A 57671-nucleotide genomic window follows, 5' to 3' on the forward strand; every position below is an offset into this window, starting at 1 on the left:
AATGGCGAGAAAATCTTCCCGCACCCGCAAGCTCGGCAGCCCGAGCACCGCGCTGATGACGAAGGTCAGGACAATCGCGAGCGCGATGGCCAACCACGGGTTCAAGCCCGCTTTTACCGATAAAATCCCCGAGGCGTAAGCCCCGATGCCGAAAAACGCCCCATGTCCCAGCGACACTTGGCCCGCGTATCCGGTAATGAGGTTCAAGCCGAGGCCGAGCAAAATATAGATGATCAGAAAGACGACGATATCGACGTAGTAAGGGTTAAACAGCGCATCCATACGATCACCTACACTTTATCGACGTTCTTCCCGAACAGCCCGGAAGGCTTGAAGAGAAGAATGACGATCAGAATGATAAACGCGATGGCGTCCTTGTCGATGACCATGCCGGTCATGAACCCGTCGCTCAGCGATTCGACGACGCCGAGAATCAGGCCGCCGACAATCGTGCCGGGAATCGAGCCGAGGCCGCCGAGCACCACGACGCAGAACGCCTTAAGACCCGGAATCGCGCCCATCGCCGGAAACAGCGAGTTAAAGTTCCATGCGACGAGCACGCCCGCAGCGGCTGCCAGCGCCGATCCGATGACGAACGTGACCGAGATGACGCGGTTTACGTTGACGCCCATCAGCGATGCGGCCCGCGTGTCCTGTGCCGTCGCCTGAATGGCTAGGCCCATCTTCGTAAACTTCAGGAAGGCGTACAGCAAGCCGAGTCCGACGATGCCGGCCGCGATGATGTACAGCTTCGTATTCGTGAGTGAAATCGATTCGGTGAGGTTTACGACCGATACTTCGATGCCGGTCTCGGGAAACGCCTGCGTATCCGACGTGAAGACGATTTGAAACAGGTTTTCGAGAAAAATGCCGACCCCGATCCCGCTGATCAGCGTGGTGATGGGGTGAGCACCGCGCAGCGGACGGTAGGCGAACCGTTCGACCGCCATCCCGGCGATGGCCGAGATGACCATGGCGAACACGATGGCCGCCAAGAACGGCAGGTGCAGGTACGTAATGCCGATCATCGCCGCGAACGCGCCGATCATGTAGATGACGCCGTGCGCGAAGTGCAGCAGCTTGAGGACGCCGTATACCATCGTTAGGCCGACGGCGATCAAGATGTAGATGAACCCGAGCGATATGCCGTTTAGCAGCTGTTGCAGCAGCATAAGCCGTTCTTCACTCCTTTCCGTGGAGGTCGCGGGGATAAGAAAGGAGACCCCAAGGGCCTCCTCCCTTTGCCTTTGACCGACAGATTGTTCTTAGTTGTACATTTGCGATTTCACGAATTGGAATTTGCCGTCCTTCACGGTCATAAAGATCACCGGCTTCATGACTTCATGGTCGGTGCGGAAGCGGATTTGGCCCGAGGTGCCTTCCAGCTCGCTCGTTTCGTTAATGGCCTGCTTCAGCTTCTCCTTGTCGGTGCCCGCTTTCTTCATCGCTTCGAGGATGACCATCGCGGCGTCATAGCTTTGCGAAGACAGCATATCCGGCTCGCCCTTATACTTGTCGTGCCAAGCTTTGACGAACTTCTGGACCACAGGGCGGTTGTCGGTCGTGTAGAACGACGTGGTGAAGGTGGACCCTTCCGTATTCGATTTTCCAAGCTCCAAATATTTCGGCGAATCGAAGCCGTCCACGCCAAGGAGCTGCGCGTTAATGCCGCTTTCCTTCGCCTGCTTCACGATCGCGGCCGCTTCGTTGTAATAGGCGACTACGTACAGCGCGTCCGGATTCGTCGCTTTGACCGCCGTCAGCACGGAGCTGAAATCTTTGTCGCCCATCTTGTGCGGACGATCGATCGCGATTTTCGCGCCAAGCTTCTCGACGTTTTCTTTGAACGACGTGTAGATCGATTTGCCGTAGTCGTTGTCCACATACAGGACGGCGATGTTTTTCTTCTTCAGGTCATTTACCGCATATTCAGCCATCGCCCGGCCCTGCACCGGACCCGTATAGATGACCCGGTTCACGTAATCGCCGCCCTTGGTCGCATCCGGATGCACCGCATACGCGACGACCATCGGCACCTTCAGCTCCTGCACCTTCGCCGCAGCCGTCTTGGTCGGGCCGCTGTAAGCGCCGCCGACGAGCGCCGTCACTTTATCGTTGTTCACCAGCTTCTGCACCGCTTTAATCGCTTCCTCCGGTTTGCCTTGGTCGTCCTCCGCCACAAGCTCAACCTTCTTGCCGTTGATGCCGCCGGCGGCATTGTACTGCTCGACCGCCAGCAGCGCCGCGTCGCGGCTGTGCGTGCCGTCCGTCGCCGTCGGCCCGGTCAGCGGACCGAACCAGCCGATCTTGATCGCGTCGCCCGACGCTTCTTTGGAAGCGCCTCCATTTGCCGAAGAAGAAGTCGCCCCTCCGCCGCTTGCGCAGCCGCTGAGCAGGAATGTAGTCATCATGACGCCCGCTGCAAACATCGAAAACCGTTTCATCTTTAAGTGCCCCCTTTTGCTGTATGTGAATGAAGTGTGAACTTTCCCGGTGCACTCCTATCGTACTTGTAAACGCTTACGAAAGCACTAGTGAATTTTGCGAAAGTTTAGCACAATTTTGCTGCGCGATATTCGTTCGGGCTGCAGCGAAGATAACGTTTGAACAGCCGGCTGAAGTAATTGGAATCCTGAAAACCAGCAAGCGAAGCGATCTCCTGCACCGATTTATCGGTGTTTTCAAGGTAATAGACCGCTTTTTCGATTCGGAGCTTGTTTAAGTAGTCGACGAAGGTGCTTCCCGTTTCCTTGCGGAACAGGTGGCTGAAATGGTAGGTGCTAAGGTAACAATATTGTGCTATCTCTTCGAGGGGAATCTTGCGCTGATGATGCTGTTTCATGTAGGCGATGGCCGTCCGGATTACCGGCGACACCTCCGCTGTCTGCGCTTCGCCGATCCGTGCGGTCAGCTTGCTCCAGTGCTCGCTAACTTTGGCCACGAACTTGTCATAGCGGATCGTCATGTACAGATCTTGAATAAACCGGGCGTTCTCCGACAAAATGCTCTGCGCATGGCCGCCCACATCGAGCGACAGGCGCGTCAGCTGCATGACGAGGTCGATAACCTCGGATTTGAACATATCGACATTGCCGCGGTACGTCTGCCCCATGCGCTCCAGCAGCAGATGCAAGTACGAAACCGCCCCGTGCACGTCGCCCAGGCGAACGCGGGCCATCAGCTCCGTCCGTTCCGCTTGCGAGACCGGCTTGTGCGGCTGCTCGCCGTCCTGCTTTTGCTTCTCGTATTGGAAAATGAGCCGATTGCCCTGGAAGAAGCGGTCGATCATCGACTCCTTCGCTTCCTCGTATGAGTAGTGAAGCATGTACGGGTTATCATAGAAGGTGCCTATGCCGACGGAGACGGAAAAGCCCTGCACGTCGGTCAGCTTCTGCACCTGCTTCGCCATCGCGAAAGCGGTCTTGGCGGGATCGGGATCGCGCCGGTCCTTCGTCCCCAGCTCAACGAGCAAAGCCAGCACGCCTTCGGCCACCCACACCCAGACGAACGGCGCTTGGATGCCTGCATGCAGTGCGTCGATCAGCTTGTGGCCGATATCGACGCGCCACTGGATGGGCTGGCCGAGCGCAAGATCGGGATACCGGTCCATCGAGAATACCATCGCCAGATTGGGCCGGAGATACATATCGAACTCCGCCTGCATCTCCGCAAACGTCGCTTCGTGGACCAGCGTACCGGAGATCAGCAGGTGGGTAAACGTCGCTTGAGTCGGATTTTGCCTCATGGGAGCCTCCTAACGGTTATTTCGGTTAAAAAACTCATATCCAATATAGCATGATTGTCGCAGCAGGACAGGGGGTGGCGACAAGGGAATTTTTTGCTGCGGGCGTTATTCCGCAATGTATCTTACAATTTCGGCCAACTCGTTGACAAACGAGTCCTTGTCGTTATCTGCCGAGGATGCAACGGACACGCAACGGTCGACTTGAACACCGCTTAACTGCAGAGCGGACAATACCCATGGCTTGCTGTCCCCATGCAAACAGACGATAGATGACGGCCGATGGTCGGCGATTTGCTGCGCGAGCCGATCGACGCTTTGTTGTCTGACCCGCTCCCTGTCCACTTCCGGCACTTCATTGATCGACCGGGGACACAGATGAATCAGGAAGCATTCTCTGCTTCTGAAAAAATGCAGAAAGTCCCAGTGGTCTTCAGGAACGTCTTCTCCCAAAGCTATCGCGAACGATTCCTTCACCTGTTCCAACAGTGCGGAATCGCCATTAAAGAAAAACGTGCCGTCGCCGGGAGGCGCATCTCCGATCATCAACGTCTTCACGCATTCCGGTTGGAACATCCGGTCATTGACGTAGATCGTGATCGCCGTTTCGTTCGGGCAATCGGCCATCTTCCGGCGCCACATCGAATCCTCCATCAATAAGTAACGCTCAAGATTGTCGAGCAGCGTGTCCCAGCCTTCGGCGGTATCGCTGATTTCCACGAACTCCCCATTCTCATAATCAAAAACCAAGCCTCGATCCTCGTACAATTCGCTTTCGAATCTGGAATAATGAATACGGAAAACTTCCGTCCACTCTATAAAGGTTTCATAGCTGTCATGCGCTATCGACAATCCTTTATCGTTTACCGTAATTTTGTCGGTGTGACTCATCTTTTTCGCTTCTTCCCTTCGTTACTATAATCGATTTGCAAACCAAAAAAGGCCCTGCGCTCGCGCATTATGCGGAGACCGGGCGTTTCCTGGCTGGGTCTTTTTTCAACTTGGCAACCTTAAGCAGCCGTCTCTTCCGCTTCCACGGGCTTGAACCGGCTTTTGCCGAAAAAGACGTAGAACAACACCGAAACGACCGTATACACCACCGCCGTAATGCAGAACGCGTAAACGTAGCCATAGTAGCTGCCGTATTGAGCGACAAGTCCGGTGCTGACCGGCGAGGCCAGAAACCAGCCCAGATTGAACACCGCTTCTCCAGAGCTGGAGGCAAGTCCGCGCATCGAGCGGTCAACGTATTTCATCTTGATCGTGTTGTAGAACGGATTGGCCGCATTCATCAGAGCCTGCCGGAATAAATACCCTCCGCTCGCAATCATCAGGTTGGTCGAAAACGCCGTAATAAGCAGAAACGGAATCGAGCACAGCTGAAGCACGATAACCGCTTTCGCTTCCCCGAGCCGCCGGGCGATGACCGGACCGATCAAGTATGCGAGCGCAGTCGCGCCCTGTCCCAAGGAGACGATGACGCCAATCACCGATTTCGAGGCGTCAAAGCGGTCTTCAAAATAGACGTTCAAGTAAGGCACTACCATGCCTCCGGCCGTCGAGGTCATCAGCCCGAGCAGAACGAAGAGGCCGATCACTTGAAGCGACGCTTTATGATGCTGTACCGTATACCGCCACGAAAACTTTCCGCCGGACGGCCGTTCCTCCCGGCTCCTCTTCAGCATCAAGACGGGAATCAACCCGAGCGCCGCTATGCCGACACCCGTCAGCAAGGTCAGACGCAGGCTCAAGACGCCGTCAAGGCCGAAGCTAAACTGAAGCGTGTCGGTGAGAAACCCGCCGAAGACGTTGCCGATAACGCTTGCAAACATGACGAGAGCCAAGTTTAAACTGAACAGATGCACACGCTGCGACGGGGTGGAATGGTTCGCCATGAACGGAATGACGGTCGCAGACACGACCGCCAGCGTCATTCCGCCCAGAAACGCGGAGACGAGCAGCCCCTGCTCGCCATCGATCAGCGAGCGGGCAGTAAGAGCGGCTACTACCAAAAATCCCCCCGTCGTCACAAGCCGCTTCGGACCGAACCTGTCGTTCATGATGCCGGCCGGCACCAGTACGATCGCTGCAGCCGCAGCCGCCATTCCCACGATGTGCCCGACCATCGTCTGGTCGTAGCCGAGCGCTTTGACATATAGATTGTAGACGAGGCCGAACATCCCGAGCCCCAGATTCCATACGAAATTAAAGCAAAGAAACAACCGGAGATTCCGGCTGTACCCGAGAAACTGCATCTTCCATTCATATAATAAAACCGACATCGGCCATCCGTCCTCCGGAGTCATGCAGCATTTATACCATATTTTAAGAGTAACCGATTCCATCGATGATTTGAATCTCTTTTTTTCCAACGGTCAAAAGAGAATCGTTCAAAATAATAGACAATTCCCTTTCCAAGGCTTGGATAAAGATGTTATGCTTGTCAAATACGGAGCGGACGGTCCATACAACAGCTCCGAATCGGAAGGAGAGACGGCATTGACAAGCTGGCATCAGAGCTTTACTCAAGATTTGTTAAACCAAGCAGCCCGCGCCTACGGCGTAGCCCCGGAGACGGTGAGCCATGTGGGGGGCTTTGAAAATCTCATATACGGCTTCCGGCGCGACGGCCGGGACCTGATTCTGCGCGTGACTCACAGCTCGCACCGCTCGCGGGAGCTGATCGAGTCGGAGTTGCATTTCATGGGCTATCTCGCGGAGGGCGGCGTACGGGCAGCGAGGCCGGTGCCGTCTTGCTCCGGCGGACGGACAGAAACGGTCGAAACGGAAGACGGCTACTTCACGCTGGCCTGCTTCGAACAAGCGCCGGGCGGTCTCGTCCAGGCCGGACATCCGGCTTGGGGCCCCCGCCTCTTCGAAGGCTGGGGCGAAATTACGGGGCGCATGCACAAGCTCGCCCGGTCGTATACCGTCCCTGCGGACATGACCCGTAGGCCGGACAAAGATATTTTGACCTTGGACCCGGCTTATTTGTCCCATCCCAACATTGCCTTGGCCTATCGCCGATACGTCGAGGTGGAGGCGCGTATCAACGCGCTCGCCCCAGAGCAGGACGGCTACGGCTTATGTCACCGGGATTTGCATCATAAAAACTTTTTTGTGCACGGCGAAACGATCACGGCGTTCGATTTCGACGATTGCGGGTACGACTATTTCGTGCAGGATATCGCCATGGCCGTTTATTATGCCTCGGTACTGGGGGACTGGGCCCGGCCCGAGGCCGATCCGAAGCGCGTGTCCGAATTCGCCAACCGGTTTCTGGACAGCTTTATGAACGGATACCGGCGGGAATACGAGCTGGGCAGCCACTGGCTGAAGCAGCTGCCGCTGTTCGTGGAAAGACGCCGCTGCGATATGTGCATGATCTTCCTGCAAAACGCAGTCTCCGAGCCTCCGAGTGCAGCGATCCGCGAATGGCTTGACCGGAATGTGGAACAAATTTCTCACGGGAATACCTTATTATGACCTATGCAGTTTATGGAGATTTTTGGTAAATATTTGGTTTAGCCGTAGCCCAAAGAAGCATTGGATCATGCTCCGGCAAAGACCAATAAGCCCCTGGCTTCAAGGCCAGGGGCTTATTCTTATGATTTTACCATCTTACCATTTCGCTACTTCAACGTCCGCTTTCAGCCACGCTTCCCACTTCGGATCTTCGATCTTAAGAAAACTGAGCGAAATTCCTTCCATATCGAGCGAAGTCAAATGCGTGCCGATTTTGACGAACCGGACATCCAAGTTTTCCAGTTCACACAAGCGGCGAATGTCATTGGCAAACGCATACTGTTCGACCAGCGGGGTCGCGCCTAAACCGTTGACCAATATCGCGAAAGGGTCTTGCCTTCTCCAACGGTATACGCTTTTCAGCTTATTGAACAGCTCGACCGCGAGCTTTTCCGAAGAAGAAAACACCTCTTTGCGGTACCCTTTCTCCCCGTGGATGCCGACGCCGTAATACGCTTCGTTTTTTTGCAGCGTAAACGACGGTTCGCCCTTCGTCGGATCGTTCGCCGGCGACAGCGCCACGCCCAATGTGTGCAGCCTGCCGATCACTTGCTCGCCGAGTTCCTTCAGCTGCTCCAGCGTGTAGCCTTCCCGCGCGGCCGCCCCCAATATTTTATGGACCAAAACGGTACCGGCGACGCCCCTTCTTCTTTTGTTGTACGTCACGTCATCTTCGATCGACACATCGTCGTTAACGATGACATGGTCGACCATTCGCCCTTCTTCTTTCGCCAAAGCTTCCGCCGTCAAAAAATTGCCGACGTCCGCGGTAAAGTTTTTAATGATGAGCAGCACGCTTCTGCTCTTGTCCACGAGGCGGATCGCCTCCAACACTTGCTCCGGCGTCGGCGGCACGAAAATTTCACCCGCAACCGCAACGGAAAGTATGCCGTCGCCCACATAACCAAAATCCGCCGGCTCATGACCGCTTCCTCCCCCGCTGATGAGCACGACTTGCTGGCCCATGTCCGCAAGGTCTTTACGGAATATCAAATTATATTTCTCGTTATAGAACACCCGGTCTTTATGCTCAAAATAGAATCCGTGCAGCATATTGCGGACAATATTTTGAACACCGTTGATGATTTTCGTCATTTGTTTCTCCACCTTACTTTGGTTTGTTTCCGGTCTGCTCGAGCAGCAGCAGTTGATTACGGATCATCTCTTTGATGAGCGAAGACAACACCGAAGGTTGAATGGAACAATGGTGTTCAATCCAATCTTTGATCGTCCCGACAAACCCGTGACTGTAAAACGACGCCACCATATTTTTGTTCGCCTCGGAGATATGGATCGGCTTGTCCATCAACAGTTCATCGATGATTTTGATATATAAATTTTTCGTATGTTCAAATAAATACTGGTTAAACGAGTTTTGATCGGTTACTTTAAACGCCCTGCGGTAAAACCGCTGATTCTCGTAAAAATAGTCCATCAACAAGTCGAAAATGTTCTCCCACTTCTCATAATCCAAAAAGTCCTCGATGTTTTCCTTCGTTTCTTCTTTGTAAATCCAGCCCAAGAGCTCATACTTGTCCACGAAATGATAGTAAAACGTTTGCCTGCGCATCTGACAAGGCTGCATAATATCGCTTACGGAAATTTCGTGGAACGATTTGGTTTCCATCCGTTTTTTTAAGGAATTCGCTATGATCTTTTTGGTAATGAGCGAATTGGTCATGATCATCTTCCCAACCCTAGGTTTACTGTTAATCTTAACAAAATCATCATGATTATTGAAGCAAGCGTTGTTTGACAGTTTGCCGTTTTTGTCCGTTTACGATAAAACGTTTTCATTCTATCATAGGGATTAATCAAACGATTTGGAATTTATGGATCGCGGGAGGTATGGCAAAGTGAAAAAGATCATCAACAAACCAGAGACGCTCGTCGCGGAAATGTGCAACGGGCTCGTCTTGGCCCATCCGGAGCTGGAGTTTATCAAGAAATATAAGGTGATCAAGAAAAAAGAAATTAACGAAAACAAAGTCACCTTGATCAGCGGCGGCGGCAGCGGGCACGAACCGGCTCACGCCGGGTTTGTCGGCAAAGGGATGCTGGATGCGGCCGTATGCGGCGATGTGTTTGCATCTCCATCCCAAATTCAGGTGTACCAAGCCATTAAAGCGACAGCGAGCCAAAAAGGGACGCTGCTGATTATCAAAAACTACAGCGGCGACGTCATGAACTTCAAAAACGGCGCTCAACTGGCCGCAGAAGACGGCATCCAAGTGGAATATGTGCGCGTCGACGACGACATTGCCGTTGAAGACAGCTTGTACACGGTCGGACGCCGCGGCGTTGCCGGAACGGTGCTCGTCCATAAAATTGCCGGAGCTGCTGCGGAAGAAGGCCGCGATTTGATGCAAGTGAAAGCGGTCGCGGAGAAAGCGGCGCATAACGTGCGCAGCATCGGCGTGGCGTTCACTTCGTGCACCGTTCCTGCACACGGGTCGCCGACGTTCAAACTCGGCGAAGATGAAATGGAGTACGGCGTGGGCATTCACGGCGAACCGGGCCAGCGGCGGGAAAAAATCGTCAGTGCGGACGACCTGGCGAAGCGGATGACGACCGAATTGTTAAAAGATTTGGGCATCCAAGACGAGGACAACGCGGAAGTTGCCATGCTCGTCAACGGCTTCGGCGCGACCCCATTGCAGGAGCTGTACTTGTTTAATAACGCGGCGGTTCGCGAGCTCGCAGGCCGGAACATCCGGATTTGCCGCACGTTTGTCGGCAACTATATGACGAGCATCGATATGGCGGGCATTTCGCTGACGATCTTGAAGCTCGATGACGAACTGGAAACGCTCTTATCAAAAGAATGTCATGCGCCTGCATTCCGGGTAGACGGTCCGGTACCGCAAGTCGAGTATGCGGACATCGCGGAAGCCGACGACGATCGACCGGTTTCCTTCAAAACGGAAACGCCGGAACATTACGCGGCGGTTCAAGGCGGCGTGCTGACGCTTCAAAACATGATCTACATCGTCGATAAAATGAGCGAAATCATTATCGAAAATGAAGTTCCGTTCTGCGAACTCGACTCGCACGCGGGGGACGGCGATTTCGGGATGAGCGTCTCCAAAGGATTCAGGCAGTTAAAGCGGGAATGGAGCGCGATTTTGGCTCAAGAGCCTTTAACGATCGGTTCTTTCCTGGACGCGTGCTCCATGGTCATTATGGAATATTGCGGCGGCGCTTCCGGACCGATTTGGGGCTCGGCGTTCCGCGCTGCCGGCAAAGCGGCAGGAGATAAAGCGGTACTGACTGTTGCGGAGTATGCGGAAATGTTACAAGCCGCGGTCAAAGGCATTCAGGCAACTGGGGAGCGTTCCTTCGGCAGAGGCGCCGTCGTTGGCGACAAAACGCTGATTGACGCGCTGGTGCCTTTCACGGATACGTTCACGGCAAGCGCCGCGGCAGGCGACGACTTTAAATTCGCTTTTGAAAAAGCGGCGCAAGCTGCGGTGGAAGGCGCCGAAAAAACGAAACAAATCGTCGCCCGAATGGGGCGCGCCGGCACTGTCGGCGAACGCAGCTTGGGCTATCCGGATGCAGGCGCCTACGCGCTTGGCGTTATCTTTACGGAAATCGCCCGCAGCTTGAAATAATCTAGGGAACAGCGGCCGGATGAGGGCATTATTTATCATGTTGTATAAAATCAGCAAAAACCGCCGTAAAGAGCGGTTTTTTGCTGATATCCCTAGTTCTATGTCCGAAATCCTGCACTACCCGTCCAAAGACTGCGCATCCCGGGGCAGGCGCCTGACTTTTTCCACATACTCCGTCACATTGCGCTCTTCGTCCGCCGGATAATCGTAGCCGAGCTTTGCGGCAAGCGGCACCCCGATCCTCCGGACAAGCTCCCCTGCCTGGTTCAGCTTCTCCCACTGTTCTTCAGGGTCGGCCCCGCAATACAAGGACAGAAACTGCTCGTAGATATCGGGCTCCAGAAACCGCTTGAACCATTTACCGGCGGTGCCGACGTTGACCTTCCAATCATAGTTGGCGCCCACGTGCCATTCCAGCAGAAAGCGAAGCGATTCCATGAAGTATTGGTCGTATAAATTTTTCGCCCGCGGGATTTCATCGCGCCACAGCTCCTTGGCAATGCACACCTGAAGCCACCACAGCTCGACGATATGCACATCCCACATATAGCGGGAAGGCTTTTGGACCAGATAGCTGCTGTCGTTCGGCTCCGGTAGCTTCAAATCGAGGTTGTCTTTGTCGAGCAGCACTTTGCTGAGCGAGTCCTGATACACCTCTTGAATGCTGCCGATAGCCTTGAAGCTGAGGTCGATCCGCACGCTGTCTTTGAACTGCATCATGTAGATGGACGAGCCATCCTCGAAATATTCGTACTGCACGACGACGCGCTCGCCGAACGCATCAATCCAGCTTCGGTCCGTATTGTAGGGATGGTCCCCCAGGTTCGTCATATAAAAGTCAATATCGTAATCCTGCATAAAATCGACCGGGGCGTTAGGATTGACCCGCGAACCGTTCATGATGACGCATCGGATCCGATCGTCCCGTTCGGCAAGCTGCAGGAGCTGCGCCACTACCTCTTGTTCGTTTCTCATCGTTTAACCAACCTCCACATTCTAATAGATGATGACACCGTTCAGAATGTCGGCAGGAGGCGGTCCGCGTGCAAGATAAGAAACGAAGCGCGCGTGAGTACACGGTTAGAGCTTATCGAGCAGCTTCTTCATGTTATGCTTCCCCTTTCAAGTAAATTTCTGTAAGTCTATTATAGTCGTTCCGGCGTTGGTATGCCAATGTTCTCCGACCGGAACGGCCTCTCACGGTCCGGTTGTCTGCGCCCGCCAATATTGACGCGTCTCTTCGTCCTTGACGACGAAGCCGAGCTTGCTGACCTCGCGGCGCAGTTCTTTGGCTTCGCCCTTTTCCTTCTTCCGGAGCGCAATTTCGCGTGCCTTCAACAGCGCGTTGACCGCGGGCGGCAGCTCAGGGGTATCAAGTACCCAGCGCCGGAACTGATCCTTGTACGGGTCGCCGTCGGACGACCAAGGATACCCGTGCTCCGTCAAAGCGCCGGCGATACGCCCGCTCGCCCACTCATAGGTTTCGCGGGCATGCTCCTCTCCATTATTGCCAACGATTACAAGCTGCTTCCCGTCAAGGAAGACGGTGCTGATCGTTTCTCGCGTGAATTCTTGGACGGCTCCGTCCTTCTCCAGCCGGATCGTTTCGCCGGAGACGACCACATGCAGCGTATCTTTGATCACTTCCTCGGCGAACCAGAGGCCGCCTGCCAGACCCAGCAGTGAAGCGATGACGGTTCCCCACAGCCCGGAGATGGATGTGATCAGCTTGAGCGGCCCTTCATATGGTACCCAAGGCAAGGTCAAAGCCCACTTGGCGATCAGCGGGATGAAATACCCGAGTACAAGGCCGAGGACGGAGCAGCCCGCAAAGATCAGAACACGAACAGTGGTGGAAAAGCCGACTGCGGTCGAGTCCCGGTACGACGGCCGAGAGATGTTCATAGAATAAGACCTCCTGACTTGTTCTGGAGATGACAGGCTGATATAAGCCGCTGCACCTCTTACTTACCTATCGGTAAGTAAATAATATCACGAAAAATAACATTTGAAAATAATGGATACGCAGCCTCTATTCCCAAAATGACATTCCATCGCAAAAAGACCGCAGTTCGCAGTCCGAAGGCGGTCTTTTCACAATATTACGTATTCAACTCGGAGGCTAGCCGACGGCGCAGCGCAGCGTCAACAGCCCGATGCCATAGTCGGCGCTGGCAAACAGAAGCAGGACCGACTGTCCCTCCCGTAGTTGGCCGTGCAATACCGCTTCCTGCAAAGTGAGGAACGGATCGCTGCCCAAAAAATTAATCGTTTTCCGCGTTTGCCTTACATAGACAGGAATCCTGCAGCGTTCCCCCGCCTCGCCGACAGCCGTCACGAAGGCATCGGACACGTTCTGAATCACCAGCCGATCGGGCATGTTCCCCGACGCCTCCATCTCTCGAAGCGCTTGCTCCGCTTGCCGGGCAAGCGCCAGCGTCGTCCGCTCGTAATCGGCCGTCGTCCATGCGCGCATCGAACCTTCGGGAAAGAGAGGCAGTATGCGGTAATCCACTACCTCGTAATCGCCGGCTTCGGCGTTCAACGTACAGAGCACCGCTGCATCGCCTTTAATCGAGCCTGTCCAAGACACCCGGCTGAACGGATAGTCCGTTCGATCCGCAATGCAGAGCAAGCCGTCCGTGCCTTCTCCTTGCTCCAGCATGCGCCTGCTCCAGTGAAGCGCCCTAAGGCAAGCAAGGCTCCCAAGCTGTCCAAGCGTGAGCGGCAGCACTTGGCGCTGTCCGAACACGCTGGCGAGCATCATGCCCGGCACGGTGGTCAGCGGATGCTGCACGGTCTCGTGGCAGTAGCAGATCAGATCGAACTTCCGGTCCGCCCCGAAGCGGCGGCTCCCTTCCTCGCGCACGTATTCGACGGGATGCTTGTCGAACACCGGAATCCGGATCGCGGGAAGCGAAGAAGCCGACGGCCCGTGCTCCATGAGCGGCCATGGCGAAGACATGCCGGCGTGCGCGAACAGCCATTTGGGCGGGCTATCCTCCCACGGCTGTCCTGCTTCCTCATAGTATGCCTCCCAGGAGCGTTCCGCTGCGGGTACGATGCACCAGAGCCCGCTGATATACAGCTTCTTGGTATCGCCCGCAGGACTGTGTGCGCTCATAGCCTACCCTCTTTCCCGTTCGCCGGCACATACTGGTGCAGGGCACAGCCGAACGTTCCGGCCATGCTCACGGTCACCGTCAAATAATAATCCCCCGGCCGCAGCGCTCCGCTAGATACCGCATGCTGAAGATTGGAAGGGATATCCGAATTGGTAATATGCCCGGTTTCGCGCATGGTCGCGTAGTAAAACAACTCCGGCGAAACCCGCAGCGCGCCGGCTACCGTCTCCCAAGCCTGTCGGTTAATATTGCCGCACACGACGAGACGAATGTCGGAAAGCGTGAAACCAGCTTCGCCGAGCGTCTCCAGCATGATCTTGCGGATGCCCAAATAGTACATCGCATGGAACTGCCGTATCCGTGACGGATCGTCGTCGTAAGCCGTGCCTACCGCTTTGTACTTCACGACAAGCGTCCGGTGATCGCCGTGCTCCCGCCGGAACAGACAGGCGCTGGCGCTATCCCCGCAGATCATGAAGTCGTCGATATAGTAGAACGGATGGATGCCCAGATCGGCGGTCACCAACAGCACCGCTTTGTGCGGATCGCAGGCGAATGGATGACCGGCCATGCGCAGCACCCAGTGGAACGTCGAGCAGGAATGCTCCTCGACCGGATACAAGGGAACATGCTCCCACCGCCAGCGCCGCAGCATCGTCTTGAACAGGTTGCACTCGTGCCAGGCGACCTTCGACGTATGCGCGAACCAGATCTCCCCAAGCTCGATGCCTTCCTGCACGCAGCGTTGCGCTATCGGCTCCAGCGCCCGCTCCGCCATCTCCTCAAGCGACAGCCGCTTCTCCACCGAGACCGTCTCGAACCCCATCTTCCGGTAATGCGCTTCATCTTCCTTGAAGGGATAACCGCACTGCTCCGCGTCCCTGATGACGTCGGCAATCGGCACGGTCAGTCCGGGCCGGTAGACGGAGAGACCGTCCATATGGAACCGTCCTTGCATCATCCGCAGCCCTCTCTTATGTCGCCGCTTGCTTGCGGCATTTATCGGCCATAGTTATACAGCAGCACGCATCGCGAGCAGATCGGCGTCAAGCCGAGACCGAGCGTCTCCCGGTGCCGGCGGAAATTTTCGCCATGATACACGTCCTTCAGGTCATTCCCGTTCAAGTCGCCAAGCGTAAATTCGGGGAAAAACTTGCACGGGTTGACCTTCCCGTCCGGCATCACATCCACCCGGTTGGCAATGGCCAGGCACTGCTCCCGCTTCATCGCCGGCTTCTCGGAGCCCAGAATGAAGTCCCTGATCTCCTCCCGCTCCAGCGCCGGCTGAAACCGGATTCGGCTGTTCCACACCCGTTCGTTGATCCGGTCGATTTCGGCGATGAGCGGCTCGATATTCGATTCGGAGACGCGGAAGGTGAAGGAGTGCCAGCTATATCGCTGCTGCTGCTGCGCCGCTTCCAGCCAAGGGAAGTACTTCGCATAGTAGTCGTCCATCTTCATGGCAATCTCACTTGGGATGTACCAAGGAAACACGAAGTAGACCGTGTCGACGCCGAGCTCCTCGAAGTATGCCATGAAATCGTACAGCTTCGTTACCATGGAATCGCTGATGGTCAGACTGATCGAGATCCGGCCTTGATACTCGCCGGTTCGCTGCAGGTCCAACAGCAGCTTCACCATATGAACGACTTTCTTGAACGTGCCCTTCCCGCGAATGGCGTCGTTCTCCGCTTCGAAGCCGTCGAGACTGATCAGCAGCGTCATGTCCTTCGAAATTTTCAGCACGGAATCCAGCTTCTGCTCGATCAGCAAAGCATTGGTGCAAATGGTCGTGTTGCGGGGATCGCGCGCCAGCAGGTCGGCGAAGTCGTCGAAGCGACTGTAATACAGCGGTTCGCCGCCCCAAACGAACAATCGGGATTGCCGCTCGCGCGTTTGCTCCAGCAAACGTTCGAGCAAGGAAAACTCGATCTCCTGGTTCTTCATCTCCTTCGCCATATCGTGGTGGTACCCGTCGTTCGCCCATTCGAAGCAATGCTTGCAGCGCAGATTGCAGCCGTTGTTCAGCTTGATGCCGATATCCTCGGGGATGTCCAGCGCGAACGTCGGATCGCGCCTCAACGCTTTGCTTGTCACGGACATGTTGCGGATCGTCCGCTTCATATTTTGAAACGTGCTCCGGTCAAAGGTCACTCTCGTTTGCGGTTGCATGAGCAATCCTCCCTTCCTTCCTTCGATGAATTGTTTTTAATCGTAGATCGGCTGCTCTGCCGCCTGACCGCCTGCGCCGTTCACGACCGCCGCACGCTCCTTCTCCAGGTAAGCTACAAAAGCTTGAATAGAGCTCAAGTGTTCGATATCGAAATTGTCGAAGTCGATTTCCACCCCGAAAGCATCTTCGATGGCCAGCACGAAATTGATCATTTGCAGCGAATCGAGTCCGACCTCGTTAACGATATCCGTCTCCGGCTTTAACGTGGACAGCAGCTCCGGAGACTCCTTGATTTCGCTCAAAATTTTGATCACGGTTTGCAGAATCATAAGAAACTCCTCCTCATCTAAGTCAGTCAGCGGCTAGCCTAAGGCCAGCGGATATCCGGGCAGCTTCGCCCTCGCCAGCGTCAGCAGCCGCTCATGCATCGCCATGCGCTCGTACGATTGAACGATCGGCACATTATCTTTTGTCCCGTCCAGCACGTCGCTGAAAAACGCCAATTGATTCACGAAGTAATTTTGCGGCTCGAAGCCCAGCTTCTCCACCGCCCCGGTCTGCTTATCCTGGATGCGAATCGTAATACGGTACGTTCCCATGCTCGCGCGAAAAAAATCGTCCACGGTCACAACGGCACGCTCGAATTCGAGCGCATGCCTGGAAATCCCCGGCAGCTCGAAGGAGGCGACAAGCTCGGCGCGCACCCCGTCCGCGTAATCCAGCGCCGCCCGAAACGTCCAATCGCAGCCGCCTGGCCCCGCAAATTCCGACTCCGCATCGCAGCCCAACGTCTCCAGCCCCAGTACCGCTTGAAGAAATTGCAGCCAATAGCAGCCGAAATCGTAGAAGGCGCCGCCGCCGCGTTCCGGGAAGCTGCGATAGTTTTCCCGTTCCGGGTCCTGGAACGGAACCGAAATTTGCGAGCGCACCTGCAAGAGGCGGCCGTAAGCGTTCCCGCCGACCATCCGTTTGATCTCGCTCTGCCAAGGATGGTGCTGTACCATCAGGCCTTCCAGCACGGGCAAGCCGGACGCCGCCTGCGCGTCCATCAGCCGCCGAAGCTCCTCCGTGTCCAGACAGATCGGCTTCTCCACCAGCACCGGCTTCCCGGCTTGCAGCGCCCGAATCGTCCATTCCGCATGCAGCTCGTTGCTGAGCGCGATATAGACGAAGTCAATCTCCCCGCAGGCCAGCAGCTCCTCGTAGCTGCCGAACGCGTGCGGAATGCTGTACTTGTCTGCATAGGACTCGGCTTTGGGCTTCGTCCGGCTCGCAATAGCGTGCACGCCGAGGTGTTCGTGGCTTTTGAGGGGCGTGAACAGCGCCCGGTCGAGGATGTGGGCGCAGCCGAGCACGCCGATTCGTTTCTTTCTCATGGGCACAACCTCGTGCTTCCTTTTATTTTTCCGTCTTCGTCTTGAAGTTCAGACAGCAGGCCTGACAGATCGGGAATGAATTTTTTTTCAAATAATTGCGGTATTGCTTATACTTCGGTCCGTTCCAGATATCGAGCAGCCGCTGCTCGTTTACGTTGCCCAGAGTCAAATCATAGAAGGCATGACAGGAGGTCACGTCGCCTCTCGCATTGATCTCCGTGCTGAGCCAAGGGAACTCGCAGCGCTTCTTGGCATGCGACAGCTTGTGGCTGTTTCCGCTGAAGTATAGCTCGACCGTCTCTTCGGTCATGTTTTGCGGGTAGGCGTTGAAATAAACGCCCTTCTCCTTGCAGTACTCCTCGATGTTGCGTACCTGACGGGAGATATCCTTTGCATTCATCTCGCTAAACTCGGATAATTCGCGGACGAAGCCCCTGGAAACAGCCGCATTCGTGTCCAGATCAAAATTATTTTTCAAAATATTCCGGTAATTCACGTGATCTTCCGGCGTAATAAACGACTGAAACTCCAAACTGATATGATCCAACTTCGTAATATCCATGCTTTTGAAGAACAGTTCTTCCACATGCATATACGTCAGCGGGGTAATGATGAAGATCGTGCCGATCTTCGGAAACTCCTTGCCTTTCTCCTCCCGGAGCGCGTGAAGCTTCTCAATGCCTGCGGTCGCTCTCTTGAACACGCCCTTGCCGCGCTGCTGGTCGTTAATCTCCTCCGGACCGTCCATCGACACCCAAACGCGGTGCGGCTCGTTCTCGATAATCATCTCCGCATGCTTCTCCAGCAGCGTTCCGTTGGTCGGGAAGGCGACTTGGCTTCCGTAATATTTTAATGCAGCCAGAACCTCGTCGATCTGCGGATACATCAGAGGCTCTCCGCCAAACAGATCGTAATACGGCTTGGCCGGGCTGCAATCCTCGATAATTTGCTTAACCACTTTAATATCCAGCTGCGTTAACATCGTTCGTTCCTTGTAGGCGCCGTTATCGCCCCATTCGTAGCACATTTTGCACCTTAGATTACAGGCCTCCAGAAGCTGCAGCCAAATCCATCGGGGCGCCGACGTACTCAAGAGCGGTGAAATCGGTGAAGCCGTGTCGTTGCGAAGTTGTACGGACATCGTCTAACCTCCTCCAATTTTCAAGTCATGGTTGGTATAGGACCTGTCGATTCAGCCTGAGACTGCCTCATCTGCGGAGCCTTCCCGCCTGCGCTTGATTCCGGACCGCATCACCTCCCTTTCGTCATTTGCTGCTTCGGACGCATGTTCCGCTACAAATTCGAGCTGCTATACACGCCTAACGCCCGCTTCCACAGGAAGCGGACCAGCAGGAAACAGACAACCGGGGCTAAAGCGCCCCAGGCCAATTCGGCGGCAGACAGCTTGCCGAGCACCAACATCGGGGCGAAGTTCGTAATCAAAAACACTGGAACGACAAACGTTCCAATCCGCTGTATCCACTTGTTGTACATAGATGCGGGCATATTGTTGGAATCCCATACGGAGTACGAAATCTCGCTGGCGGCCGACGTGTTCACGAACCAGAACGAGAGCAGCGAAGGAATGATCATAATGCAGTACGTGAGGACGGTGGCGGCCAGCAGAAAAGCCACAAATCCGGCGACATGGAGCAGCGTCAGCGGAATGCCCGCGGCGCTCCAGCCGATCGCGATCATCACGGTGCCCGCAATCATATTCGGGATCGGCATCCCGACCTCGATAACCCGCAAGGACACGAGGAATTGCAGCGAAATCGGCTTGACCATCATCAGATCGAGACTGCCCGTGCGGACATGATCGCTGAGACGCAGGAAATTATTAAAGAACAAGCCCATGTAAATGCCCGTCAGCCATAAATGCGTCCCCATAAACATGAGAATCGTATCCGGCGACAGCCCGTTGATCCGCACATTCGTTTTGTACACGACGACCGCATACAGCAGCTTGGCCATCAGAAACGCCGCTTCGACGAATATGCCCGTTATGAAATTGAAGCGGTATTCCATCTGGGAAATGACCGAGTTTTTGGCGAATAACGCCAGAATGTGCAAATGCCGCCGCAGTTCGGTAACGAAGTTCAAAGCTCAGCCTCCTAGCCCCAAGTACCGTTTCATCCCGCGCTTCCAGGCCAGATGGCAGACGATCAGCATCAGACCGATCCAGATGCCTTGTCCGGCGATGCCTTGCCAAATCAGCCCGTCCGCTATTTTGCCGTTCAGGACGTTGACAGGGAAATAAATCATATAGTGGAAGGGCAGGAAACGAAACAGCTGCTGCAGCCCTTCTCCGAAAATTTCAAGCGGAAACATGCCGCCGCTCATAATATTGACCAGCAGGCTGGTGACAACGAAAAAGTAGGAGATTTCCGACAACCAGAAGGCGCACGCGCAAAGGGCGTACGAGATCAGAAAGCTAAGAATGACAGACAGGCATAGAGAGAGGAAAAAAGCCAGCAATCGTTCAAATCCGGTATGCTGCTTATAGAATGAGTTCAATGCGAAGGTTAGAGCCAAAATAACGAGCAGGGAAATGACCACATAGATCAAGCGCTGCCCGATAAACGAGCAGATGCGGAAGCCAAAATACGCAATCGGCTTGACCATATATTTATTCAATCCGCCGCTTTTGATATCTTCGGCGATGGCGTGTTCCATATTCGTAATGACCAGCTTGGAGACGACGGCGGCAATGATCGTATACATGATCATCTCTTGATAGGAATAGCCGAACAAGCCGCTCTCTCCGGCGCTCGCGTACACCGCCGTCCATATGTAGTAATGCACGACGATCGGAAATACCGCGCTGAACAGAGAGAGAAAAAAATTAAAGCGGTATTCCAGCGAGCTTTGGAAGCCGATGCGGAACGCAACGACATACTTGTGATGGGCCATGGCGCTACCTCTCGCGGAGTCCGACGATGCCGTCTTCGGTCGTCGGTCCTCAATTTTGTGAATGATGGGGAATGTCCGGAAACGTTTGCTTGCTTGAACGACGTGCGGCTTTCGTCAAAATTTTTAGGAATCAACAATTTTTTCAGAAAAAACGTCGTTTCTACATCTTGTCATACTCAAAGCACTTGACAAATTTCGGCGTTACAAAAATTACCTATTTTCCGAAAGAAATTACCGTATAACATGTAAAATTAACCCATCGCTTTCATTCATTGTATTGAAAAATTGGGTACTTTGTCCATAGTGCACGGGGATCAATTGTCCCCCTAGCGCTTGGCGAGAACGACGACATCTGATATCGACAGACAGCAAACGATGTAATATTGTGTCGGATGCGGTCAGGAAGGCCGGAAGCCGAGCTCAGGAATGTCATAATCCCCAATTGTTAAGAAATCATAACCAGTGTGACATGCTATAGTTTAAGAAACATGAAAATGATGAAAGGAGAAATGTACAATGACAACCCTGCATCAAGCACCGGCTGCAAAAGCGGAAATGCTTATTCGCAGACCGGTGGAAGAAGTGTTCGAAGCTTTCGTTGAGCCGGCGGTTACGACGCGATTCTGGTTCACCAAAAGCAGCGGAAGGCTGGAAGCCGGCAAAAGCGTCCGGTGGGATTGGGAAATGTACGGCGTTTCTACCAACGTCCATGTCAAAGAAATCGAGGAGAACAGACGCATTCTCATCGAATGGGAGGAGTCTTACGGTTACACGACGGTCGAATGGATCTTTACCCGGCGGGCGGATACCGAAACCTTCGTGACGGTAACGAACACAGGGTTTCAGGGAGATGGGGATGACATCGTCAAGCAAGCGATCGGCTCGACGGAAGGGTTTACGATCGTACTCTGCGGGCTGAAGGCACTTCTTGAGCACGATATCGTCTTGAATCTGGTGTCGGATAAGGCTCCCGACGCCCATGTTAACCGGTAAGAGCGGTTATTAAAAGAATAAGACCGATTCGGTTTCTGCGAATCGGTCTCAGAGTGTTAAAGAGGTTTTTGACAAAAATAGAGAAACATACGGAGGTGGGGTATCCACTGGAGAAGCGTAGCGTCCGCCTTTGTCTTCGGGAAATGTCCGCTACTAAGCGGCTTCCAATCAAATTTCCCGATGACAACAGCGGTCGGAAGTGGATACCCCACCCCCTCGTATACCTCTATTACCCTCAATTGACTCAACCGGGCACCTTCACGACAAAAGGAACGGTGAACACCTTGCCTTCGTGCTGGAACTGGCCCCACAGCTTGTATACGCCGCTTTTCGGGAAATTCGTCATGAACTTGGCGTCCGGCCCAGAGGCCTTCTCCTCCATCGGATGAACGTGCAGATACTGCTCGGCATCGGCGCTCAAAATAACGACATGACCGACCGCTCCGAGATAAGGCTGAAGATTCCTCACCGGCTGCTTCGAAGCGGCGTCGCGAATCGTAAACGTCAAGTTCGCGTCCATTCCCGCCATCAGATGGTCGATCGCAAGCGTTACCTCTTTGCCGTCCACCGTTTTGACCAGCGTGGACTCGGGCTCGATCGCCGCGGCTGCGGGCACATCGCCCTGTACGCTGATCCACTCCGTCTGCGTTACCGTCCCTTGACCCGTCGGCACGAAGTCCGCAATCAGCTTGTAATCGCCGCCGCCCGGAAACTGCGTCGTGATGTCGAACCGGCCGCCGCCCTTATAGTCGGGATGAATGTGGTTGAAGAACGATAGGTCTTTGCTGACGACGATCAAGTGAAGCTTCTTCTCGTGCGTAATGTCGAAGTTTTCCACCGGCTTGTTGTTTTTGTCCGTAATCTGAATCGTAAGCGGAGTATCGCTTCGGGCCTGCGGCTTCTCCGGCGTCAGCTTGAAGGACGTGACAATCTCGCCGCTCTTCGGCGCTTCGGACGCCCCGCCACTGTGATTGCTGTGTCCGGCTTCTTCCTTCGGAGCCTCCTTCGGGGCCGAAGCTTCTTTCCCCTGCTGGCCGCATGCGCTTAGAAGCAGCGCTGCACCCAGCAATGTCGCTATGGCTGCTTTTTTCATAAATACCCTCCTGTTTTCTCTCGGTTGTTTTTAGTGTAAGGGAAGCTTTTGAAGATCTTGTGAAGATCATCACTCCGCCCGCAGAGCATTATCCCGGAAAACAAATCCGCACCGCCGTCCCCCGGCCCACCTCGCTCTCGATTTCCATGCGTCCGCCGTGCGCTTCCGCCAGCCTCCGGGCGATGGTCAGTCCGATGCCGCTTCCCCCCGTGGTGCGATTCCGCGATTTATCCGTACGGTAGAACCGCTCGAACACATAGGGCAGCTCCTCGGCGGAAATACCGATTCCGGTATCCGCGACGACGACCCGCGCCTCGCCGAAGGCGTGCTCCACCGTCACCTCGACCCGGCCTCCGGAGGGCGTGTACTTCCAGGCGTTGCTGAGCACATTGGCCAAAATTTGCCCGATCCGCCTCCTGTCCGCTTGGACAAGCACCGGTTGTGCCGGGGCGGCGAACCGGAGGGCGACCTGTTTTTGCGCAAAAGCGGCTTTGACGGTCTCCACGCTCTGAGCGGCGATGGCCGACAAGTCTTCCGTCTGCAGGCGAAGCCGAAAATGAGGCGAGTCCATCTGCGTCAGCTGCTCCAAATCGCCGACCAGATGACTCAGCCGCTCGACCTCCTCGTGACAAGCCGCGAGCCGGACCTGCGTTGGCTTCCAGACGCCGTCCATCATCGCTTCCATATGGCTCTTCAAAGTGGCCAACGGGGTGCGCAGCTCATGCGCGACGTCGGCCGTCATCGTCTTCCGCAAGCGCTCCTGCTTCTCCAATTGCGCAGCCAGCGCGTTAATCGCTTGCGCCAAATCGGCCAGCTCGTCGTTCCCGCGAACCTCCGTGCGGGCCTCCAGCTCGCCCCCGGCCATGCGGACCGCCATCGCTTTCATCGCCGTGAGCGGCGCAGCCATCCGCTTCGCCGCGTACAAGCCGGCCAAGGCCGCCAAGACGATGCCTCCGGCGGCAATCCAGACGACCGACTGGACAATCGCCTGCTCCAGATGTGCATTGAACGTCACCATATCCGCGCTCACCGCCGCCTGCTGCTGATACATCACAAAATGGCGGTGTGCCTGCACAAGCAATACCGTGAGCGCCATGATCAGAATCCCGCACGTTAATCCGATAAACACGAGTGCAAATCTGGCATACAGTCCTCTCACGGCCAAGCCCCTCCGGCAAACCGGTAGCCTGCGCCGTACACCGTTACGATATACCGCGGCTCTTTCGGCACCGGCTCGATCTTCTGCCGCAGGTTTTTGACATGCTGGTCTATCGTGCGCTCGTCGCCTTCGAAGTCGAAGCCGAGCACCTTCTCGATCAACTCGTCCCTCGTGAAGCAACGCTCTGGGTGACGGGCAAGCGTAAGCAGCAGCTTGTATTCGTTGGGCGTCAGAGCGACCGGATCGCCATCCTTGTATACTTCGCGCTTTAACGTGAGAATCACCAGCTCGCCGCCGCCGAACGCCATCCGGTCCGCCAGCAAGGCGTCGTCCTGCGTGCGGCGCAGGATCGCCCGGACCCGGGCCGCCACCTCCCGCGGACTGAACGGCTTCAGCACATAATCGTCCGCACCGATGGATAGCCCGGTCACCCGGTCGTTCTCGGACACCTTGGCCGTTAGCATCAAGACCGGCATCGAGGACCTTTGCCGGATGCGCCGGCATACCTCCTCGCCGGACATGTCGGGCAGCATCAAGTCCAAAATGACAAGATCGACCGCCTCTCGCTCCAGCATGTCCAACGCCTCCGAGCCGCTGGCGGACTCCAGCGTGCGGTACCCGTCCTTTTGCAGATAAGAAGTGACGACATCCCTGATTTTCGTCTCGTCGTCGACCATGAGAATCGTCTTGCTCACCGCGGCTTTGCAGCTCCTCTCCGACCTGCCGTATTCACCGAAAGAAGGGCGCCCAGCAACCGGGCACCCGCCTTCCGCTCTACCTGAAAGTCCGGTGAATAACTGGCGCTGCGCAACCAAAGCATTCTTCCGATCGCTGGAAACAAAGGCGACCGCTTCGTTTCTACAGAATGCTTTCGGTTGCTCCACTCGTTATTCACCAGACTTTTAGAGCTTCACCTTCTGCAATCGGAGCGCGTTGAGCACCACCGACACCGAGCTTAGCGCCATCGCGGCTCCCGCCACCCACGGGGCCAGGAAGCCTAGCGCTGCGATCGGAATACCGAGCGTATTGTACGCAAGCGCCCAGAACAGGTTTTGCTTGATGTTGGCCATCGTTTTCCGGCTCATCGCCGCGGCGTCCGGCAAGCGGATGAGATCGCCCTGCATGAGCGTCACGTCGGCCGCTTCGATGGCGATGTCCGTCCCCGTGCCAACGGCGATTCCGACGTCGGCCGTCGCGAGCGCCGGCGCATCGTTGATGCCGTCGCCGACCATGGCGACCTTGCGCCCTTCCGCCTGCAGCTTCTTCACCTCGGCGGCCTTTCCTTCCGGCAGCACCTCGGCCAGTACGCGGTCGATGCCTACCTGGCGGGCAATCGCCTCCGCCGTCCGGCGGTTGTCGCCGGTGATCATGATGACCTCGATGCCCCCCTGCTTCAAGCGGGCGATCGCTTCTTGCGACGTTTCTTTGACCGCGTCGGCTACCGCGACCATGCCGACATACTGCCGGTCCACGGCGATCAGCATAGCGGTCTTGCCTTCCGATTCCAGCCGCTCCATCGTACCCTCGGCCTGCGCGAATTCGATCCCTTCGCGCCGCAGCAGCTTGCGTGTGCCGACCAGCACCTCGCGGCCTTCGACGACGGCGGCGATGCCGTAGCCCGGAATCGCTTCGAACCGTTCTGCTTCGGAGAACGCGATGCCTTTCGAGCGGACGCCTTCCACAATCGCTTCCGCCAGCGGATGCTCGGATTGCTTCTCGGCGGAAGCGACCAGACGCAGAACCGTCGCTTCGTCCGCAGCTTCGATGCTGACATCGGTCAGCTCCGGTTTCCCTTTTGTGACGGTGCCGGTTTTATCCAGCACGATCGTATCGATCCGGTGCATCGATTCCAAATGCTCTCCGCCCTTGAACAAAATCCCGAACTCCGCCGCGCGGCCCGATCCGGCCATGATGGAGGTCGGGGTCGCGAGCCCCAGGGCGCAAGGGCATGCAATGACGAGGACGGCGATCGCTTTCTCCAGCGCATTGGCGAATTCGCCCGGAACAACCGCAAAATACCAGATCAAGAACGTAAGAACTGCAATTCCGACGACGATCGGCACGAAGATGCCAGAGATCCGGTCGGCCACCCGCTGGATCGGCGCCTTCGAGCCCTGCGCGTCTTCGACGACCCGGATAATTTGCGCTAGCGCCGTTTCTTTGCCGACCTTGGTCGCTTGGATCCGCAGGCTGCCGTTCCGGTTGACGGTGGCGCCGATGACGGCGTCGCCCGGCTTCTTCTCGACCGGGATGCTTTCGCCGGTCAGCATCGATTCGTCGACCGCCGACATGCCATCAAGAACGATGCCGTCGACCGGAATTTTTTCGCCCGGCTTCACCAGCACGACGTCTCCGGCCAGCACCTCTTCCACCGGCACGCTTAGCTCGACGCCGTCGCGGACGACAAGCGCTGTTTTGGCCTGCAGGCCCATCAGCTTCTTGATCGCTTCCGAGGAGCGGCCCTTCGCCAGCGCCTCGAACCATTTGCCCATCACGATCAACGTGATCAGCACGGCGCTCGTCTCGTAATACATGGAAGGCATGCCATGGTGCGACAGGGAGCCCGCCGCGGCCCACTCCAGCGTCAGATACAGACTGTAAAAATAAGCCGCCGACGTGCCCAGCGCGACGAGTACGTCCATGTTCGCGCTCTTGTTGCGCAGCGCTTTGTAAGCTCCGGTATAGAACGGCAACCCGATGATGAACTGCACTGGCGTCGCGAGCGCAAGCTGCACCCACGGATTCATCAGCGCCTCCGGCAAGTAAATCCACGAGGTGAACGAAAAGTGGCTGACCATCGCCCACAGCAGCGGGAACGAAAGAATCGCGGAGAAGATCAGCTTCGTACGGTGCGCGGCGATTTCTTTTTGCCGGTGGTCGCCGTCGTCCTGCCGTTCCTCCTTCAGCCCCGCTTTGTAGCCAAGCTGCTCGACTTTCCGGATCATATCGTCCACCGATACCGCCTGCCCGGAGTATTCCACGTGAGCCGTCTCCAGCGCAAAATTCACGGTCGCTTTCCCGACGCCGGGCAGCTTGTTCAAGCCCTTCTCGATCCGGTTCGCGCAGGCTGCGCAGGTCATGCCCGTAATGGCAAGCGAGGCTTGCTGCTGATCCGGCTGCTGTTGTTGTTCCAATCGCTGTTCCATAGCTAAGCACCTCTTCTCAATATACCCGTATGGGGTATATTTTAATCAAAAAAAGAGAGCGGCCGGAGCCGCACCTCGGCAAAACCGGTGAATCGCGGATTAAACCACGTCGTAGCCTTGGTCTTCAATCGCGGCTTTGATCGCATCCGGATTCGTTTTCGACTCTTCATACTGTACTTGAACGGATTTTGCGGCCAGGTCGACCTTGCCGGTCGCGCCGATATTTTTCAAAGCGCCCTCGATGGAGTTGACGCAGTGGTTGCAGGACATGCCTTCGACTTTCAACGTAATGGTTTGCATAGGGGATCGCTCCTTATTTCATTAATTTTTGGATAGTGGTAAGCAATTCATCGACGACTTCGTGCTCGCCGGCCTGGATGCGCTCGATGACGCAGGACTTCATATGGCCCTCCAGCAGCAGCTTGCCGACGCCGTTCAGCGCCGATTGGATCGCGGCGATCTGGTTAAGGACGTCGTCGCAATACGTGTCTTTCTCAATCAAGCCCTTCACGCCCCGGATCTGGCCTTCGATGCGGTTTAACCGGGTGACGAGATTGGCTTTGACTTTATCGGAATGATGGCTTTTTCTTTCGCTGTCCGTGGAGCAGCAATGTTCCGCCTCCGTGATGTTTTCCATTGTGTTCCCTCCTCTTGGTTTCATATTACTATACCCCCCTACCCTATGTCAACGGGTGAATTGCATTTTTTTTCTAGCAGCCTTCCGGCTTTAGTTTTCCATTTCCTAGGCTATTCTAAACCAAGCCTGAGTGTCCGCTCCGACCCGCACCCTACCTCGAACAAAGCTGCCTTTCCCTGCTTTAGGGACGATGCAGCCTTTTGTTCAAGGCAGTTATGAACAGTCCGACACTTGCTCAAAACCCGGCCGCGGCACCCAGTCCGGCTGACTTTTTTGTCCGTTCGTAGTGACTCCCCCTATAGCGTGTGCTACAATACTTTTAAATCGTAACACGATGAAAAAAGACGATAAGATAACTACGGATGTGGAGTTGAGAACACGTGAACAATCCTGCAATGCTCAAGGTGATCGTATGGGGACTTATCCTTGCCCTTATCTTAACCGGATGCACCCCCCCGACCGCTAAGAAGGAAGAACCCCCGGTGGCCGCGGCCAAAGACGAGCTGATCTTGGCCGTCGGCTCCGAGCCGGAAGCCGGCTTCGATCCGACAACCGGCTGGGGACGGTACGGCTCGCCGCTGTTTCAAAGCACGCTGCTGAAGCGGAATGCCGAAATGAAAATTGTAAACGATCTGGCCACCGGCTACGAAGTGAGCGGCGACGGGACGGTATGGACCGTCAAGCTGCGGAGCGACGCGAAGTTTTCCGACGGCAAGCCGGTGACGGCCGCCGACGTACAGTATACGTTCGAAACGGCGTCCAAAAACGGCTCCATTATCGATCTCACAAATATGAAAAGCGTCGAAACCGCGGACGGCGCCACGGTCAAGTTTACGCTCAAGGAGCCGCAATCGACGTTCCTGACGCTGCTCGTGCAGACGGGCATCGTGCCGAAGCACGCCCACGGTCAAGACTACGCCCAGAAGCCGGTCGGGTCCGGGCCGTACAAGCTCGTGCAATGGGACCGGGGCCAGCAGGTCATCGTCGAAGCGAATCCGGATTATTACGGGCCGAAGCCTTTTTTCAAGAAGCTGACGTTTCTGTTTCTGAACGAGGATGCCGCTTATGCCGCCGCCAAGGCCGGAAAAGTGGACGCCGCTTACATTCCCGCCGCCTTCAGCAAGCAGCCGGTAGCCGGAATGCGGGTCGAAGCCGTACATACCGTGGATAACCGCGGCATCGTGTTTCCTTATATCCGTTCCGGGACGATTACGAAGGACGGCAATCCCATCGGCAACGATGTGACGGCGGATATCGCAATCCGCAAAGCCGTCAACACGGCAATCGACCGCAAAGCGCTGGTCCAAGGCGTATTGGAAGGACACGGTACGCCGGCCTACACCATCAACGACCGGCTGCCCTGGTGGAATCCGCAGACGGTCACCCCCGACGCCGATGTCGAAGGCGCGAAGAAGCTGCTCGCGGATGCAGGCTGGAAAGACGCCGACGGCGACGGCATCTTGGAGAAGGGGGCGCTCAAAGCGCAATTCCCGCTCATCTACCCTTCGGGTGACGTGACGCGGCAATCGCTGGCGCTGGCCGTAGCCGACATGCTGAAGCCGGTCGGCATTCAAGTCAATGTCGATGGCAAGAGCTGGGACGACATCAAGAAGCTGATGCATTCCAGTGCCGTCATGATGGGCTGGGGCAGCAACGATCCGCTCGAAATGTACAACGTGTACAGCAGCAAATACCGCGGCATCGAATATTACAATAACGGGTTTTACAGCAATCCGACGGTGGACGCCTGGATGGACAAGGCGCTCCGGGCCACGAAGGAAGAGGACGCCTGGGAATTTTGGAAAAAAGCCCAATGGGACGGCACGACCGGCGTCAGCGCGCAGGGCGATGCGCCATGGGCTTGGCTGGTCAACATCGACCATCTGTATTTGGTCAAGGACAAGCTGGATATCGGGAAGCAGCGCATTCATCCGCACGGCCACGGCTGGCCGGTTACGGACAATATCGAAGAATGGAAATGGAACAACTAGGTCCGGAAAATGAGGTTATGAGATGATGCGCAGCTTGCTTACGTTTTTAGGCTTGAAAGCGGTCCGGCTGGCCACTTTGTTGGCGGCGATCAGCGCAATTTCCTTCGTGCTCGTCAGCGCCTCGCCCATCGACCCGATTCAAGCCTACGTCGGGGCCGACATGATGCGGGTGAGCCCGGAGCAGCGGCAGCAGATCGCCGAGCATTGGGGACTCGACAAGCCGCCGGCCGAACGATTCGCGAATTGGGGGGCGGCCCTGCTGCAGGGCGACCTCGGCACCTCCATGATTTACCGCAGGCCGGTGGCGGAGGTGATCGGCGAGCGGTTTGCCGGCTCGCTGGCGCTGATGTGCGCCGCCTGGCTGCTGTCCGGCCTGCTCGGCTTTGCGGCAGGCAGTTTGGCCGCGATGAAGAAAGATACGTGGATCGACCGGCTGATCCAATGGTACTGCTATACGCTGGCCTCCACGCCCGCGTTCTGGATGGGCCTGCTGCTGCTTCTGCTGTTCGGGGTGTGGCTGGGCTGGTTTCCGGTCGCGTTGGGCGTCCCTGCCGGGGTGCTGGCGCAGGAGGTCACGTGGAGTGACCGGGTGCAGCATATGATCCTGCCCGCGTTGACCTTAAGTATCGTCGGCATCTCGAACATCGCGCTGCATACGAGACAAAAGCTGCTCGACGTGCTCGCCAGCGACTACGTGCTGTTCGCCCGGGCCCGCGGCGAGCGCGGCTTCCGGCTATTCCGGCGGCACGGCCTGCGGAACATCGCGCTGCCTGCCCTGTCCCTGCAGTTCACCGCGTTCAGCGAGCTGTTCGGCGGGGCGGTCTTGGCCGAGCAGGTATTTTCCTATCCCGGCCTCGGACAGGCCACCGTCGAAGCGGGGCTGCGGGGCGACGTTCCGCTGCTGCTCGGCATCGTGCTGTTCAGCGCCCTGTTCGTGTTCACTGGCAATCTGGTTGCGGATTTGCTTTACCGCTTGGTCGATCCGCGAATCCGGGAGGGACGGGCGCTATGAATAAGTTGCAGATGTCCAACGGTTCAACGCACTTTCGCCCCCGGGCGCGGCTCGGCCGGAGACATCGGGCGCTGATCGCGGCGATCGGCGCGGCCGTGCTGATTCTGGGAACCCTGCTCATCGGGCTGCTGCTCAACCCGGACAACCTGTCCACCCGGCTGGAGTGGCGCAATCTTCCGCCGTCGCTGCAGCACCCGTTCGGCACCGACTGGCTCGGGCGGGATATGTTTACCCGCACCCTCAAAGGCCTTGCGCTGAGCGTTCAGGTCGGCTTGATCGCCGCCGCTTGCAGCGTGGTCATAGCGACGGCACTGGGGCTCATCGCCGCGACGATGGGCCGGACGGCCGACCGGATCGTCGCATGGCTGATCGACTTGTTTTTGAGCGTGCCGCATCTCGTCACGCTCATTCTGATCGCATTCGTCTTCGGCGGCGGCATGCGCGGCATCGTGATCGGCGTCGCCCTGACGCATTGGCCGAGCTTGGCGCGGGTCATTCGCGCGGAGGTGCTGCAGCTGCGCAGCGCCGAATTCGTGCAAATTTCGCGGCGGCTCGGGCAGTCCCGCTGGCAAGTGGCGACGCGGCATATGCTGCCTCACCTGCTGCCGCAGCTGCTCGTTGGGCTGCTGCTGCTGTTCCCCCATGCGATCCTGCACGAAGCCGGCGTGACGTTTATCGGCCTGGGCTTGTCGCCACACCAGCCGGCGATCGGCATTATTTTGTCCGAGTCGATGCGGTATTTGTCGACCGGCATGTGGTGGCTGGCCGTCTTCCCCGGCCTCTGCCTGCTGATCGTTGTCCGGGCGTTCGACCGGGCCGGGGAAAGTCTGCGTCTGCTGCTCGATCCGCGGAATCCGCAGAGCTGAAGCATCCGGCCCCGCAGCATGACACAAAGAGGAGGCTCGGCGCAACGTGCCTGAATCTATGCCTGAACATATTCATGTCCCTGTACTTGAAGTGAACGATTTGTCCGTCGCTTTCACGCGGTACGACCGCGGACTGCGCCAATCTACGGTGGAGGTCATCCACAGTCTGCACCTCACGGTCGGACGGGGCGAGCTGCTCGCGGTCGTCGGATCGAGCGGCTCCGGCAAAAGCCTGCTCGCCCACGCCATCCTCGGCATCCTGCCGGACAACGCAGCCGTCTCCGGGACGCTGCGGTACGAAGGCGAGCCGCTGATCCCTGCCCGGCAGGAGGCGCTGCGCGGCAAGGAGATTGCGCTGGTGCCGCAATCGGTCAATTTCCTCGACCCGCTGATGCGGGTAGGCGACCAAGTGCGAAGCTCGGTCCGCAAGGGCGATGCCGACGCTGCGGTCCGGCGCATCTTTGACCGCTACCGTCTTGCCCCCGGGACCGAGCGGCAGTACCCGTTCCAGCTGTCGGGCGGCATGGCGCGGCGGGTGCTCGTCTCGACGGCGACAGTCGGCGGCCCGCGGCTCGTCATTGCCGACGAGCCGACGCCCGGCCTTGATCCCGCGGCGGTGCGGGAAACGCTAAGCCGCTTCCGCGAGCTGGCGGACGAAGGCTGCGCCGTGCTGCTCATTACCCACGACATCGAGTCGGTGCTCCCCTTTGCCGACAAGGTCGCCGTCTTTTATGCCGGGACGACGGTCGAAACGGCGCCCGCCGGCGACTTCTCCGGCGACGGGGCGCGGCTGCGCCACCCGTACAGCCGGGCGCTCTGGCAGGCGCTGCCGCAGAACGGCTTCACGCCGATTCCCGGCGTCCAGCCGCATCCGTCCGCGCTGCCGCCTGGCTGCTTGTTCGCGCCGCGCTGCGCGGCGGCCGGCCCGGATTGCAGCCGCGAACGGCCGGCGATGCGGGAGCTGCGCGGCGGGACGGTGAGGTGCATCCATGCGACTTGAAGCGCGAGGTCTCGGATACCGGCGCGGCCGGGACGCCTGGCTATTCCGGGGTGTCGACCTGACGCTAACGCCGGGGGAATTGACCGGCCTCGTCGGTCCGAGCGGCTGCGGCAAGACGACGCTCGGCCGGCTGCTTGCCGGGTATGAGGAGCCGCCGGAAGGGCGCATTACTTTAGGCGGCGAGCCCCTCCCACACAGCGGCTATCACCCGGTGCAGCTCGTCTTCCAGCACCCGGAGAAGGCGGTGAATCCGAAGTGGCCGATGCACCGCGTCCTGCGCGAAGGCGGAGAGCCTGATCCGGCGCTGCTGGAGGCGCTGGGCATCGAGCAGGAATGGCTCCGCCGGCGGCCTAGCGAATTGTCCGGCGGCGAGCTGCAGCGCTTCTGCGTCGCGCGGGCGCTGGGGCCGCAAACGCGGTTTCTCATCGCGGACGAAATGACGACGATGCTCGACGCGATCACGCAGGCGCAAATATGGCAGGCCGTGCTCTCGATCGCCCGGCAGCGGCAGCTCGGCGTGCTCGTCGTCAGCCACGAGCCGGGCTTGATCCGGCATCTCTGCACTGATGTCGTGAACTGGAACGAGATTACTGGCGCGGACTGAACTTCGGATGGTCCAATGCGCTGTGGCGGCGCCCCCGTCCGAAGAGACGATTGACAGCCGAAAACGACCCGTGCTATAGTACTGTTAATTTATTTTTCGTGAAAGACAACGATGGGGAAAGTAAGCACGGCGTATTTCCAAGCGACCCGGGGAAGGTGCGAGCCCGGGAAAGAAGCCCTGCCGAAAGCCACCCTGGAGTCGCCCTCTGAAGCTTGCAGCCGTAGGAGTTGGCCGGTGTTCCGCCGTTATAGGACCGAGTGGACTTCGTATGTAGTGGAGTCAACGAGGGTGGTACCGCGTGAGCAACAGCTCTCGTCCCTTTTTTGGGGACGGGGGCTTTTTTATTTGCAAATTTGCACGAACAAATCCATGAAAAGCTGGTGAATATTATGACTTTGAATTGGTCCGAACGCCTCTCCCCCGTCATCCGGGATATGCCGCCGTCCGGCATCCGGCGGTTTTTCGATCTCGCGTCGGAAATGACCGGCATTATTTCGCTCGGCGTCGGGGAGCCCGACTTTGTGACGCCTTGGGCGATCCGGGAAACGGGGATTCAGTCTCTAAGGCAAGGATACACGATGTATACGTCCAACGCGGGCTTGCTGGAGCTGCGGGAGGAAATTGCCGCTCACCTGCACGGGTTTTACGACGTGCATTACGAGCCTCGCAGCGAGGTGCTGGTTACGGTCGGGGTCAGTGAAGCGGTCGATCTGGCTTTGCGTGCAATCGTCCATACCGGGGACGAGGTACTGATCGCCGAGCCGTGCTACGTCTCGTACGCGCCATGTGTCACGATGGCTGGCGGCGTGCCGGTTCCGCTGAACACGACGGCGGACAACGATTTCCGGCTGACCGCCGCGCAGGTGGAGGCCGCGATCACGCCGCGGACCAAAGCGCTGCTGTTCAACTATCCGAACAATCCGACCGGCGCGACGATGCCCCGGGAGGATCTGCTCGAAATCGCCAAAGTCGTGGAAAAGCATAACTTGATCGTCATTTCCGACGAGGTGTACGACAAGCTGACTTACGAGGGCGAGCATACGTGCTTTGCGTCGCTGCCGGGGATGCGGGACCGGACGATTTTGCTGAACGGCTTCTCCAAAGCGTACGCCATGACCGGATGGCGGCTCGGGTACGCTTGCGGACATTCCGAAGTCATCGCCGCGATGACCAAAATCCATCAATACACGATGATCTGCGCACCGATTACGGTGCAAAAAGCGGCTATCGAAGCGCTCCGGAACGGCACGGAGGAAATGAAGGAGATGGTCAGCTCGTACAATCAGCGGCGGCGGCTCGTGCTGAAAGGCTTCAAAGAGATCGGCCTGCCCTGCTTCGAGCCCCGGGGAGCCTTCTACGCCTTCCCGTCGATCCGGCACACAGGCCTTTCCTCCGAGACGTTCGCCTGGCGGCTGCTGGAGGAGACAAAGGTTGCGGTCGTGCCCGGCAACGCTCTCGGCTCCGCCGGGGAAGGCCATATCCGCTGCTCCTATGCGTCTTCGGTGGAAAATTTGACCGAGGCGATCGAGCGGATGGGCCGCTTCCTGAAGCAGTTCGAGTGAAACCGGTTATCAGGACGTTGTCTCAGTTGGAGAAGCGGTCTCCCCGGCCGGACCAAACGCTCCGTCCACGGCGTCCCATTCATTATAAAACTGCTCCAAATACCGCTCCATAAAGCGGTGACGCTCCTCCGCCAAGGCGCGGGCGGCATCTGTATTCATCAAATCCTTGAGCTTCAGCAGCTTCTCGTAAAAGTGGTTGATCGCCGTTCCCGGATGGCTGCGGTATTCCTCCGGCGTCATGTTCTCCCGAACCGGCAGCTCCGGATCGTGCATCGGCCGGCCTTTCCAGCCTCCATAAGCGAACACCCGGGCGATTCCGATCGCGCCGATCGCATCGAGACGGTCCGCGTCCTGCACGATCCGGCCTTCGGCGGTGCGCATCGGCTGGCCGCGTCCTCCTCCAAAGGACATCGTCGAAATAATGTCCATGACATGAGCACGATCCGCTTCGTCCGTTCCCGCTTCGGCGAGCCAGTTCTCCACCTTTTGCAGGCCGGCTTCCTTGCTCGGGTTCAGCTTTTCATCGGCTACGTCGTGCAGCAGGGCCGCCAGCTCGCAGATGAACGTGTCCGCCCGCTCGACTGCCGCCAGCCGCTTGGCCGTGCGGGTCACTCGGACAATATGCCACCAATCGTGGCCGCTGCTGTCTCGTTCCAATTCGGCTCTCGCATAAGCAGCAGCCTGCTCTAGCAGCTTTTCTCGTTTGATCGGGTCCATAAGCTAGTCATCCTCTCCCAGTTCTGTATCGTCTCGCTATTGTACTACGCCTCGGAGCGGCGCGCAAAGAAGGCCGCAAGCGCATGGATTGCAGCCGGGTGAGAAATCAATGAATAATAGCGGAGAATGATAAGAGGTTACTTGCCATATCGCTTCAGATATTCAGGATAAGCGCGAAGATGTATTCTTTTGCCCGCTGCTGTGTCCGTTGCTTCACCTCAGGCACATTCTCCGCTTCAATGTAATCCGCAAGAACATCGATCACGTCGTCAAGCAGCTTCGTCCTAAAATAAATCTCCATCCGTTCGAATCGTTCGCTGCCTTCCAAATCCATGAGCCGCTCTTCCCAATACGGCCAATCTTTGGATCCATATAGCGGCCAAAGGAATACGGAATAATCCATGGCGGCATCTCCATGCACCGCTAAATCATCCCAGTCTATCATCCAAAAACCGCCGTTTTCTTCCACCAGCACGTTGTGCCAGTTGATATCGTTATGTACGGTATCGTTCGCTTTCTTTTGAAAAATCTTCCTCAAATCGCGTAATGTACTCCTCGGCAAACGCCTCCGAATATGAGCGAGCTTTAGCCTCGGCTCCTTTTTTGAGCTCTTGATCCGAATGCAGCCGGTTTAATGCTTTAAGGACTTTTTCAATGACGGCTTTTGGGGTGGAACAAGAACTTAGCGGGGTTCCTTGAATATAATCAAACACTAAACCGTACGAATAACCGGGAACGATTTCTTGAGTCACCTCTTCGATCAACCGCGGCGCGTGATAATGGTCGGTCAAATGCCCGCTTAGCATGGCCCACTGTTTTAAACGAGGGACTCTTTGGTCTTGCACGAGCTTTATATGCCGAACCGTTTCGCCATCGGATAAGCGGTAGGACTGGTTGACAAATCCTCCCGGATTCCAAATATACTTCGCTTCGATCTTCGAGCCTTTGAACCCTAACGAACGGGCGCTTGCTTTTGCCCACTCCTGCACTTGTTTTTCGGCGGGCTGCACATCCATTCTCGATCCCCTTTCCTAAGGTTGCATGCCTCCCCTGTGTGGATCATCGAGCCGATGCCTACACCTCCGTTGTCTCTTCAACCTGTGGCTCATCCGGCGGGGGAAAAGCCGGCAAGGACGGTACCTGCTGGCGGGATTTGTCTGCCGTCTTCCAAGGATGGCGCTCGTCGATCCATTTGCGGATTAACGCATTGACCAACGACGCCGACTTGGTCGGAAGCTGGTGGCCGACCTTGGGCAAGAAATGCAGCGTGCTGTCGGGCAGTCTGTGGTGAAGGATATGGGCATACCGGTGAAATTCTTTATCTTTCACCCCGTATAGGAGCAGGACCGGCGTTTGAATCTGCCCCAGCTTCTCCGTGCAGTTGTACGTCAGGCTGCACTTGAAGTAGTCGTTCACGTTCCGCAGCTGTCCTTCCTTGGCCGTATGGTAAAGACGCCGGAACGTCTTCCATTTGTTCGAATTGCCCCAAGCGATAACCGCCGCGACAATCCGCTTGGCGCGAAGCCCCATCAGCCCGACCGCCGCCCAAACCTCGCTGCGCCGGTACCAGTCGCTTAACTCCGACATGCCGCTGATCAGAATCCCTCCGTAGAACCGGTCGGGATAGCGGAGCATCGCTTCCAGCGCAACCGATCCGCCGGTAGAATACCCGCACAAATAAGCTTTTTTCAACTCCAAATGGTCGAGCAGCCCGCGAATGTCTTCCGCCACCAGGCTGTATGTAAGTCGCTCCGAAGACTGCCCGCTCTGTCCGTGGCCTCTAATGTCGAACGCAATAATCTGGTACCTGCCCGAAAGATGCTCCAGTTGGTCCGCAAAATTGCTGCTCGTCAGCATCGGAGGATGAATGAACACGATCGGAACGCCGGAGCCTTTCACTTTATAGTACAGCGTCGTTCCGTTAATCTTGGCAAATGGCACGACCGCTTCACCGCCTTCTTTTCCGAATTGGAAGGGAAATGCAATTACTAGCATGCCCCTCCCCTTCGCAAAAGATGCGTGCTCACGGTTCCATCATTAACGCAAAAAAACCGGCCGTTCCGCCATTCGGCGAAAGCGACCGGCTTTTCATTTATAAAGAAGGGATGCGATTCGAGCCCGTTATGGATACGGCGGCCGGTAACCCTGCTTCCGCCGGACGTATTACAAGCCAAGCACCTTGTTGACCGACTCGATGACGCGGTCTTTTTGAAACGGCTTGACGACAAAATCTTTCGCTCCCGCCGTAATAGCTTCCAGTACCATGCCCTTTTGGCCCATGGCCGAACACATAATGATCTTCGCGTTCGGGTCGTGCTTGCGGATTTCTTTGACCGCTCCAACCCCGTCCAGCTCCGGCATCGTAATATCCATCGTGACCAGGTCGGGCCGAGCGGACAAATAGGTGTTGACCGCCTCCATACCGTTCGTCGCTTCCGCCACCACTTCGTGTCCTTCCTCCGTCAGCATCGTTCGCAGCATCATCCGCATGAAAGCGGCATCATCGACAACCATTACTTTAGCCATAGGCAGAACCCCCAACCTTCTAAGGTGATGTTATATCTCTATTATGACAGAGCTTTATTAAGAAACTATTAGGATAAGGAACAATTTGTCCCTTTTTTTGCCGAAAATCATGAAAAACATATAATAACCGCCTAATACGTCACGGGACCTGCTGCTCTTCCCACTGCTCCTTTGTTCCATTCGCATTCCCAATAGCGCCAGATGAAGTACCTAAGTCATGAATCATTTGGACATGGGTTGGAACATCCGTTCTTTGTCCATTCGCTTCAATATATTTAAAAACCATGGGACCGGAAATGTTGCTGCTGGACGTCATTATTTCATCTATACTTTTGGGAGTTTTAATGATGTTGGATTAAGACCAAAATAGCAGTTCCTCTTTCACTTTCCCAAAGCTCAACAAAAAAGCAGTATCCATTAGGGAAATCATCTAAATACGCTTCATCTTCAAGAGAGATATTATTTTTATATCTTGTATTCCATTTAGACTTAACATCATTTATCGATAAACACTCTAATTTGCTTATTCGTTCCGTTTGATAGTTACAGATAAATACTTTTTCTACCTCGCCATTAATAATCATTTGTCCAAGTTCCTGTAGCGTAGGATTGTCAGTGTGAATTTTACTTGAAACTAATATTTCATCGTTATAAATCTGATTTTTTTCTTTGTCTATGAAATAGCCTTTTTTTATCATAATGCTCAACCCTTTATGTTTATTGTTGGTCTAAATACTAAACTTGGATAGACGCATACTGGCACCCGTCCTGTATAATCTTGTGGCAGTAAAAATGTATGGGTCGGCCTCTCCCTAATTTTATCATTCCAGTACAAAAAAAGCCGGGTTCTCGTGAACAAGAGAACGACCGGCTTCCCGAAAGCAGCAGGGACTATTATTGAAAATGCGTCTGGTAAGGCTGCTGCGGCTCCGCAGGCTGCACGGCTTGGATCATGGTGCGCATCGTATGGTCGGCCAGCTGCGGGGCTTGGTAAAAGCCCTTGTAGTTCATGTACTGGAACAGCTCCCAAGCCATCTCCTGGCAGATGTTCGCCGAGGTCGCATGGTACTGGCGAATTTGCGGATCTACACATTCGCAGGCCCACAGCATGGCGACAGCCGAGCCGGTTTTGTGCAGGTTCAGCGCAATTGTCGCGATGGACAGATCCGACAGCTGCGTAGCGTTCGGATTCGGCCCAGGCATGGACGGCTTCTGTAGTCCGACTTGAGGTCTTTCGTAAATACGTAGCTCCGGCGTATGCGGCGTCATAGCGATGCCTCGGCCTTGCAGCAGGTTAATGCCGTAATCGTAGCCCTCCAGCATCCGTCGCTGCTGATTGAACAAAATATCTTTCAAGTGCGTATCCTGCGCCATCGCAAAAAGAACGCCGTACAGTTCGATGTGCGCCGCTTTCGTGCGGACTGCCTCTTGGGTTTCCAGAAATTCGTGGGCGGCAAAACGTTGCTGCGTGTGCATAAAAACCTCCTGAACTGGAATGGATATTCGGAACATCGATAGTATGTCCAAGGATTGGAAACGATTATGCGCCATACATCCAAAATTTTGCAGACAGCCGCAACCTGCTGTGTCCTCGCCGCGTCTAATGTGATAGATTTCACAAGGAAAATTCGATGTCTCTTCCTTCTCGCGAAAAAATAAGCCGGTCCCATGAGGAACCGGCTTTCAGCCTAGTTTGCAGCGGCGGACCCGCTTGTGGAGCCGTCGGGGTATACGGTGAACGAAGAAACGCTGCGGGTGCCGTCCGCGGCTTTCTTCACCGTCCACAGCTCGTACCGGTCGACTTGTCCGCCTGCGTTCCAACGAATGAACAGCTGGCCCTCCAAGTCTCCGCGTCGCAAGCCTTCGGCGTCGGCGCTCAGACCGCCGCTACTGTAGCCGGCCGATGCTCCGAAATCGTAGCGCCACAACTGCTGCTTGGAGCTGTCGATCAGCGTCAGGAAAGACGGTTCGCCCAGCACGCTCTTCACGTCTTTGGCCTCCATACCGCGTTCGAGGCGGTACGTTGCCGCCCATATTTTTTTCTGTGCATCGCTGGCGTTCTTCGGCTCGGAAACAACCGAGACGGTGCGGGCTTCTTCGTTATAGGCAGCCCCGGCCCCCAAGTTTTCGGCCATGAAGCGAAGCGGCACATATGTATGGCCGTCATAATTCAAAATCGCGAACCGGGAGCCCGTATCGCGAACCTCTCCATTGAATTGCATTTTTACGGGAAACAGCGTCGCCCGGATTTCGTCCGAGGCGTAAACAGCGGTAGAAGCGGCAAGCACGGCTCCGCAGAGCAGTCCAAGTATAAATTTTTTCATGAGTACCTCCTTGGATTCGTTGTTGCGTTCTATTCATTATACTAGGGATAAGACGAGGTTGGCATGGAAAAAGGTTGCAAAATTGTTAACCGAGTGGGCGGACTTATGGAGAATGGAACTCTTTCGTTTGGGGAAACGAAACGGGCGGGGGTTAGTTGCTGAGGCAGCTTGCGAGAGCGGGACTGGGCTTAAAGTGACTTGGACCGTGGACCCGAAAGCAGAGTGAGGTGCTTGCAGCGGCATCCGGGCAGCATACGCAAAAACCCGGAACGCGCACAAGAGCAGCGCAGTCCGGGTCTCGCTCATTTATAAAACCGACAGCATCGTGTCCATCAGGGCCGGCTTCAGCCGCATGCTTAGCCGCAGCGGCCCGCCCCCAGAAGGAGCCGGGCATTCCACGAATGCCTCTTGTTCCTTTAAGGTTAGCTTGTAGCTGCACGAAACGCGCTCCTCGGCGAATGTACATACCGCCAGCGCCCCTGCTTGGCACAAGGACTCGAAATCGATCGTCCGGTTTATCCCGCTGTAGAAAACACAATCCACGTACAGGCGGTCCCCCTCGCGGCTCCATTCCCAGCGAGCCGATTCCTCGCCCAGCGACGCGAACACGGGCCGGATAGTAAGCACATGGCGGCCAACCGTCACATACAGCTCCCCATGAAGATCCTGCTCCACCTTCGCTTCGCCTCCGCCGATCTCAAACCGCAGCCGAAGGTCCTCGGCTTCGATCGATCCGCGAATCCGGTCCAGACTGTTGTGTGTGTCGCCGCCGTTCGTGCTGAAACCGATGCCGAAGAGGACCCGGTTTTTCCGCTGCACGGAAGTAAAGACGGCGGCGGCATAATCGTAGCCGTCATGCAGGCAGCGCAGCCACACATAGGACGTGCCGTGCTCGCCGGATAGATAAGCCAGCAGATTGCGGCGTTGATTCCACATGTTTTCGCGGCTGACCGAGCCGATGCACAACGTTTCGGTTTGGTAGAACGACGCTCTTTTCTCAATGCCCTTGGCCTCGTTCCGATAAAAAACTTGGTCGTGAGTGCGGACGGACGGTTCCGTAAACAGAGGTACAACTTCGTCCGGGCACCCGATCGGACTGCCGTACCACTGCGGATCGTAAGCAAGCTCTTCCTCCGTCAGCCATTCCACGCGGCCCTGCAGCGCGATCTGAAGAAAGGACCGCACGGAGGGCGACAACGTCGTGTCGTAGCTTCGGGCATGCGGGCCGCCCCATTGACGGGTTGCCGGATGAAAATGCTTGGCAACCGACTCCCACGCCAAACGGAGCAGCTTCGCGGCAAGCGTCTTGATTTCCGGCGATTGCGCCCAGGCGTACAAATCCGACAGTTCGACAAGAGCGACCTTCGTATAGGTCGGGCTGTTGTATTCCTCGAACGCCCCAAGGCGCATCGTATATTCGTAAAAGGCTTGCAGCCGCTGCCTACCGTAGGCGGCAAAAGCTTCCTGCCCGTACGTTTCGCCGGCGATTAACGTGACAAAAGCGCCCATGATCGCGATGTTGGTGTATCCCGGCCCCACATTGCGCGCGATAATCGCTTCGCAGGCACGAAACACCGCTTCACGCAGCCGTTCCTTCAACGCTTCGGGAAGCCGGTCTTCGTGTTTGCGCACAGCCAGCAGCAGCCGTTTGCCGCAGAAGTCGGCCCAATTCCAGTCAGGCGGGCGCATGTCGCCGTGCGGCTCCTCAAAAAACCACGACCAGATGCCGTACGTCGGCAGGCCGCGGTCTGTCTCCTGGAGCGCGATAACACGGTCCAGAATCGCGCAGGCCCGCTCCAGCCCCGCTTCCCCGCCGCCGTCCAGCAGGGCAACGGCATACCCGAGCGATTCCCGGGTCGGATGCACGAAAGGAACATCCTTCAGCGTCGTATGGTAGCCCGGACTGCTGAACGGAACGCGCAGCAGCCGCAGGTCCTCGCTATACTCCTGCTTCTGCAGCCACCGCTGCAGAAGCCTCCGCTCCAGATCGGAATGGGTACGCATAGTTTCTCTCCGTCCTTCTCTATACTTATGGTTTTAGTTTTACTCACGCGGCTGCGGAGCTTCTCCGGCTGCCGCCCACATCGCAGCCGCCTCGGCCGCTCCCGCCGGACGGCCGTCGATATAAGCTTTGCGGCCCGCTTTATCGACGAAGAGCGCGCGCCCTTCCGCAAGCAGCAGCAGCATGCCCTCGTCCTCGACAACCAAAGCGCGCAGCACGTCGGTTCGGCCCGCGTATTTCGCGATCGGCCTTGTGCGGAAGCCGGTGGCGGAAGCGTTCGATTCGATTTTGCTCACAAAATAAACCCAGTCTCCCGCTTGGTATTGCGCTGCCGCGCCGTCCGTAAGCTGCACCATCAGCTTGTCGGTGTTGGCAAACTGCACGATCGTGCCGTTATTGTCAGAGGTCCGCACGTTCGTCGGGTCCCACAGCGCCTTCGTATACAAATCATCCATCACTTTGCCGTTGGCCGTCACAAAGCCCGCGCTTAGCTTGTCGAGGTCGGCCTTCGACAGCCACGTCGGCTTGGCCGCTCCGCCGCCCGGCGCGTTCTCGGCCTTCAGCAGCGGCCAGCCGCTCACCCTCGCGCTGCCTGCCACCATCGCAGGAGTCACCGCCGAGCCGCCATCCGCGCTAAGATCGAGCAGCGGGCTGCCGTCCACCGCATACAAGCCGTTGATGCGCACCCGGTCCGGCTCCAGCGCGCCGGGAATGTAAGGCCGGTTCGGCACGGACATGTAAGGCAGGCCGATCAGTTGGTTCAGCGACGTGTAGCTTTGCGCCTTGCCCATCCGCACGGCGAGCACGTTGTACAGAGACGTGCCGTTCGTCACGTAATATTGCTGCGTCAGGTTCGCCCCGTCACCGGGACCGCCGACGCTGCCGGTATCCTTGCGGATGTAATATCGCGGCGTGGACCAATTGTCCGTCGTCCGCTTCACATCGTTATATTGCTTCTTGCCCGCCGCATCCGTCGCATACCAGCCGATGAGCCGGTCGACCTTCGGAAAGCCGGGCTTATCCGGATCGGCAGTACCCGTGTCGAGCAGATGCTCGGTGAAATCCGTGCCGGATACGGACAAGTTCAACGGCTGCTTATTGTCGTTTTTGAAGTAGACGGACACTTGCCCTTTGCGCAAATTATACTCTTCCAGCTTCTGCTGCTCGCTGCGGTTCCACGGGTACTTTTGCAGCATCCGGTGCATCGCGACCGGCCCGTGCACGGCAATGTGCCCGAGATTGGCCGTATCGCCATAGGACGGCGTCGTCGAACCGAACGATTTGATCAGGAAACGGCCCACATCGGCCTTGAGCGCATCGCCCCAATACGATAGCCCGGAGAAGTTCCCCATATTAAAAGCCGAGCCGCCGCCTTCGTTGTGCCGCGAGCCTGCAAAAATCCATCCGTCCGCCGCCAGCCGCGCATTGAAATAGTCGGCCATCTCCATTCCGTCCGCCCCAATGATCTGCTTCAGCTCGCCGAAAGCCGCGTCTCCGTCCGGGATCGATTCGACGATGTCCGCCAGATCGCTGAGCGATACGCCCGCGTAGCTGACGTCGAAGCCGTTGACCTCGTAAAAAATGTTCCGTCCGTCGACCAACTGCCGCGCTTGCACGCGCATGCCTTTGTCCGGCAAATTCGAGCCTGCCAGTCCCCGGATATAATAATCCGCGACTTCCTGCTTCAGCGCCGCATCGTCCTCGGCCACCGCCAGCTCCACTCCGCCGAGCAGGCCGACAAGTGCTTGGTTCATCGAGTTTTGCGTACTGAATTTCGTCACCCGGGTCAGCCAGCGCCACATCGAGTACGCTTTGTCCTTCGCCTGCGCCAGTTGGGTCTCGGTAAACAGCCCCTGTCCGTAGGTCAGCGCCGCCGCCAGATTATGAAGCCCAAACGCCGTCGTCGGATAATCCGCATTTGTCGTGCTGCCGCTGACACTGTACGGCACATACGCTTCCCCGCTGTTCGCTTTCCCGTCGAGCAAGCGGGACGCATTCGCAGGGTTATCGGTCGTCGTCACCCGCCGGTTCAAATAAAAATCAAGCGCGTCCTTCGCCCGCTTGGCAAGCGCCGCGTCCGTTTTTCCCGTGATGCTCCACATGTACGCAAGCAGTCCCGCCGAGCCGAAGCCCGCTTCTGTGCTGCTGTTCTGCTGGTCCACGCCGATGTAGGACATCTGATCGAATTGCACGGTGCCGACAGCCCGATCAATCATCAGCTCGCAGATGACGTAGTGCACCGGATAAGGCGTATCGAACACGCCGCCGATCTCGCTCCACTGCCCGTTGGTCGGCGCGCCATAAAAGGTGTGCTGCCCGATTTCCCGGTCCTTCATGTCCATAAATCGGAGCCGCATCGCCACGCCGCGGCCATCCTGCGCTGCAAAGCCGGGCTGCGTCTTGTACTTGACCGTCGCGATGCGGTAGTCGCCTCCGAACTGGCGCGCGCCGTTCGAGGACGCTTTCGCCGTCATCGTCAGCGCCGCCGCCGTGTCGGCCGACTTCGACGTCAGCGTGCCGTCTTTGCCGGCATAGCCGCCCGCCGCAGACCCGCTCCACGACTCGACGGCCGCACCGCCGAGCGGCTTCAGTGTCCACGCCGGGGAAGCAGCTTCAAAGCCGCCGTTCGGGAAGGCGGCCGTGCCCTTCGCCGCAGCGACGACGCCGTCGCTACTGGTCGTCGTATCGACGCGCATCAGCCGGATGCCGTCCCACTGCACCGTGCCCTTCGCCCGGTCGAGCCCGGCTTCGACCCGGATGCTTGCCGCCTGCACGCCCGGCGTCGTCACCAGCCCGCGAAGCTCCTGCCAGCCGCCGCGGGCATAGACGGCATTCGTCACCGTGTACGGCGGTGCCAAGGGACTTCCCGCCTCGTCCAAGAAAGTCACCTGCGCGCAGACCCCTTGTCCTCCTTCGGAAGGGACGACCTGCTCAGCCTTGTAAAACGCGCTGAGAATCATCTTGCTGTTCGGCGCCACCGCCGCTTTCGTCGGCGTCGCATAGTCGACCAACACGTCGACCGGGTTCGCGATGGTTTGCGAAATCGCAGCGCTGCCATTTGTTACCGCTTCCATTTGCAGCAGCCTCAAGCCTTCCAGCGCGGCGTTTGCGTCGTTCACCCAGCGGATCGTCCCCGCCTCCGGCACGCCTCCTTGTCCGTCCGTTGCCGTCCAGCCGTCCGGCAGTGCGCCTGCGCCTTCTTCGAAGCCGAAGTTCGCCACAATGTTTCCTGCCGTCAAGCTGCCGGCAGCGGCGTTCACAACCACCTTCTGCGGAAAATTATCCGTCCGCCCGTCCGGCTGCTGGTTACCGAGCAGATTACGCTGAAAAAATTGCAGCTGCCGCTCCACGGAAGCCGCGTCCGGGAATACGTTGTCCACCCGGTCGTAAAACAAGCTCGTGTCCGGCGTCATCGCCGACGGAGCGACGGACGCCTGCGCCCCCATCGGAGCCAGCGCGGATAGCGCTGTCGTCCCTGCGACCAGCGCCGACAACCAGCGCAGCCGTCCTCTGCCTTTGCTTCCCTTGTTCATCTTCGTCCCTCCCGACTGGTCTCGCCTTGCCAAACCGAGAACTCCTCCGCCTGCCCCGTAGGAGCGGGCGAGGAGCTTCATTCACCGTCCGCCGCTCCCCACCGTCAGCAGCTCGCTGGCCAGCAGCAGCGCCAGCGCCTGACCGTACGGCGTCGGTGTTATTTTCACCTCGTTGTACGCCTCCACCGTCGGCATAACGGGCGTCCCGCCGGACACACCGTGCACCGCTCCGTACACGTCCACGTGGATGAGCACCGCCTGTGCCGCCTTGCGGACGGCTTCTTCCAGCTTCGCCCGCAGCGCCACATCCGCCGCCATTCCGTGCTTCAGAGCGAGCAGCATCCCGTAGCCGATCCCCGCCGCAGCCGACGTTTCCAAATAAAAATCGTCCCGGTCCAGCACGGTATGCCACATCCCGTTCGGCGTCTGGAAGCGCAGCAGCCCTTCCAACAGCCTCGTATACCTTCGGCTCACCTCTGCGGGCACCTCGGCCAGCCCCCGCACCTCGCGTACGATTTCCGGTACGCCGAAGGCCACCCACGCGTTCGCCCGGCCCCAACGCGCCGCCGACATATGATCGCCGCGCTGCCCGTCGTAGCCGTGGAACAGCACGCCCGTCGCCTCGTCCTGCAGCAGCCGCAGGTGGATTTCCACTTGGCGGACCGCCTCTTCCGCCATTGCCCGGTCGCCGGTCAGCGAAGCGAGCCGGGCGAGGAATAAACCGCCGACCACGAGCGTATCCGCCCACATTTGCTCTGGGAAGTCGACGCCTTCGGTTACCGTATGCTCGAAGCCGCCCTGCGACGTGCGAGGCGCCTCCTCCATCAGCCAACGACCGTGCTCCTGCGCCAACTCCATCCATTCCGCCTCCGCGTCAGGCTGTTCGCGCAGCAGCTCCGTCAGCGCCGCGAACGGCGCCGTCGAATTGATCACGCGAAGCTCCGCCGCCTTGTGCCGGTTATCCCGCATCCAACGCCACAGATAGTCGCGCACCTCCGGCCTTCCGGTCGCCTGCCCGTATTTCACCGCGGCGATCAGCCCTACGCCCGGCTTCCAGTCCCAGTTGTACATATTGCGCTGCCAATCGCTTTCCGGTGCCGTCACCATATAGTGATAAATTTGCTGCGCTTTGGCGAGCAGCAGTTGATTGTTCATGATTGCCTGACCCCTCTCCTATCCTTTGATCGATCCGATCATCGTTCCTTTGGCAAAATATTTTTGCAGAAACGGATAAATCAGCAGAATCGGCACCGTCGCGATCACGATCATCGCCATTTTGACCGACACCCCGATCCGCGGCGTATCACCGCTCATGGCCGCATCGACGGCCTCGTTCGTCATCTGCACGAGAATTTGGCGCAGCAGCACCTGCAGCGTCATTTTCTCCACCGCGCTGTTGTACATGACCGCCTGGAAAAAAATGTTCCACTTCGACACCGCGTAGAACAGCGTCAGCGTCGCGATGACCGGCAGCGAAATCGGCACGATAATCCGCGCGAGCACGCCGATATCGTTGCAGCCGTCCATCTTCGCCGATTCCTCCAGCTCCGCCGGCACCGACCGGAAGAAGCTGACCATAATCATCAGATTGAAGACGCTGAGCGCGCTTGGCACGATCAGTGCCCAGAGCGTATTGAGCATATGCAGCTCCTTAACCAACAGGTAAGAAGGGATGATGCCCCCGCTGAACAGCATCGTGAAGAAGGCAATGAACAGCATGACCGTCGAGCCGTGCACCGATTTTTTGGAGAGCGGGTAAGCAAGCGTCGTCGTCAGCAGCATGCTGAGCGCCGTGCCGATGACGGTCACGAATATCGTATTTTTGAACGTTTGAATGAACTGTTGATTTTTAAACACCGTATCGTAGGCAATCGTTGACCAGCCCTTCGGCCACAGCAGCAGTTGTCCCTCGAACACCAAATGCGGCGAGGACAGCGACGTGACCAACACATTCCAGAACGGAAAAATCATCAGCAGCGCCAAGAGACCGAGCAGGACTCCGTTGACCGCTTCGAACAGCCGGCCTTTTTGCGGTTTCATCAGGCTTCCGCCTCCTTTCTCCTAGAACAAATAATTGTCGCTCGTCTTCTTCGCGAGCCAGTTCGAGCCGAGAATCATCACGAGCCCGACGACCGATTTGAACAAGCCGACCGCAGCGGCGAAGCTGAAGTTGCCTTGCAGCACGCCCGCTTTAAATACATACGTATCGAACACTTCCGCCACCTGCATGACCATCGGATTGCCCATCATGTACAGCTGATCGAACGACAAGCTCATGATGTGTCCGATCCGCAGCAGCAGCAGAACGACCACAGTATTCATCAGCGCCGGGATCGTAATCGAGCGGATCTGCTGCCAGCGCGTAGCTCCGTCGACGCGGGCCGCCTCGTACAGCTCCGGGTTAATGCCCGCCAGCGCCGCAAGGAAGATGATCGTGCCCCAGCCCGCTTCCTTCCAAATGCTCTGCACCGTAATAATGCCCCAGAAGAGCCGTTGATCGAGCAGCAGCTGCACCTTTTCGAAGCCGAGCCCTTTGACGATTTGCGTAATCAGGCCCTCCGAGTTCATCAGCGTGACGGTCAGCGAGCAAATGACGACCCAGGAGACGAAATGAGGCAAGTAGATGATCGTCTGAATCGTTTTCTTATAAAAGGCGATCCGCACCTCGTTAAGCAGCAGTGCCAGCACAATGGGCGTCGGAAAAAACAGCGCCAAATTCAGAAAGCTGATGACAAGCGTGTTGCGCAGCACCATCCAAAAGTCCGGGTGCTTGAACAACCGCTCGAAATGCGCGAAGCCGACCCAGTCGCTGTGCAGCACGCCCGCAAACGGGTTATAGTCTTGAAACGCCAGCACGATGCCGTACATCGGCACGTAATCGAACAGCAGAATAAACGCCATGCCCGGGAGCGCCAGCAAATACATGTAGCGGTCCGCCCACAGCTTCTTGGCGAGGCGCGAGCGTCTCGGCTTCGCCGCCGCCCCCGTTCCCGGAGCGTTCCATGCCGCGCTTTTCGGCTGGATGGCCATGGGATGTCCCCCTTTCCTAATCATTCGTATTGTCTCATCCGAACGGGCGGAGGCTTCCTCCGTCACGCGCAGTACGGCCGGGCCCCGCTGCCCGTTTTTGCGCATGACGGATACGCCGGCTTGGCGTGCCGACGTTTCCGTCCGTATTTTGTGGATTACTTTGTATCGCCGGAACCGGCGGCCTGGGCGATTTCATCCATCCATCTGTTACCTTCGAAGCGGTCGTACCACTGCTTCACGATACCGTCCCAATCGTTCACGCTCAGACTGCCCATAATCACTTTGACGATGCTGCCGTTGATGAATGCATCGGCTTCGGCGTTATATTTCGATCGTGTCGGCGAGAACGCAAAGTCGAGCGGCGCAGGCAGCTTCAAAAATTTCTCAAGCATAAAGTTGCCGTCGATCACGAGCTTCTGCGCTTCGGCGCTATTCTTCTTGCCGACGAACACTTCCTCGGTCTTGCCGACCGGCAGCGTCCACAGGAACGCGCCCGGCATGTCCCGCTTGGTCGCTTCGGCATTTACTTCGTTTTTGCCGTCTTTTTTCGTGTAGTGGACGCCTTCCACACCGTACAGGTTGAACTGCTCGCCTTCCGGGCTGGCGCCGAAGTCGAGCCATTCCATCAGCTTCTGCATTTTGGCCGGGTCCTTCGCCGCTTTCTTCGTAATGAACAGCCCGCCGTAGTTCACGCGTCCGGTCGCTCCTTGGCCGTACGGCCCTTGGACCGGCTCGAACGGAACGAGCTTGCCGTTCGGATTCGATTTCTTATAGTTGTCCTCGAAATCGTTAATTCGCGATGCATACTGGAAGAAAATACCCGATTGTCCTTTGTTGACCACCTTCGATTCGGCAGTCCGTCCGTCAGTCACGGCAAAGTCGGGGTCGATGAGGCCGTCTTTGAACGCCTTCTGCATCCACTGGAGCCATTCCTTGAATTGCGGTGTCGCAAAATTCGGCACGTATTTATCGCCCTGTTTCACCCACTTGTCCCTTATGCCGAACGGCTGCTGCAGCCCGCTGACGCCGATGAACGCATTGTTCGCATAGCCGATTTCGATGCTGATCGTGTCTTTTTTGCCGTTCTTGTCCGGGTCGCCGGTTGCAAATGCTTTGGCTACGTTGTACAGCTCCTCGGTCGTTTTTGGCGGCTGCAGCCCAAGGCTGTCGAGCCAGTCCTTGCGGATCATCGGCATGTCCCCGGAGGCGACCGGATTGCGCACGTTCGTGATCGCGTAAATTTTGTTCTGGTACTTCGTGATATAGAGGTCCTTCTGTTTTTTCAGGTTCGGATACTTGTCGATATAGTCGTCCAGCGGGACGATTTCGCCCGCCTTGATCATGCCGACGATAAAGTCGTCCATCGTCCGCCAAGCGAAGGCGTCCGGGACGTCGCCCGAAGCGATCTGCACGCGGATCTTCTCTTTATAAATCTCCCACGAGTTGATGTTCAGTTCGAATTGAACGCCCAGCTTCGTTTGCAAAAATTTCAGTGCTTCGTTGCTGTCCGGCGAGGTGCTCGGGATCGTATTCCCGTTGTCGTAGGCCAGCTTCAATTTGACCGGTCCGGACGGCGCTGCTCCCGTCGAGCCTTTCCCATCGGTTTTGGCATCTCCGCCTCCGCAGCCTGTGGCTACCGTCAATAAAGCCGTAACCAGCATTGCGATGCCGATACGTTTATCCATGCGCTTCCATCTGAGCTTAGCCAATGTATCCAACCCCTTTTCCCTGCTTCCAAATGTCGGTCTATCGATTCCGTTGTGAGTTCGGCCGGCCTGCCATGCCTTTACTGTACTCCCGCCCACCATCCGCGGCAATTGTCAAAAACGTATATTCGCGATTTCCGTCCAAATGACCATACGCCTGAGCAACGCCCCGAATGCCGGGTTTTCCGACGGGCAGCAAGTGTTAAAACGCGCAAATGTCTGATTTGCCGGAAATGATACTTCCTGTGCTATAATTTTTCATTGTACTGTTAAGATGCGGGCACGCGCTGCCTAAGCGCCGACAGCGGCAGCTCAGACAGAAACGGAGGGGAACCGGCATGCGGCTGCAGCGTTCGAAAAAAGCACAAACCGTCATCGTCATGCTGCTGCTCAGCGCACTCTGCATTATGGCGATGGGTTTTACGGTGTATCTCCTCGCCACCCGAAGCCTGTCGGAGGAAGTGGAGAAGGCGTACCGCAGTTCGCTGCAGCGGACGCAGGACCAGGTGTCCAGCTATTTTAAACAAATCGATCAAGCCATTCTGCAATTCGAGAAGCTGCCCGCCGTCGAAAGCCTCGCTTCCCCGTGGACGGAAGAGGACGGGATCGGACTGATCAGTGTGCAGGAAACGATGCTTCGCATGCAGACGTCGCTGGAGGACGTGGACAACATCGCGCTTTACCGGGTATCGAGCGGCCGGCTGTTCAGCACGAACCGGCAGGTGACGGCGTTTCAGGACGATTACCTGAACGTGATCGGGGCTTTCGAGCAGACGGGCAAAAAGGTCGCCCTGCTCAATCTGACGGTCCATGATACGCCGACGACGGTGTATGTGCGCAGACTGCCCGTTTTTCAGACGACGCAGGATTTATATATAATCATTCATTTGAATCAGCAATTTTTCGATCACATTCTCGGACTGCCCGACGGGGAACAGGGCACGTACTTTATATTGGACGAGCGTCGGGACATTTTGCAGGCCCGGGGCGCTCTGGGCAGGACGACACTGGAAAGTGAAATTGTCCCGTTGGTCAAGGAAGGCAAGCCGAAGGCGGCGGACGACCTGTTCGTCGCTTATTTGCCTCCGTCCTACCAAGACTGGATATTCGGGTTCGCGATTCCGAATCACGTGCTGTTTGCCAAAATCGGCAGCCTCCGCAACGTCATCTTCGCCATCGCAGGTCTCTTGCTGACGCTTGCCGTGCTTATCACCCTGCTGGCAACAGGTCGGCTGTGGCGGGGCTGGAGCGAGCTCGTCTCGCTGGTGGAGGACAGCAGCCCAGCCCGCGCGGGCACGTCCGCCGGCGAACCGGTCCGGACCCCCGATCCGGACCCGGACGAATTCCGGCACGTTTACGATACGGTGCGGCGGATCAAAGCAAACCGCGACGAGCTGCAGGAGAGGATCAAGGAGCTGACGCCGGAAATCAAGGCGACCATCTTCCGCAGCCTGCTGCTCAAGGGCATCCGGTCGCAGCAGGACCGCGACAAGTGCGAGCGCTATCAGCTTCCGCTGGCGGAGGAAGGCGAATTCGGCTGCCTTGCCGTCCAGATAGATCAATACCGCAGCTTGGAAACGCTCTATTCCGAAATCGATCTGTACTACTTCAAATACGGCATATCGAGCGTCATTCAAGAGGTCATCGATACGAAAGGCAGCGGCATGGTCACCGCTTGGGGAGAGGACCGTTTCATGGCGGCGCTCACGCTCCCTGCGGCAGTGCCGGAAGAGGCTAAAGCCGCGGTACGGGAAGCGGCGCAAACGATCCGCGATTTCGTCCGGCACTACTTTCCGTTTACCGTCTCCATTGGCGTGAGCCGCCTGCGTAAGGATTACGCTTATTTGAACGTATCTTCCCAAGAAGCGGAAGAAGCGCTGAAGCACAAGCTGGTTGCAGGAAAAAACGAAGTGATCCCGATCGAGGAATTCGGCGGCGAAACGGAATCTCCCGGCGTGCCGTTCTCGTTCCGCGAGCTGGAAAACGATATCCTGTACGCCGTCCGTTCGCTCGACCGCGGGCTGGCTTACGGCTATATCGACCGGCTGCGCGAATTGGAAGGAGTCCGCACGATTCACTACCAGTGGCTGCAATCGCGGATGATCGATCTGACGCTGTTCCTGTACCGCTCGGTCGGCCAGTCGCTGTCCCGCCCTCTGGCGGAGCCTGTGGCGGCGGAATGGCTGGAGCTGTCCACGCTGGAAGAGTGGAGCGACTGGCTGAAGACGCGGGCGTGCGATCTGCTGATCGCCGAGCTGGAGGAGGAGCACCGCGGACATATGCGACGCGCCGCCGAGCAGTTAACCGGCTTCATCGATGCGCACAACGAAGAAGACATCCGGCTGGAAAGCTGCTGCAAGGCGCTCGGCCTGCCGGTCACGCTTGGCAAGCAGGCGCTGAAGGAAGTGCACGACGCCACATTCTCCGACTATCTGCTCGCCAGCCGCATCGCCAAAGCGAAGCATTGGCTGCGGCATACGGAGATGAGCATTGACGAGATGGCCTCGCGCCTGCAGTACAGCAACGCGCAGAACTTCTCGCGCACGTTCAAGAAGTTCGTCGGCATGCCTCCGGGGCAGTACCGGAAAGAGTCGCGGGGAGAGGGATGAGAATGCCGGCTCATACGGGGGCGAAGCGGTATACAGGTAGGTAGAGCTTACAGACTCCGAGCCAGGAGATAAAGGAACACGGATGCGCTATCCATAAAACGAATGCACCCGGCAAAAAGATAGAGGAACGCACGTTCGTTATTTGTGTCGAATTTTATCCTGTTCGCCTGGTTTTCGGCCCATAAATCATCGCAGTTCCTCTATTCTCCGAATTGCAGTATACTAAGGCCAACTAAGGCATCTGCCGTGCGCTATTATTAACGGCGACTGATTAAGGAAAGAGGGCCAGGGCTAATGACTACCGAAAAAACAAATCCGCCTCTATATTACGAAACCCGCGGCGACGGGCACCCGCTGATCGTGCTGCATGCGCTGGCTACCGATCACCGGTCGATGATGGCGTGGATGGAGCCGCTGTTCGAACAGCGGCCGGGCTGGAAGCGAATCTACGTCGATATTCCAGCTCACGGACGGAGTCCGGTTGAGCCCTGGATGAAAACCTCCGACGACCTGCTGGCGGTTCTGCTGGACGGCATCCGGACGATCCTGCCGGAGAACGAGCGGTTCGCGCTCATGGGGATGTCGTTCGGCGGCTACATGGCGCAAGGGATTTGGCGCGCCGAGCACCGCCGGGCGGACGGGCTGTGTCTTCTCGCTCCGGCGCTTCACCGGAAGACCCGCACCCTCCCCGAACGAAGCGTGTCGGTCCGGGACGAGGCGCTGCTGGCGGAGCTCGATCCGGAGGTTCGGGCAGCCTTCGAAACGTTGGCCACCGTGCAATCGCGGGCAAACTGGGAGCTTTTCCGGGAGGAATGGCAGCCGGGGCGTCTGCTCGCCGACCGCGCGTTTCTGTCTTCGGACTGGCGCACGCAAGGGTACCATTTCCAATGCGATCCGATCCCGGAGGACAGCCGTTTTCCTCAGCCGACGTTGTTTCTCCTCGGACGGCAGGATGCGATCTGCGGGTACAAGGATCATTTTGCCGTGCTAGAATCGTTCCCTCGTGCGACCTATGCCGTGCTGGACGGGGCCGGCCATCTGCTGCAGATCGAACAGCGGAAGCTGGTGCAGCATCATGTCGGCCTCTGGCTCGATACGGTGGCGCGGGAGAAGCTGACGGGCGTCTATGTGTAGCAGGCCTCACGAAAGCTGTTCGCCGCTGGACGCTGGGCTGCTCCGTTCCTCTCCCCCCAACGCTCTTGGCACGCGCGAATCCCGGGAGCGCGCACTTCCGTATTGCCGCCGGCCGACTCGCCGGGAAGCTGATCCGACCCTCTCGGTCGGGTCAGCTTTTTAGCTTATTCTCCCACTCTTCCAAGTAGATCATCTGCGTCAAGGGAGACGTGTCCAGCTCAAGCGGGCAAATGAACTCCAGCGAATTGCCGTCCGGGTCCTCAAAATAAATGGCCGCGTGCGCGTGCGGCCGGTTGGGCAGCACGATGGGACCCGTCGGCGCAAACCCGAAAGCTTCCCTTACCTCAATCCCCTTGTCCGCAAGCCACTGCTTGGCCCGCTTTATATCCTCCAGCTCCACTTGAAAGGCGATATGCCTCAACGACGGATGGTACGGGACGTTCACCTGTTCCGCCTCCCATAGACCGAGCCAGCTCTTTCCTTTCTCCATCCAGAAAAAGGCCAGGCCTTGGCCTTGATGCGCCAGTTCCAGGCCGATGCTTTCATAAAACGCGAGGGATCGCTTCAGATCTCTTACCGGCAAATGTGCTTCATACAGTCCTTGGATCGCGGGGATCGCCACCTTTCCAGTTTATTTTAGCAGCCAAAAAATTTACCCAGAAAATACCTAACGATTTTAGCGAATTGTGTCGATAAAAGGAGATGAACACAACAAAGGAGAGAGACATAATGGATAAACATAACTTTATGCTATCGGTCGGGAGAAAGCTGTTCTTGTCTTTTCTGATCCTGATCTTGCTGCTGGCCGGCTTCGGCCTCACCTCGCTCGGTCGGGGGGCAAAGATGCAATCCAAGACGGAGGAAATTACCGGCGCTTGGCTTTCGGGAGTAGGAATTGCCAACAACGTCAACTACTTGACAGAACACGTTCTTGTTCTGCAATATAAAATTTTGACCAATCCGGAAGTCGCCAAAAAACAACAATACATCCAGGAAGCCGATGCCACGTTTGCAGAGATCGACAAGCAACTGGATCTGTACAGCGAGACGTTCGTTAGCGATGAAGATCGCATCAATACGGAGCAGCTTCGGGCGAAATGGAACAGTTATAAGGAAGTTTACGACCGTACCCTGGTGTTGGGCAAGCAAATCGACCTGGTTCGCGGCGCGGTGAAGCAGGAAAAAGAACTCACGGCGATGATGGCGCAATCCCAGCAAACCTATGACGAAATGCAGAAACTGCTGAATAAAATGATCAAAATCAATAACGACGGCGCCAAAGTGGCAACGCAGGAAAGCGGACAAATCTACCAAAGCACTATCGGGCTTACGATTGGGATGATCGCCATTTCGGTCGTAATCGGAATCGCCTTGGTCATCGTCATGATCCGCATCATATCCAGGCCTGTTAGGCTTGTATCCGAAGCGCTGCACCGGGTGGCCGGCGGCGACTTGACGGTCGAACCGCTCGCGGTCAAGCAAAAGGACGAGATCGGGAGTCTGGTTGTTTCCCTGAACGATATGGTATCCCATCTAAAAATGACCGTGGTGCAAATTCAAGAGGCATCCACGACGGTTGCCGCTTCCTCCGAGGAGCTGCAGGCCAGTTCGGAGCAAAATACGGTGGCAACCAAAACCGTTACGCTATCCATTCAAGAGATGGCCTCCGGTTCGGAAATTCAGCTGATGCGCTCGGACGAAACCGGAAGAGCGATGGAAGAGATGGCCGCAGGCATTCAACGCATCGCCGAAACGACGTCGGACGTATCCGAATTGTCTCAAGAATCCGCCGTCCAAGCGCAGCATGGTAACGACGCCATTCAAGCGGCGAGAAGCAGAATGAATGCCCTGAGCGAATCAGTCGGGCAGGCGGGCGACGATATCAAGACGCTGGAGACGCATTCCGTGAACGTCGGCGGCATTCTGCAGATCATCAACGACATCGCTTCGCAAACCGGTTTGCTGGCGCTCAACGCCTCCATCGAGGCGGCAAGAGCGGGAGAGCATGGACAAGGCTTCGCTGTCGTCGCGAACGAAGTGAAGAAGCTTGCCCAGCAGTCCGGCGAAGCCGTTCAAAGCATCTCGGACATCATCACACAGATTCAAACCGATACGTCCAAAGCGGTGCTCACGATGAACCGCAGCTTGTCGGAAGTGCGAATCGGCCTTCAAGCCGTGACCGAGGCGGATGAAGCGTTCCAGCAAATCACCCGTACCGCAAACGACGTATCCGGCAAAATTCAGGAAGTGGCGGCGGCAGCCGAAGAAATGGCAGCAAGCTCGGAGCAGGTGTCCGCTTCCGCTTCGGAGATGAACCAAATTGCCAGACATGGTGCCGAGTCAGCGCAGACAATTGCCGCTACAACCGAAGAACAGCTCGCATCTGCCGAAGAAATTGCTTCGTCCGCGGAATCGTTAAGCCGGACGGCGCAGGATTTGTCCGAACTGGTCAACCGGTTTAAATTATAAGGGCGCCCCAGACGTCCAAAAAAAAGGGAGGAAGTCCCTGCAGCGTTGAAGCTGCGGGCTTCCTCCCTTTTCCATTTTATATCCATGCTTCATGCTTATATTTTAAACTTCCGGACCAGCGTCTCCAAATTTTCCGCCTCCCGGCTCAATCCTTCGGACAAGGAGGAAACCTCCTGCACCAAAGCGGTTTGCGCCTGGGTTTTGTCGTTGACGATCTGCACGCCGTCCAGGGATTCTCTGGCCACATCAGCCATATCGGAGACGGATGCGGCAATTTCCTCCGAGCCTGCCGCCATTTCCTCCGAAATGGCCGAAACCTCTTGGATTTGGGCGGCGACCTCTTTGGTGGCCTGCAATATTTTTTGGAACGAATCGCTGGCGGCCCGCACCTTGTGGCTGCCCAAGGCCACCTCTTCGCTTACCCGCTGCATCGCGTTGACCGTTTCCGTCGAATCGCTGCGAATTTCCTGGAGCAGCTCGCCGATCTGTCCTGCCGAGGCTGCGGAGCCTTCCGCCAGCTTGCGGATTTCCGCCGCCACGACCGCGAAGCCCCGGCCATGCTCGCCCGCCCGGGCTGCTTCGATCGAAGCGTTGAGCGCAAGCAGATTCGTTTGCTTGGACAACGTAGCGATCGTATCCGCAATTTGCCCGATGTGGGACGAGCGTTCGTCAAGTTTGGACACAATCTTGGTGGATTTGGTAACGGACTCGTCGATCTGATCCATTTGTTGCTTAGCCTGTTCCATATGTCCGTAGCCGTCCACCGCTTCTTTCTCCGTATCCACGGCCGCCTCGGACAGCTCGGTAGCCGATTCGGCCACCCGCTGTACGCCCTTGGCCATTTCTTCGATGGCACGCGATCCGTCCAGCGTGTTCTGCACCGAGATGACGGCCCCCTGCTCGATCACCGCCATCCGTTTGCCGATTTCCTCGGTTGCGGCAGAGGTTTGCTTCGTATTGGCAATCAGCTTCTCCGACGTCTCCCATACTTTCTCGGAGGTGCCGGTAATCTCCTTGATCATGCCGTGCAGGCTATCGAGCATCCGGTTAAGCGAGCCGGCGATTTCACCGATCTCGTCCTTCGTATTCG

52 protein-coding genes and 1 other annotated feature (2 of these 53 cut by a window edge) are annotated in these 57671 nt (G+C 57.0%); of the genes, 12 read left to right on the plus strand and 40 right to left on the minus strand.

The annotated features are described in order from the left end of the window. From NI000_RS24150 to NI000_RS24175, 6 genes are all read right to left on the minus strand, one after another. A protein-coding gene (locus NI000_RS24150) for a branched-chain amino acid ABC transporter permease (protein WP_253413947.1) crosses the window boundary here: on the minus strand, nucleotides 1–282 show its beginning. The gene continues 642 nt to the left of window position 1, outside the view; only the first 282 of its 924 coding nucleotides appear in the window; it begins with the start codon at nucleotides 280–282; its stop codon lies beyond the left edge, outside the window. Between the two features lie 8 nt (nucleotides 283–290). Beyond that, the gene (locus NI000_RS24155) at nucleotides 291–1172 is read right to left on the minus strand and encodes a branched-chain amino acid ABC transporter permease (protein ID WP_253413948.1); all 882 of its coding nucleotides are present in this window, start codon (nucleotides 1170–1172) and stop codon (nucleotides 291–293) included. Nucleotides 1173–1265: 93 nt separating this feature from the next. Further along, nucleotides 1266–2444: an ABC transporter substrate-binding protein gene (locus NI000_RS24160; RefSeq protein WP_253413949.1), complete on the minus strand. Its 1179-nt coding sequence runs from the start codon at nucleotides 2442–2444 to the stop codon at nucleotides 1266–1268. Between the two features lie 107 nt (nucleotides 2445–2551). After that, the gene (locus NI000_RS24165) at nucleotides 2552–3745 is read right to left on the minus strand and encodes a helix-turn-helix domain-containing protein (protein WP_253413950.1); all 1194 of its coding nucleotides are present in this window, start codon (nucleotides 3743–3745) and stop codon (nucleotides 2552–2554) included. A 105-nt stretch (nucleotides 3746–3850) separates the two neighbouring features. Further along, nucleotides 3851–4633 carry a hypothetical protein gene (locus NI000_RS24170; protein WP_253413951.1) on the minus strand — a complete coding sequence of 261 codons (783 nt, stop codon included), beginning with the start codon at nucleotides 4631–4633 and terminating at the stop codon, nucleotides 3851–3853. Between the two features lie 119 nt (nucleotides 4634–4752). After that, nucleotides 4753–6024, minus strand: coding sequence for an MFS transporter (locus NI000_RS24175; protein WP_253413952.1), 1272 nt, complete (start codon nucleotides 6022–6024; stop codon nucleotides 4753–4755). Nucleotides 6025–6163: 139 nt separating this feature from the next. On the opposite strand from NI000_RS24175, the gene NI000_RS24180 reads away from it, so the two are divergent. Then, nucleotides 6164–7228 carry a phosphotransferase enzyme family protein gene (locus NI000_RS24180; protein WP_253413953.1) on the plus strand — a complete coding sequence of 355 codons (1065 nt, stop codon included), beginning with the start codon at nucleotides 6164–6166 and terminating at the stop codon, nucleotides 7226–7228. Between the two features lie 135 nt (nucleotides 7229–7363). Here the strand turns inward: NI000_RS24180 and dhaQ are convergent, their stop codons facing one another. Together dhaQ and dhaS are read right to left on the minus strand one after the other, a co-directional pair. After that, the gene (dhaQ, locus tag NI000_RS24185) at nucleotides 7364–8362 is read right to left on the minus strand and encodes a DhaKLM operon coactivator DhaQ (RefSeq protein WP_253413954.1); all 999 of its coding nucleotides are present in this window, start codon (nucleotides 8360–8362) and stop codon (nucleotides 7364–7366) included. Between the two features lie 13 nt (nucleotides 8363–8375). After that, nucleotides 8376–8948, minus strand: coding sequence for a dihydroxyacetone kinase transcriptional activator DhaS (dhaS, locus tag NI000_RS24190; RefSeq protein WP_253413955.1), 573 nt, complete (start codon nucleotides 8946–8948; stop codon nucleotides 8376–8378). A 175-nt stretch (nucleotides 8949–9123) separates the two neighbouring features. Here dhaS and dhaK point away from each other — a divergent pair, with 175 nt between their 5' ends. Beyond that, complete coding sequence (gene dhaK / locus NI000_RS24195) at nucleotides 9124–10881, plus strand: dihydroxyacetone kinase subunit DhaK (protein ID WP_253413956.1); 1758 nt, start codon at nucleotides 9124–9126, stop codon at nucleotides 10879–10881. Nucleotides 10882–10998: 117 nt separating this feature from the next. Here dhaK and NI000_RS24200 read toward each other — a convergent pair whose 3' ends face one another. The 10 genes from NI000_RS24200 to NI000_RS24245 form a co-directional block, all read right to left on the minus strand. Beyond that, a complete protein-coding gene (locus NI000_RS24200) occupies nucleotides 10999–11856 on the minus strand; it encodes an aminoglycoside 6-adenylyltransferase (RefSeq protein WP_253413957.1) in 858 nt (285 codons plus the stop codon). 222 nt (nucleotides 11857–12078) lie between these two features. Then, a complete protein-coding gene (locus NI000_RS24205) occupies nucleotides 12079–12786 on the minus strand; it encodes a YqeB family protein (protein WP_253413958.1) in 708 nt (235 codons plus the stop codon). A 217-nt stretch (nucleotides 12787–13003) separates the two neighbouring features. Continuing rightward, nucleotides 13004–14005, minus strand: coding sequence for a hypothetical protein (locus NI000_RS24210; protein WP_253413959.1), 1002 nt, complete (start codon nucleotides 14003–14005; stop codon nucleotides 13004–13006). Beyond that, nucleotides 14002–14967 (minus strand): 3-oxoacyl-[acyl-carrier-protein] synthase III C-terminal domain-containing protein, encoded by a 966-nt coding sequence (locus NI000_RS24215; protein WP_253413960.1) that lies wholly within the window; start codon nucleotides 14965–14967, stop codon nucleotides 14002–14004. Before NI000_RS24215 ends, NI000_RS24210 begins: the two co-directional genes overlap by 4 nt. 38 nt (nucleotides 14968–15005) lie before the next feature. After that, nucleotides 15006–16178, minus strand: a complete 1173-nt coding sequence (locus tag NI000_RS24220) for a radical SAM protein (protein ID WP_253413961.1) — start codon at nucleotides 16176–16178, stop codon at nucleotides 15006–15008. Nucleotides 16179–16214: 36 nt separating this feature from the next. Beyond that, nucleotides 16215–16508, minus strand: a complete 294-nt coding sequence (locus tag NI000_RS24225) for an acyl carrier protein (RefSeq protein ID WP_301292656.1) — start codon at nucleotides 16506–16508, stop codon at nucleotides 16215–16217. Between the two features lie 33 nt (nucleotides 16509–16541). Beyond that, entirely contained in the window at nucleotides 16542–17555 is a 1014-nt protein-coding gene (locus NI000_RS24230; protein ID WP_253413962.1) for a Gfo/Idh/MocA family protein, read from the minus strand. Between the two features lie 22 nt (nucleotides 17556–17577). Continuing rightward, nucleotides 17578–18696 (minus strand): radical SAM protein, encoded by a 1119-nt coding sequence (locus NI000_RS24235; RefSeq protein WP_253413963.1) that lies wholly within the window; start codon nucleotides 18694–18696, stop codon nucleotides 17578–17580. A 152-nt stretch (nucleotides 18697–18848) separates the two neighbouring features. Then, nucleotides 18849–19658: an ABC transporter permease gene (locus tag NI000_RS24240; protein WP_253413964.1), complete on the minus strand. Its 810-nt coding sequence runs from the start codon at nucleotides 19656–19658 to the stop codon at nucleotides 18849–18851. Nucleotides 19659–19661: 3 nt separating this feature from the next. Further along, nucleotides 19662–20468, minus strand: coding sequence for an ABC transporter permease (locus NI000_RS24245; RefSeq protein ID WP_253413965.1), 807 nt, complete (start codon nucleotides 20466–20468; stop codon nucleotides 19662–19664). 516 nt (nucleotides 20469–20984) lie between these two features. Between NI000_RS24245 and NI000_RS24250 the strand changes: the two genes are divergently transcribed. Then, the gene (locus NI000_RS24250; protein WP_253413966.1) at nucleotides 20985–21461 is read left to right on the plus strand and encodes an SRPBCC family protein; all 477 of its coding nucleotides are present in this window, start codon (nucleotides 20985–20987) and stop codon (nucleotides 21459–21461) included. Between the two features lie 244 nt (nucleotides 21462–21705). On the opposite strand, the gene NI000_RS24255 is transcribed toward NI000_RS24250, so the two are convergent. From NI000_RS24255 to NI000_RS24280, 6 genes are all read right to left on the minus strand, one after another. Then, a complete protein-coding gene (locus tag NI000_RS24255) occupies nucleotides 21706–22554 on the minus strand; it encodes a hypothetical protein (RefSeq protein ID WP_253413967.1) in 849 nt (282 codons plus the stop codon). Between the two features lie 88 nt (nucleotides 22555–22642). After that, nucleotides 22643–23713, minus strand: coding sequence for a sensor histidine kinase (locus tag NI000_RS24260; protein ID WP_253413968.1), 1071 nt, complete (start codon nucleotides 23711–23713; stop codon nucleotides 22643–22645). After that, nucleotides 23710–24390 carry a response regulator transcription factor gene (locus NI000_RS24265; protein ID WP_253414003.1) on the minus strand — a complete coding sequence of 227 codons (681 nt, stop codon included), beginning with the start codon at nucleotides 24388–24390 and terminating at the stop codon, nucleotides 23710–23712. The genes NI000_RS24260 and NI000_RS24265 overlap by 4 nt, the downstream gene beginning before the upstream one ends. Before the next feature lie 225 nt (nucleotides 24391–24615). Further along, on the minus strand, nucleotides 24616–26859 hold the full coding sequence (locus NI000_RS24270) for a heavy metal translocating P-type ATPase (protein WP_253413969.1): 2244 nt from the start codon (nucleotides 26857–26859) through the stop codon (nucleotides 24616–24618). Between the two features lie 99 nt (nucleotides 26860–26958). Next, nucleotides 26959–27159: a copper ion binding protein gene (locus NI000_RS24275; protein ID WP_010493235.1), complete on the minus strand. Its 201-nt coding sequence runs from the start codon at nucleotides 27157–27159 to the stop codon at nucleotides 26959–26961. Between the two features lie 13 nt (nucleotides 27160–27172). Then, entirely contained in the window at nucleotides 27173–27496 is a 324-nt protein-coding gene (locus NI000_RS24280) for a metal-sensitive transcriptional regulator (protein WP_253413970.1), read from the minus strand. A 395-nt stretch (nucleotides 27497–27891) separates the two neighbouring features. On the opposite strand from NI000_RS24280, the gene NI000_RS24285 reads away from it, so the two are divergent. From NI000_RS24285 to NI000_RS24310, 6 genes are all read left to right on the plus strand, one after another. Then, nucleotides 27892–29487 carry an ABC transporter substrate-binding protein gene (locus tag NI000_RS24285; protein WP_253414004.1) on the plus strand — a complete coding sequence of 532 codons (1596 nt, stop codon included), beginning with the start codon at nucleotides 27892–27894 and terminating at the stop codon, nucleotides 29485–29487. Between the two features lie 25 nt (nucleotides 29488–29512). Beyond that, the gene (locus NI000_RS24290) at nucleotides 29513–30499 is read left to right on the plus strand and encodes an ABC transporter permease (protein WP_253414005.1); all 987 of its coding nucleotides are present in this window, start codon (nucleotides 29513–29515) and stop codon (nucleotides 30497–30499) included. After that, nucleotides 30496–31365, plus strand: coding sequence for an ABC transporter permease (locus tag NI000_RS24295; RefSeq protein ID WP_253413971.1), 870 nt, complete (start codon nucleotides 30496–30498; stop codon nucleotides 31363–31365). Before NI000_RS24290 ends, NI000_RS24295 begins: the two co-directional genes overlap by 4 nt. Nucleotides 31366–31423: 58 nt before the next feature. Then, nucleotides 31424–32365, plus strand: coding sequence for an ABC transporter ATP-binding protein (locus tag NI000_RS24300; RefSeq protein ID WP_253413972.1), 942 nt, complete (start codon nucleotides 31424–31426; stop codon nucleotides 32363–32365). After that, nucleotides 32355–32969, plus strand: coding sequence for an ABC transporter ATP-binding protein (locus tag NI000_RS24305; protein WP_253413973.1), 615 nt, complete (start codon nucleotides 32355–32357; stop codon nucleotides 32967–32969). Before NI000_RS24300 ends, NI000_RS24305 begins: the two co-directional genes overlap by 11 nt. A 99-nt stretch (nucleotides 32970–33068) precedes the next feature. Continuing rightward, nucleotides 33069–33292: a binding site (T-box leader), on the plus strand. Nucleotides 33293–33358: 66 nt separating this feature from the next. Further along, on the plus strand, nucleotides 33359–34531 hold the full coding sequence (locus NI000_RS24310; protein ID WP_253414006.1) for an aminotransferase class I/II-fold pyridoxal phosphate-dependent enzyme: 1173 nt from the start codon (nucleotides 33359–33361) through the stop codon (nucleotides 34529–34531). 9 nt (nucleotides 34532–34540) lie between these two features. Here the strand turns inward: NI000_RS24310 and NI000_RS24315 are convergent, their stop codons facing one another. The 14 genes from NI000_RS24315 to NI000_RS24380 all read right to left on the minus strand — a co-directional run bounded on the left by NI000_RS24315 (nucleotide 34541) and on the right by NI000_RS24380 (nucleotide 50348). Beyond that, complete coding sequence (locus NI000_RS24315; RefSeq protein WP_253413974.1) at nucleotides 34541–35248, minus strand: HD domain-containing protein; 708 nt, start codon at nucleotides 35246–35248, stop codon at nucleotides 34541–34543. Between the two features lie 154 nt (nucleotides 35249–35402). After that, complete coding sequence (locus tag NI000_RS24320; RefSeq protein WP_253413975.1) at nucleotides 35403–35786, minus strand: phosphotransferase; 384 nt, start codon at nucleotides 35784–35786, stop codon at nucleotides 35403–35405. Then, entirely contained in the window at nucleotides 35743–36264 is a 522-nt protein-coding gene (locus NI000_RS24325; RefSeq protein WP_253413976.1) for a hypothetical protein, read from the minus strand. Before NI000_RS24325 ends, NI000_RS24320 begins: the two co-directional genes overlap by 44 nt. Before the next feature lie 58 nt (nucleotides 36265–36322). Next, complete coding sequence (locus tag NI000_RS24330; RefSeq protein ID WP_253413977.1) at nucleotides 36323–37243, minus strand: alpha/beta fold hydrolase; 921 nt, start codon at nucleotides 37241–37243, stop codon at nucleotides 36323–36325. Nucleotides 37244–37411: 168 nt separating this feature from the next. Further along, complete coding sequence (locus NI000_RS24335) at nucleotides 37412–37774, minus strand: response regulator (RefSeq protein WP_036686232.1); 363 nt, start codon at nucleotides 37772–37774, stop codon at nucleotides 37412–37414. 341 nt (nucleotides 37775–38115) lie between these two features. Beyond that, nucleotides 38116–38472: a hypothetical protein gene (locus NI000_RS24340; protein WP_253413978.1), complete on the minus strand. Its 357-nt coding sequence runs from the start codon at nucleotides 38470–38472 to the stop codon at nucleotides 38116–38118. A gap of 196 nt (nucleotides 38473–38668) precedes the next feature. Beyond that, entirely contained in the window at nucleotides 38669–39250 is a 582-nt protein-coding gene (locus tag NI000_RS24345; RefSeq protein WP_253413979.1) for a spore coat protein, read from the minus strand. Nucleotides 39251–39462: 212 nt separating this feature from the next. After that, nucleotides 39463–40098 (minus strand): stalk domain-containing protein, encoded by a 636-nt coding sequence (locus tag NI000_RS24350; RefSeq protein ID WP_253413980.1) that lies wholly within the window; start codon nucleotides 40096–40098, stop codon nucleotides 39463–39465. 306 nt (nucleotides 40099–40404) lie between these two features. Next, entirely contained in the window at nucleotides 40405–42102 is a 1698-nt protein-coding gene (locus NI000_RS24355; RefSeq protein WP_253413981.1) for a hypothetical protein, read from the minus strand. A gap of 39 nt (nucleotides 42103–42141) precedes the next feature. Then, nucleotides 42142–45633, minus strand: coding sequence for a hypothetical protein (locus tag NI000_RS24360; protein ID WP_253413982.1), 3492 nt, complete (start codon nucleotides 45631–45633; stop codon nucleotides 42142–42144). An 81-nt stretch (nucleotides 45634–45714) separates the two neighbouring features. Next, nucleotides 45715–46788, minus strand: coding sequence for a glycoside hydrolase family 88/105 protein (locus NI000_RS24365; protein WP_253413983.1), 1074 nt, complete (start codon nucleotides 46786–46788; stop codon nucleotides 45715–45717). 18 nt (nucleotides 46789–46806) lie between these two features. Further along, a complete protein-coding gene (locus tag NI000_RS24370) occupies nucleotides 46807–47673 on the minus strand; it encodes a carbohydrate ABC transporter permease (RefSeq protein WP_253413984.1) in 867 nt (288 codons plus the stop codon). 21 nt (nucleotides 47674–47694) lie between these two features. Continuing rightward, nucleotides 47695–48768 carry an ABC transporter permease gene (locus NI000_RS24375; protein ID WP_253413985.1) on the minus strand — a complete coding sequence of 358 codons (1074 nt, stop codon included), beginning with the start codon at nucleotides 48766–48768 and terminating at the stop codon, nucleotides 47695–47697. Nucleotides 48769–48818: 50 nt separating this feature from the next. Beyond that, nucleotides 48819–50348, minus strand: a complete 1530-nt coding sequence (locus NI000_RS24380; protein WP_253413986.1) for an extracellular solute-binding protein — start codon at nucleotides 50346–50348, stop codon at nucleotides 48819–48821. Between the two features lie 359 nt (nucleotides 50349–50707). Here NI000_RS24380 and NI000_RS24385 point away from each other — a divergent pair, with 359 nt between their 5' ends. Both NI000_RS24385 and NI000_RS24390 read left to right on the plus strand, forming a co-directional pair. Beyond that, a complete protein-coding gene (locus tag NI000_RS24385) occupies nucleotides 50708–52978 on the plus strand; it encodes a helix-turn-helix domain-containing protein (RefSeq protein ID WP_253413987.1) in 2271 nt (756 codons plus the stop codon). A gap of 294 nt (nucleotides 52979–53272) precedes the next feature. After that, on the plus strand, nucleotides 53273–54112 hold the full coding sequence (locus NI000_RS24390) for an alpha/beta fold hydrolase (RefSeq protein WP_253413988.1): 840 nt from the start codon (nucleotides 53273–53275) through the stop codon (nucleotides 54110–54112). A 151-nt stretch (nucleotides 54113–54263) separates the two neighbouring features. On the opposite strand, the gene NI000_RS24395 is transcribed toward NI000_RS24390, so the two are convergent. After that, nucleotides 54264–54695: a VOC family protein gene (locus NI000_RS24395; RefSeq protein ID WP_253413989.1), complete on the minus strand. Its 432-nt coding sequence runs from the start codon at nucleotides 54693–54695 to the stop codon at nucleotides 54264–54266. 146 nt (nucleotides 54696–54841) lie between these two features. On the opposite strand from NI000_RS24395, the gene NI000_RS24400 reads away from it, so the two are divergent. Beyond that, nucleotides 54842–56581: a methyl-accepting chemotaxis protein gene (locus NI000_RS24400; RefSeq protein WP_253413990.1), complete on the plus strand. Its 1740-nt coding sequence runs from the start codon at nucleotides 54842–54844 to the stop codon at nucleotides 56579–56581. A 95-nt stretch (nucleotides 56582–56676) separates the two neighbouring features. Here the strand turns inward: NI000_RS24400 and NI000_RS24405 are convergent, their stop codons facing one another. Then, on the minus strand, nucleotides 56677–57671 hold the 3' portion of the coding sequence (locus tag NI000_RS24405) for a methyl-accepting chemotaxis protein (RefSeq protein ID WP_253413991.1). It continues 700 nt past the right edge of the window; 995 of the gene's 1695 nt are visible here — the last part of the coding sequence; its start codon lies beyond the right edge, outside the window; the stop codon is at nucleotides 56677–56679.

The sequence above is a fragment of the Paenibacillus tyrphae genome, from assembly GCF_024158745.1.
Lineage (GTDB): Bacteria > Bacillota > Bacilli > Paenibacillales > NBRC-103111 > Paenibacillus_G > Paenibacillus_G tyrfis_A.

Excerpts from the sequence above, each read along its gene's own strand:
- NI000_RS24220 (WP_253413961.1), bottom strand. The coding sequence starts at position 16,178 with ATGCAACCGCAAACGAGAGTGACCTTTGACCGGAGCACGTTTCAAAAT.
- NI000_RS24210 (WP_253413959.1), bottom strand. The coding sequence starts at position 14,005 with ATGAGCGCACACAGTCCTGCGGGCGATACCAAGAAGCTGTATATCAGC.
- NI000_RS24310 (WP_253414006.1), top strand. The coding sequence starts at position 33,359 with ATGACTTTGAATTGGTCCGAACGCCTCTCCCCCGTCATCCGGGATATG.
- NI000_RS24360 (WP_253413982.1), bottom strand. The coding sequence starts at position 45,633 with ATGAACAAGGGAAGCAAAGGCAGAGGACGGCTGCGCTGGTTGTCGGCG.
- NI000_RS24375 (WP_253413985.1), bottom strand. The coding sequence starts at position 48,768 with ATGCGCAAAAACGGGCAGCGGGGCCCGGCCGTACTGCGCGTGACGGAG.
- NI000_RS24370 (WP_253413984.1), bottom strand. The coding sequence starts at position 47,673 with ATGAAACCGCAAAAAGGCCGGCTGTTCGAAGCGGTCAACGGAGTCCTG.
- NI000_RS24205 (WP_253413958.1), bottom strand. The coding sequence starts at position 12,786 with ATGAACATCTCTCGGCCGTCGTACCGGGACTCGACCGCAGTCGGCTTT.
- NI000_RS24215 (WP_253413960.1), bottom strand. The coding sequence starts at position 14,967 with ATGATGCAAGGACGGTTCCATATGGACGGTCTCTCCGTCTACCGGCCC.
- dhaS (WP_253413955.1), bottom strand. The coding sequence starts at position 8,948 with ATGACCAATTCGCTCATTACCAAAAAGATCATAGCGAATTCCTTAAAA.
- NI000_RS24365 (WP_253413983.1), bottom strand. The coding sequence starts at position 46,788 with ATGAACAATCAACTGCTGCTCGCCAAAGCGCAGCAAATTTATCACTAT.
- NI000_RS24165 (WP_253413950.1), bottom strand. The coding sequence starts at position 3,745 with ATGAGGCAAAATCCGACTCAAGCGACGTTTACCCACCTGCTGATCTCC.
- NI000_RS24315 (WP_253413974.1), bottom strand. The coding sequence starts at position 35,248 with ATGGACCCGATCAAACGAGAAAAGCTGCTAGAGCAGGCTGCTGCTTAT.
- NI000_RS24400 (WP_253413990.1), top strand. The coding sequence starts at position 54,842 with ATGGATAAACATAACTTTATGCTATCGGTCGGGAGAAAGCTGTTCTTG.
- NI000_RS24380 (WP_253413986.1), bottom strand. The coding sequence starts at position 50,348 with ATGGATAAACGTATCGGCATCGCAATGCTGGTTACGGCTTTATTGACG.
- NI000_RS24295 (WP_253413971.1), top strand. The coding sequence starts at position 30,496 with ATGAATAAGTTGCAGATGTCCAACGGTTCAACGCACTTTCGCCCCCGG.
- NI000_RS24335 (WP_036686232.1), bottom strand. The coding sequence starts at position 37,774 with ATGGCTAAAGTAATGGTTGTCGATGATGCCGCTTTCATGCGGATGATG.
- NI000_RS24265 (WP_253414003.1), bottom strand. The coding sequence starts at position 24,390 with ATGGTCGACGACGAGACGAAAATCAGGGATGTCGTCACTTCTTATCTG.
- NI000_RS24230 (WP_253413962.1), bottom strand. The coding sequence starts at position 17,555 with ATGAGAAAGAAACGAATCGGCGTGCTCGGCTGCGCCCACATCCTCGAC.
- NI000_RS24275 (WP_010493235.1), bottom strand. The coding sequence starts at position 27,159 with ATGCAAACCATTACGTTGAAAGTCGAAGGCATGTCCTGCAACCACTGC.
- NI000_RS24285 (WP_253414004.1), top strand. The coding sequence starts at position 27,892 with ATGCTCAAGGTGATCGTATGGGGACTTATCCTTGCCCTTATCTTAACC.
- NI000_RS24155 (WP_253413948.1), bottom strand. The coding sequence starts at position 1,172 with ATGCTGCTGCAACAGCTGCTAAACGGCATATCGCTCGGGTTCATCTAC.
- NI000_RS24170 (WP_253413951.1), bottom strand. The coding sequence starts at position 4,633 with ATGAGTCACACCGACAAAATTACGGTAAACGATAAAGGATTGTCGATA.
- NI000_RS24225 (WP_301292656.1), bottom strand. The coding sequence starts at position 16,508 with ATGATTCTGCAAACCGTGATCAAAATTTTGAGCGAAATCAAGGAGTCT.
- NI000_RS24305 (WP_253413973.1), top strand. The coding sequence starts at position 32,355 with ATGCGACTTGAAGCGCGAGGTCTCGGATACCGGCGCGGCCGGGACGCC.
- NI000_RS24270 (WP_253413969.1), bottom strand. The coding sequence starts at position 26,859 with ATGGAACAGCGATTGGAACAACAACAGCAGCCGGATCAGCAGCAAGCC.
- NI000_RS24340 (WP_253413978.1), bottom strand. The coding sequence starts at position 38,472 with ATGATAAAAAAAGGCTATTTCATAGACAAAGAAAAAAATCAGATTTAT.
- NI000_RS24200 (WP_253413957.1), bottom strand. The coding sequence starts at position 11,856 with ATGAGAAACGAACAAGAGGTAGTGGCGCAGCTCCTGCAGCTTGCCGAA.
- NI000_RS24290 (WP_253414005.1), top strand. The coding sequence starts at position 29,513 with ATGCGCAGCTTGCTTACGTTTTTAGGCTTGAAAGCGGTCCGGCTGGCC.
- NI000_RS24280 (WP_253413970.1), bottom strand. The coding sequence starts at position 27,496 with ATGGAAAACATCACGGAGGCGGAACATTGCTGCTCCACGGACAGCGAA.
- NI000_RS24330 (WP_253413977.1), bottom strand. The coding sequence starts at position 37,243 with ATGCTAGTAATTGCATTTCCCTTCCAATTCGGAAAAGAAGGCGGTGAA.
- NI000_RS24175 (WP_253413952.1), bottom strand. The coding sequence starts at position 6,024 with ATGTCGGTTTTATTATATGAATGGAAGATGCAGTTTCTCGGGTACAGC.
- NI000_RS24350 (WP_253413980.1), bottom strand. The coding sequence starts at position 40,098 with ATGAAAAAATTTATACTTGGACTGCTCTGCGGAGCCGTGCTTGCCGCT.
- NI000_RS24345 (WP_253413979.1), bottom strand. The coding sequence starts at position 39,250 with ATGCACACGCAGCAACGTTTTGCCGCCCACGAATTTCTGGAAACCCAA.
- NI000_RS24355 (WP_253413981.1), bottom strand. The coding sequence starts at position 42,102 with ATGCGTACCCATTCCGATCTGGAGCGGAGGCTTCTGCAGCGGTGGCTG.
- NI000_RS24250 (WP_253413966.1), top strand. The coding sequence starts at position 20,985 with ATGACAACCCTGCATCAAGCACCGGCTGCAAAAGCGGAAATGCTTATT.
- NI000_RS24300 (WP_253413972.1), top strand. The coding sequence starts at position 31,424 with ATGCCTGAACATATTCATGTCCCTGTACTTGAAGTGAACGATTTGTCC.
- NI000_RS24255 (WP_253413967.1), bottom strand. The coding sequence starts at position 22,554 with ATGAAAAAAGCAGCCATAGCGACATTGCTGGGTGCAGCGCTGCTTCTA.
- NI000_RS24325 (WP_253413976.1), bottom strand. The coding sequence starts at position 36,264 with ATGGATGTGCAGCCCGCCGAAAAACAAGTGCAGGAGTGGGCAAAAGCA.
- NI000_RS24385 (WP_253413987.1), top strand. The coding sequence starts at position 50,708 with ATGCGGCTGCAGCGTTCGAAAAAAGCACAAACCGTCATCGTCATGCTG.
- NI000_RS24160 (WP_253413949.1), bottom strand. The coding sequence starts at position 2,444 with ATGAAACGGTTTTCGATGTTTGCAGCGGGCGTCATGATGACTACATTC.
- NI000_RS24235 (WP_253413963.1), bottom strand. The coding sequence starts at position 18,696 with ATGTCCGTACAACTTCGCAACGACACGGCTTCACCGATTTCACCGCTC.
- NI000_RS24390 (WP_253413988.1), top strand. The coding sequence starts at position 53,273 with ATGACTACCGAAAAAACAAATCCGCCTCTATATTACGAAACCCGCGGC.
- dhaQ (WP_253413954.1), bottom strand. The coding sequence starts at position 8,362 with ATGACGAAAATCATCAACGGTGTTCAAAATATTGTCCGCAATATGCTG.
- NI000_RS24245 (WP_253413965.1), bottom strand. The coding sequence starts at position 20,468 with ATGGCCCATCACAAGTATGTCGTTGCGTTCCGCATCGGCTTCCAAAGC.